The organism is Streptomyces sp. NPDC029152, assembly GCF_055564355.1.
Genome location: NZ_JBVHWR010000002.1, coordinates 1 through 55585, shown reverse-complemented (window position 1 = coordinate 55585; position 55585 = coordinate 1). Strand labels below are relative to the sequence as shown.

General features: G+C 74.4%; 51 protein-coding genes (1 of these 51 cut by a window edge). 28 read left to right on the top strand and 23 right to left on the bottom strand.

All coding sequences use genetic code 11. The annotated features are described in order from the left end of the window. The 3 genes from ACZ4V6_RS04100 to ACZ4V6_RS04090 form a co-directional block, all read left to right on the top strand. A protein-coding gene (locus ACZ4V6_RS04100) for an iron ABC transporter permease (protein WP_467822321.1) crosses the window boundary here: on the top strand, positions 1-1260 show its 3' portion. It extends 810 nt beyond the left edge of the window; only the last 1260 of its 2070 coding nucleotides appear in the window; its start codon lies beyond the left edge, outside the window; its stop codon occupies positions 1258-1260. Positions 1261-1539: 279 nt separating this feature from the next. Then, positions 1540-2865, top strand: coding sequence for a lipase family protein (locus ACZ4V6_RS04095; RefSeq protein ID WP_467822319.1), 1326 nt, complete (start codon positions 1540-1542; stop codon positions 2863-2865). Between the two features lie 291 nt (positions 2866-3156). Beyond that, entirely contained in the window at positions 3157-4644 is a 1488-nt protein-coding gene (locus ACZ4V6_RS04090; protein WP_467823115.1) for an MFS transporter, read from the top strand. Here the strand turns inward: ACZ4V6_RS04090 and ACZ4V6_RS04085 are convergent. Further along, positions 4608-5543 (bottom strand): EamA family transporter, encoded by a 936-nt coding sequence (locus ACZ4V6_RS04085; RefSeq protein WP_467822318.1) that lies wholly within the window; start codon positions 5541-5543, stop codon positions 4608-4610. The genes ACZ4V6_RS04090 and ACZ4V6_RS04085 overlap by 37 nt on opposite strands. 204 nt (positions 5544-5747) lie before the next feature. Here ACZ4V6_RS04085 and ACZ4V6_RS04080 point away from each other — a divergent pair, with 204 nt between their 5' ends. Continuing rightward, a complete protein-coding gene (locus ACZ4V6_RS04080) occupies positions 5748-6500 on the top strand; it encodes a hypothetical protein (RefSeq protein ID WP_467822317.1) in 753 nt (250 codons plus the stop codon). An 18-nt stretch (positions 6501-6518) separates the two neighbouring features. On the opposite strand, the gene ACZ4V6_RS04075 is transcribed toward ACZ4V6_RS04080, so the two are convergent. The 6 genes from ACZ4V6_RS04075 to ACZ4V6_RS04050 form a co-directional block, all read right to left on the bottom strand. Then, positions 6519-7001: an MSMEG_6728 family protein gene (locus ACZ4V6_RS04075; protein ID WP_467822315.1), complete on the bottom strand. Its 483-nt coding sequence runs from the start codon at positions 6999-7001 to the stop codon at positions 6519-6521. Positions 7002-7255: 254 nt separating this feature from the next. Continuing rightward, complete coding sequence (locus ACZ4V6_RS04070) at positions 7256-8137, bottom strand: SDR family oxidoreductase (RefSeq protein ID WP_467822314.1); 882 nt, start codon at positions 8135-8137, stop codon at positions 7256-7258. A gap of 29 nt (positions 8138-8166) precedes the next feature. Then, complete coding sequence (locus ACZ4V6_RS04065) at positions 8167-9786, bottom strand: phytoene desaturase family protein (protein WP_467822313.1); 1620 nt, start codon at positions 9784-9786, stop codon at positions 8167-8169. Further along, positions 9779-10270: an SRPBCC family protein gene (locus ACZ4V6_RS04060; protein WP_467822311.1), complete on the bottom strand. Its 492-nt coding sequence runs from the start codon at positions 10268-10270 to the stop codon at positions 9779-9781. The genes ACZ4V6_RS04065 and ACZ4V6_RS04060 overlap by 8 nt, the downstream gene beginning before the upstream one ends. Positions 10271-10433: 163 nt before the next feature. Next, positions 10434-10865, bottom strand: coding sequence for a hypothetical protein (locus tag ACZ4V6_RS04055; RefSeq protein ID WP_467823112.1), 432 nt, complete (start codon positions 10863-10865; stop codon positions 10434-10436). 244 nt (positions 10866-11109) lie between these two features. Continuing rightward, complete coding sequence (locus ACZ4V6_RS04050) at positions 11110-12387, bottom strand: cation:proton antiporter (protein WP_467822309.1); 1278 nt, start codon at positions 12385-12387, stop codon at positions 11110-11112. A gap of 1650 nt (positions 12388-14037) precedes the next feature. Between ACZ4V6_RS04050 and ACZ4V6_RS04045 the strand changes: the two genes are divergently transcribed. Beyond that, positions 14038-14880, top strand: coding sequence for an MBL fold metallo-hydrolase (locus tag ACZ4V6_RS04045; RefSeq protein WP_467822308.1), 843 nt, complete (start codon positions 14038-14040; stop codon positions 14878-14880). 103 nt (positions 14881-14983) lie between these two features. Here the strand turns inward: ACZ4V6_RS04045 and ACZ4V6_RS04040 are convergent, their stop codons facing one another. Continuing rightward, positions 14984-15397, bottom strand: coding sequence for an SRPBCC family protein (locus ACZ4V6_RS04040; RefSeq protein ID WP_467822307.1), 414 nt, complete (start codon positions 15395-15397; stop codon positions 14984-14986). A 167-nt stretch (positions 15398-15564) separates the two neighbouring features. Between ACZ4V6_RS04040 and ACZ4V6_RS04035 the strand changes: the two genes are divergently transcribed. Next, positions 15565-16743, top strand: a complete 1179-nt coding sequence (locus ACZ4V6_RS04035) for a PP2C family protein-serine/threonine phosphatase (RefSeq protein WP_467822305.1) — start codon at positions 15565-15567, stop codon at positions 16741-16743. A gap of 27 nt (positions 16744-16770) precedes the next feature. Here ACZ4V6_RS04035 and ACZ4V6_RS04030 read toward each other — a convergent pair whose 3' ends face one another. Further along, positions 16771-17079, bottom strand: a complete 309-nt coding sequence (locus tag ACZ4V6_RS04030) for a hypothetical protein (RefSeq protein WP_467822303.1) — start codon at positions 17077-17079, stop codon at positions 16771-16773. A gap of 146 nt (positions 17080-17225) precedes the next feature. On the opposite strand from ACZ4V6_RS04030, the gene ACZ4V6_RS04025 reads away from it, so the two are divergent. Genes ACZ4V6_RS04025 through ACZ4V6_RS04015 form a run of 3 tightly spaced genes read left to right on the top strand, consistent with a single transcriptional unit; the run spans position 17226 to position 18942 of the window. Next, positions 17226-17924 carry a nucleotidyltransferase family protein gene (locus tag ACZ4V6_RS04025; RefSeq protein ID WP_467822302.1) on the top strand — a complete coding sequence of 233 codons (699 nt, stop codon included), beginning with the start codon at positions 17226-17228 and terminating at the stop codon, positions 17922-17924. Further along, a complete protein-coding gene (locus tag ACZ4V6_RS04020; RefSeq protein ID WP_467822300.1) occupies positions 17921-18217 on the top strand; it encodes a BON domain-containing protein in 297 nt (98 codons plus the stop codon). The genes ACZ4V6_RS04025 and ACZ4V6_RS04020 overlap by 4 nt, the downstream gene beginning before the upstream one ends. Then, on the top strand, positions 18217-18942 hold the full coding sequence (locus tag ACZ4V6_RS04015; RefSeq protein WP_467822298.1) for a metallophosphoesterase family protein: 726 nt from the start codon (positions 18217-18219) through the stop codon (positions 18940-18942). Before ACZ4V6_RS04020 ends, ACZ4V6_RS04015 begins: the two co-directional genes overlap by 1 nt. Before the next feature lie 18 nt (positions 18943-18960). Here ACZ4V6_RS04015 and ACZ4V6_RS04010 read toward each other — a convergent pair whose 3' ends face one another. Then, a complete protein-coding gene (locus tag ACZ4V6_RS04010; RefSeq protein WP_467822297.1) occupies positions 18961-19602 on the bottom strand; it encodes a GNAT family N-acetyltransferase in 642 nt (213 codons plus the stop codon). 105 nt (positions 19603-19707) lie between these two features. Between ACZ4V6_RS04010 and ACZ4V6_RS04005 the strand changes: the two genes are divergently transcribed. The 4 genes from ACZ4V6_RS04005 (at position 19708) to ACZ4V6_RS03990 (ending at position 24001) form a co-directional block, all read left to right on the top strand. Further along, positions 19708-22197, top strand: coding sequence for a molybdopterin oxidoreductase family protein (locus ACZ4V6_RS04005; RefSeq protein ID WP_467822295.1), 2490 nt, complete (start codon positions 19708-19710; stop codon positions 22195-22197). After that, entirely contained in the window at positions 22194-22685 is a 492-nt protein-coding gene (locus ACZ4V6_RS04000; protein WP_467822294.1) for a hypothetical protein, read from the top strand. The genes ACZ4V6_RS04005 and ACZ4V6_RS04000 overlap by 4 nt, the downstream gene beginning before the upstream one ends. Before the next feature lie 132 nt (positions 22686-22817). Then, positions 22818-23351 carry a DoxX family protein gene (locus tag ACZ4V6_RS03995; RefSeq protein WP_467822293.1) on the top strand — a complete coding sequence of 178 codons (534 nt, stop codon included), beginning with the start codon at positions 22818-22820 and terminating at the stop codon, positions 23349-23351. Between the two features lie 86 nt (positions 23352-23437). Beyond that, complete coding sequence (locus ACZ4V6_RS03990) at positions 23438-24001, top strand: hemerythrin domain-containing protein (protein WP_467822291.1); 564 nt, start codon at positions 23438-23440, stop codon at positions 23999-24001. A gap of 63 nt (positions 24002-24064) precedes the next feature. Here the strand turns inward: ACZ4V6_RS03990 and ACZ4V6_RS03985 are convergent, their stop codons facing one another. Continuing rightward, entirely contained in the window at positions 24065-25087 is a 1023-nt protein-coding gene (locus ACZ4V6_RS03985; protein WP_467822289.1) for an NAD-dependent epimerase/dehydratase family protein, read from the bottom strand. Positions 25088-25620: 533 nt separating this feature from the next. Between ACZ4V6_RS03985 and ACZ4V6_RS03980 the strand changes: the two genes are divergently transcribed. Beyond that, positions 25621-26868 carry an MFS transporter gene (locus ACZ4V6_RS03980; RefSeq protein ID WP_467822287.1) on the top strand — a complete coding sequence of 416 codons (1248 nt, stop codon included), beginning with the start codon at positions 25621-25623 and terminating at the stop codon, positions 26866-26868. 653 nt (positions 26869-27521) lie between these two features. On the opposite strand, the gene ACZ4V6_RS03975 is transcribed toward ACZ4V6_RS03980, so the two are convergent. Next, complete coding sequence (locus ACZ4V6_RS03975; protein WP_467822286.1) at positions 27522-28049, bottom strand: hypothetical protein; 528 nt, start codon at positions 28047-28049, stop codon at positions 27522-27524. A gap of 248 nt (positions 28050-28297) precedes the next feature. Here ACZ4V6_RS03975 and ACZ4V6_RS03970 point away from each other — a divergent pair, with 248 nt between their 5' ends. Continuing rightward, entirely contained in the window at positions 28298-29665 is a 1368-nt protein-coding gene (locus ACZ4V6_RS03970) for an SLC13 family permease (RefSeq protein ID WP_467822284.1), read from the top strand. Positions 29666-29707: 42 nt separating this feature from the next. Here ACZ4V6_RS03970 and ACZ4V6_RS03965 read toward each other — a convergent pair whose 3' ends face one another. After that, positions 29708-30031 carry a hypothetical protein gene (locus tag ACZ4V6_RS03965; RefSeq protein WP_467822282.1) on the bottom strand — a complete coding sequence of 108 codons (324 nt, stop codon included), beginning with the start codon at positions 30029-30031 and terminating at the stop codon, positions 29708-29710. 92 nt (positions 30032-30123) lie between these two features. Between ACZ4V6_RS03965 and ACZ4V6_RS03960 the strand changes: the two genes are divergently transcribed. Beyond that, complete coding sequence (locus ACZ4V6_RS03960; RefSeq protein WP_467822281.1) at positions 30124-31023, top strand: fructosamine kinase family protein; 900 nt, start codon at positions 30124-30126, stop codon at positions 31021-31023. Between the two features lie 43 nt (positions 31024-31066). Here ACZ4V6_RS03960 and ACZ4V6_RS03955 read toward each other — a convergent pair whose 3' ends face one another. Beyond that, a complete protein-coding gene (locus ACZ4V6_RS03955) occupies positions 31067-32725 on the bottom strand; it encodes a catalase (RefSeq protein WP_467822279.1) in 1659 nt (552 codons plus the stop codon). Positions 32726-33013: 288 nt separating this feature from the next. Then, positions 33014-33250, bottom strand: coding sequence for a hypothetical protein (locus tag ACZ4V6_RS03950; RefSeq protein ID WP_467822278.1), 237 nt, complete (start codon positions 33248-33250; stop codon positions 33014-33016). A gap of 158 nt (positions 33251-33408) precedes the next feature. Between ACZ4V6_RS03950 and ACZ4V6_RS03945 the strand changes: the two genes are divergently transcribed. Genes ACZ4V6_RS03945 through ACZ4V6_RS03935 form a run of 3 tightly spaced genes read left to right on the top strand, consistent with a single transcriptional unit; the run spans position 33409 to position 35969 of the window. After that, positions 33409-34074, top strand: a complete 666-nt coding sequence (locus ACZ4V6_RS03945; protein WP_467822276.1) for a TetR/AcrR family transcriptional regulator — start codon at positions 33409-33411, stop codon at positions 34072-34074. A gap of 10 nt (positions 34075-34084) precedes the next feature. Beyond that, positions 34085-34876: an SDR family NAD(P)-dependent oxidoreductase gene (locus ACZ4V6_RS03940; RefSeq protein WP_467822274.1), complete on the top strand. Its 792-nt coding sequence runs from the start codon at positions 34085-34087 to the stop codon at positions 34874-34876. Positions 34877-34928: 52 nt separating this feature from the next. After that, positions 34929-35969, top strand: coding sequence for an NAD(P)-dependent alcohol dehydrogenase (locus ACZ4V6_RS03935; RefSeq protein ID WP_467822273.1), 1041 nt, complete (start codon positions 34929-34931; stop codon positions 35967-35969). Between the two features lie 168 nt (positions 35970-36137). On the opposite strand, the gene ACZ4V6_RS03930 is transcribed toward ACZ4V6_RS03935, so the two are convergent. After that, positions 36138-37667 carry a helix-turn-helix domain-containing protein gene (locus tag ACZ4V6_RS03930; protein WP_467822271.1) on the bottom strand — a complete coding sequence of 510 codons (1530 nt, stop codon included), beginning with the start codon at positions 37665-37667 and terminating at the stop codon, positions 36138-36140. A 485-nt stretch (positions 37668-38152) separates the two neighbouring features. On the opposite strand from ACZ4V6_RS03930, the gene ACZ4V6_RS03925 reads away from it, so the two are divergent. From ACZ4V6_RS03925 to ACZ4V6_RS03915, 3 genes are all read left to right on the top strand, one after another. Continuing rightward, positions 38153-38773, top strand: coding sequence for an L-threonylcarbamoyladenylate synthase (locus ACZ4V6_RS03925; RefSeq protein ID WP_467822269.1), 621 nt, complete (start codon positions 38153-38155; stop codon positions 38771-38773). Between the two features lie 130 nt (positions 38774-38903). Continuing rightward, positions 38904-39659: a dienelactone hydrolase family protein gene (locus tag ACZ4V6_RS03920; RefSeq protein WP_467822268.1), complete on the top strand. Its 756-nt coding sequence runs from the start codon at positions 38904-38906 to the stop codon at positions 39657-39659. Between the two features lie 110 nt (positions 39660-39769). Next, on the top strand, positions 39770-41272 hold the full coding sequence (locus ACZ4V6_RS03915) for a metallophosphoesterase family protein (RefSeq protein ID WP_467822267.1): 1503 nt from the start codon (positions 39770-39772) through the stop codon (positions 41270-41272). Between the two features lie 215 nt (positions 41273-41487). Here the strand turns inward: ACZ4V6_RS03915 and ACZ4V6_RS03910 are convergent, their stop codons facing one another. The 3 genes from ACZ4V6_RS03910 to ACZ4V6_RS03900 all read right to left on the bottom strand — a co-directional run bounded on the left by ACZ4V6_RS03910 (position 41488) and on the right by ACZ4V6_RS03900 (position 45437). Beyond that, on the bottom strand, positions 41488-43851 hold the full coding sequence (locus ACZ4V6_RS03910; protein WP_467822265.1) for a SpoIIE family protein phosphatase: 2364 nt from the start codon (positions 43849-43851) through the stop codon (positions 41488-41490). A gap of 60 nt (positions 43852-43911) precedes the next feature. Further along, positions 43912-44379 (bottom strand): peroxiredoxin, encoded by a 468-nt coding sequence (locus ACZ4V6_RS03905; protein WP_467823111.1) that lies wholly within the window; start codon positions 44377-44379, stop codon positions 43912-43914. Between the two features lie 401 nt (positions 44380-44780). Further along, positions 44781-45437 (bottom strand): TetR/AcrR family transcriptional regulator, encoded by a 657-nt coding sequence (locus tag ACZ4V6_RS03900; protein ID WP_467823108.1) that lies wholly within the window; start codon positions 45435-45437, stop codon positions 44781-44783. A 225-nt stretch (positions 45438-45662) separates the two neighbouring features. Between ACZ4V6_RS03900 and ACZ4V6_RS03895 the strand changes: the two genes are divergently transcribed. Both ACZ4V6_RS03895 and hemC read left to right on the top strand, forming a co-directional pair. Next, a complete protein-coding gene (locus tag ACZ4V6_RS03895) occupies positions 45663-47117 on the top strand; it encodes an MFS transporter (RefSeq protein ID WP_467822263.1) in 1455 nt (484 codons plus the stop codon). Positions 47118-47575: 458 nt separating this feature from the next. Further along, positions 47576-48511 (top strand): hydroxymethylbilane synthase, encoded by a 936-nt coding sequence (hemC, locus tag ACZ4V6_RS03890; RefSeq protein ID WP_467822262.1) that lies wholly within the window; start codon positions 47576-47578, stop codon positions 48509-48511. A 19-nt stretch (positions 48512-48530) separates the two neighbouring features. Here the strand turns inward: hemC and ACZ4V6_RS03885 are convergent, their stop codons facing one another. Continuing rightward, a complete protein-coding gene (locus ACZ4V6_RS03885) occupies positions 48531-49055 on the bottom strand; it encodes a hypothetical protein (protein WP_467822260.1) in 525 nt (174 codons plus the stop codon). Positions 49056-49457: 402 nt separating this feature from the next. Here ACZ4V6_RS03885 and ACZ4V6_RS03880 point away from each other — a divergent pair, with 402 nt between their 5' ends. Continuing rightward, a complete protein-coding gene (locus tag ACZ4V6_RS03880) occupies positions 49458-50249 on the top strand; it encodes an RNA polymerase sigma factor SigF (protein WP_467822258.1) in 792 nt (263 codons plus the stop codon). 22 nt (positions 50250-50271) lie between these two features. Here ACZ4V6_RS03880 and ACZ4V6_RS03875 read toward each other — a convergent pair whose 3' ends face one another. After that, a complete protein-coding gene (locus ACZ4V6_RS03875) occupies positions 50272-50592 on the bottom strand; it encodes an ANTAR domain-containing protein (RefSeq protein WP_467822256.1) in 321 nt (106 codons plus the stop codon). A 239-nt stretch (positions 50593-50831) separates the two neighbouring features. Here ACZ4V6_RS03875 and ACZ4V6_RS03870 point away from each other — a divergent pair, with 239 nt between their 5' ends. Further along, positions 50832-51638, top strand: coding sequence for a VOC family protein (locus ACZ4V6_RS03870; protein ID WP_467822255.1), 807 nt, complete (start codon positions 50832-50834; stop codon positions 51636-51638). A gap of 73 nt (positions 51639-51711) precedes the next feature. Here ACZ4V6_RS03870 and glgX read toward each other — a convergent pair whose 3' ends face one another. Both glgX and ACZ4V6_RS03860 read right to left on the bottom strand, forming a co-directional pair. After that, entirely contained in the window at positions 51712-53859 is a 2148-nt protein-coding gene (gene glgX, locus ACZ4V6_RS03865; RefSeq protein WP_467822254.1) for a glycogen debranching protein GlgX, read from the bottom strand. Then, on the bottom strand, positions 53856-54371 hold the full coding sequence (locus ACZ4V6_RS03860) for a pep a2 (protein ID WP_077797435.1): 516 nt from the start codon (positions 54369-54371) through the stop codon (positions 53856-53858). Before ACZ4V6_RS03860 ends, glgX begins: the two co-directional genes overlap by 4 nt. 261 nt (positions 54372-54632) lie before the next feature. Between ACZ4V6_RS03860 and ACZ4V6_RS03855 the strand changes: the two genes are divergently transcribed. Next, positions 54633-54959, top strand: a complete 327-nt coding sequence (locus ACZ4V6_RS03855; RefSeq protein WP_467822252.1) for a DUF5133 domain-containing protein — start codon at positions 54633-54635, stop codon at positions 54957-54959. A gap of 53 nt (positions 54960-55012) precedes the next feature. After that, the coding region (locus ACZ4V6_RS03850; protein ID WP_467822250.1) for a maltotransferase domain-containing protein at positions 55013-55585 on the top strand (573 nt) is incomplete at its 3' end.

The following is a 55585-nucleotide window of genomic DNA, read 5'->3' as shown; positions in this document are numbered from 1 at the left end:
TTCGTCGGCCTGGCCGCACCCGCCCTGGTGCGCCCGCTCGCCCGCCGGTACCGCGGCTTCGCCCGTTCCCGCGCGACCCTGCCCGTGGCCGCGCTCGGCGGCGCGGCCCTGGTGCTCGGGTCGGACGTGCTGCTGCGGGCCCTGGTACCGGACGACCTGTCGGTCGCCGTGCCCACGGGCGTCGTCACCAGCCTGGTCGGCGCCGTGTTCCTGGTCGTGACGGCACTGCGGCTGCGGGACACCGCGGGGGCCGGGGCACCGGACCGGCTGCGCATCCCGAGCCGGGCGGCGTTCCTCGCGACGGTGGCCGTCCTCGTGGCCGTCCTGCTCGGCCTGCTCGTCGCCGCCGTCCTGGTGGGCGACAGCAAGCTGCTGCTCGGTGACGTCGTCAACTGGGCCCAGGGGAAGGCCGGGCGCACCGTTTCCTTCGTCCTGGACACCCGGGTGCCACGGGTGCTCGCCGCGCTGGGCGCCGGTGCGGCCCTCGCCCTGTCCGGCACGCTGGTACAGGCCGTCACCCGCAATCCGCTGGCCGAACCGAGCGTCCTGGGCGTCTCCGGCGGGGCCGCGCTGGGCGCCGTGCTCCTCGTGACGACCGCGCCCGTCGCCGGCGGCTGGGAGGTCGCCGGAGCCGCGTTCGCGGGGGCCGGCGTCGCCGCGGTCGTCGTCTTCGGGCTCGCCGCGCGGGGCGGTTTCCGGCAGAACCGGCTGGTCCTCGTCGGCATCGGTGTCGCCGCCGCGACGACGGCGCTGATCAGCCTGCTGATCGTGCTCACCGACCCGTTCAACGCCACCAAGGCGCTGACCTGGCTGTCGGGTTCCACCTACGGGCGCACCCTGCCGGACGTGCTGCCGGTCGCCCTGGTGCTGGCCGTGGGCACGGTGGTGGCGGTGGCCCGGCGCACGGAGCTGGACCTGATCTCCCTGGACGAGGACACGCCCCGTCTGCTCGGCCTGTCGCTGGGCCCGGGCCGCCTCGGGTTCCTGGTGCTGAGCGTGCTGCTCAGCGCGACCGCCGTGGCCTGCGCGGGGACCATCGGCTTCGTGGGCCTGGTGGCTCCGCACGCGGCGCGCGCCCTGGTGGGCCGGCGACACGTGCGGGTCGTCCCGGTGGCGATGCTGCTGGGCGCCGCGCTCGTCTGCACGGCCGACCTGCTGGGCCGCACGGTGATCGCCCCGGCCCAGCTCGGCGCCGGGCTCATGACCGCGGTCATCGGAACGCCGTACTTCCTGTACCTGCTGGTGCGCAGCAGGCGGTAGCGGCACGGGGGCCGCGCAGGGAACCGGCCGGTGGAAGGGGTGGGTCACGGTCCGTCGCCTCGTGGACGTGGTGACGGACCGCCGGCCGGTGCGGCAGCGCTCGCCGGGTGGCCGCTGTAAGACAGCTTGTCAAGTTACTGAACCGTAACCTCTCGCATGCTACCCGCGGTAACCCTCGGCCGGTTACGGTCCCGACACCCACAGCAGCAGCGCGACAGACGGCTTCTCACCCGCCCGGACCGGCGGACAACCGGTCCGGCCCTTCCCCAGGAGTTCGCCATGCCCGCACGTCCACGCATGCTCGCCGCGGCCGTCGCCGCGGTGCTCGCGCTCGGCGCCCAGGCCGTACCGGCGGCCGCGGCGGACGGTCCCGCCCCGGTGGTGTCCCGCGGCGTCGAGATACCCGCGTTCTACACCCCGCCCGCCACGCTGCCCGACGCCGACGGCGCCCTGGTCCGCAGCGAGCCGCTGCGCCTCGCGCTGAGCCTGCCCGGCCTGGGCGGCCCCCTGCCGGGACGGGCGACCCGGCTGATGTACAAGTCCACGGACTCGAACGGCGAGCCGGTCGCCGTGACCGGCGCCTACATCGAGCCGACGGCCCGCCGGCACGGCGGCGGGCCGCGCCCGCTGGTCGTGGTCGCCCCCGGCACCATGGGCCAGGGCGACCAGTGCGCCGCGTCGATGGGCCTCGAACACCCGTTGCGGCTGGGCACCGAGACGGTCTCGATCGGGTACGAGGACCTGTCGGTCTACCGGCTGCTGGCGCGCGGCGTCGCGGTCGTCGTCACCGACTACGCGGGCCTCGGCGCCACCGACCGGCTGCACACGTACGTCAACCGCGTCGACGAGGCCCATGCGGTGCTGGACGCCGTGCGTGCCGTACGCGCCCTGGACTCGGCGTCGGTCACCGCCGCGTCGCGGGTGGGACTGTTCGGCTACAGCCAGGGCGGCGGGGCCACGGCCGCCGCGGCCGAACTCCAGCCGTCCTACGCCCCGGACGTGGAACTGGCCGGCACCTACGCGGGTGCCCCGCCCGCGGACCTGGCCAAGGTGATGGAGGCGATCGACGGCAGCGACCTCGCGGGCGCCCTGGGCTGGTCGCTCAACGGCTTCCTCCAGTCCGAGCCGTCCCTGCGGCCCATCGCCGAGCGGTACGTGAACGCCGCGGGCGAGAAGGCGCTGGAGGACCTGTCGACCATGTGCATCGGCGACGCCCTCTTCTCCTACGGCGGCGACGAGAGCACGGCCTGGACGAAGACCGGGCAGTCGCTCGGCGACATCGTCCGGGCCGAACCCGCGCTCCGGGCGTTCCTCGACGAGCAGCGCATCGGCACCTCCAGGCCGAGCGGACCGGTGCGCGTGGCGACGGGCGTCGGCGACGGCCTCGTACCGCACGGACAGGCCCGTCAGCTGGCCGTCGACTGGTGCCGCAGGGGCGGCCAGGTCACCTACGCGCCGGTTCTGCTGCCCGGCGTCGGCAGCGGTCTGCTCGACCACGCCGCCCCACTGCTCGCCGACCAGGGCGCCGCCATCTCCTGGCTCACCGACCGGCTGGACGGCGAGCCGGCCGGTTCCCACTGCTGGGCCATGCCCGCACAGCCCTGAGCGGCCCCGCACCCCCTCGCGCGCCCCGGCGGCCGACCGCCGGGGCGCGCGCACGTTCGCCCAGAAGTTCGAATCCGCAAAACGGCACGGGCGCCTCCACGGCCCCGGGCGGCCCGGATCCGTCCGACAGCCGGTGTGACCCGCGCGAACACGGGCAGCAGCCCTGACATGCGTCGGACGATCGTCGCGGCGCAGAATTCGCTCAGGCGAAACGTGGTGAAGCAACAGAAAGGCAGCAGCGTGACGGACGCGAAGCCTGACGGCCGGTCCGGCCCCCTCGGCCGGGTCAAGATGCCGAGCACGGTCGCGGCCCTGCCGCGGCAGGTACGGGAGGAGCTGGCCCACCGGCTCCGCCGCAACAAGCGGGCCTTCCGCGAGGAGGACGTCCAGGTCGTCGAGAAGCCCCTGCTCAAACGCGCGGTCGGGGCCTCGGCGCTGGGCAACTGCATGGAGTGGTTCGACTTCGGTGTCTACAGCTACCTGGCGGCCACCATCGGCAAGGTGTTCTTCCCCGGCGCCTCCCCGGCCGCCCAGGTCATCTCGTCGTTCGCCACCTTCGCCGCCGCGTTCGTGGTGCGCCCCCTCGGCGGCCTGGTCTTCGGCCCCCTCGGGGACCGCATCGGCCGGCAGAAGGTGCTGGCCACCACCATGATCATGATGGCGGCCGGCACCTTCTGCATCGGCCTGATCCCCAGCTTCGCCACCATCGGCATCGCCGCGCCGATCCTGCTGCTGCTCGCCCGGATGGTCCAGGGCTTCTCCACCGGCGGTGAGTACGGCGGGGCCACCACCTTCGTCGCCGAGTACTCGCCCGACCGGCGGCGCGGCTTCCTGTCCAGCTGGCTCGACTTCGGCACCTTCGTCGGCTACGCCCTCGGCTCGGCCCTGGTCACCGGCCTGAACCTGTGGCTGACCGACGCCCAGATGCTCTCCTGGGGCTGGCGGCTGCCGTTCCTGATCGCCGGTCCGCTCGGCGTCATCGGCCTGTACATGCGGCTCAAGCTGGAGGAGTCCCCCGCCTTCCAGCAGCAGCTCGACGAGCACGAGAAGAGCCTCGCCCAGGAGTCGGCGGGCACCGAGTTCAAGACCATCGTCAAGGAGCACTGGCGTCCGCTGGTCCTGTGCATGGGCATCGTGCTGCTCTACAACGTCACCAACTACATGGTCACCGGCTACCTGCCGACGTACCAGACCGAGACCCTGGACCGCTCCAGCGGCTTCGCCGACGTGCTGGTGCTGATCGGCATGCTGTGGATCGTCGTCCTGATCACCTTCCTCGGCCGGCTCAGCGACCGTGTCGGCCGTCGCCCGCTCTACGCCGTCGGCGCGGCGGCCATGATCGTCCTCGCGGTACCGGCGTTCCTGCTGCTGAAGTCGGACGGCACCGTGGCGCCCGTCCTCGGGGTCCTGATCCTGTCCACGCTGCTGGCCTGCTTCGCCGCCCCGAGCGCGGCCACGCTGCCCGCCCTGTTCCCGACCGCCGTGCGCTACGCGGCCATGGGCATCGGCTTCAACTTCGCCGTCGCCGCCTTCGGCGGCACCACGCCGCTGGTCACCGAGGCGCTGGTGAGCATCACCGGCGACGACCTGATGCCGGCCTACTACCTGATGCTGGCCGGCGCCATCGGTCTGGTGACGGTCAAGTTCCTGCCGGAGAGCGCCCAGGTGCCGCTGCACGGCTCGCAGCCCATGGTGGGTTCCCGGAGCGAACAGCGGGAGCTGATCAGCACGTCCGCCGACCTCTACACCTTCTCCAAGGAGCGCTCGGCGAACCGGTGACCGGTCCCGGTGCGGCCGCGGCGGCCGCACCGGGCCAGGGCTCCCGACCCCGCGGCCACCCCGGCGAACACCAGGGCACTGCCCACCGCCTGGGCGGCACCGTAGGTCCCCGTGCCGACGAGCGGCGCCGTGGCGACGGCGGCGACCGGGATCAGGCCGGAGAACAGCGTGGCGCGCTCGGCCCCGATGCGCTGCATGCCCATGTACCAGCACACGAACCCGACCACGGTGACCACCACGGCCTGCCACAGCAGCGCACCGGCCTCCACCGCGTCCGGCCGCCGCAGCCACCCCGCGCCGTCGAGGAGCACGCCGGCGAGCGCCGACTCGACGGCGGCGATCCCGCACACCACCGTGGACAGCAGCCGCGGCCCCAGAGGGCGCAGGACGGGCACGGCGAGGACCGCGAACCCGACCTCTCCGGCCAGGGCGCACACGGAGAAGGCGATGCCCGCCGCGTCGGTGCGCCCCCAGCCCTGGACGGTGAACGCCCCGAGGGCCACGAACGACGCCCCGTACAGCACGGCGCGCTGCGGCCGGCGTCCGTCCAGGAGGGGGACGAGGACGGCGACGAGGACGGGCGCGCAGCCCACGAGGACACCGGGGACCGCCGGTTCGGCGGTGCGTTCGGCGGCGAGCACGGCCAGGTTGAAGCCGACCATGCCGACGGCCGCCAGCAGGGCCAGCCGGAGCCACCGGCCGGCCCCGAGCGCGCGCAGCCGGGCCGCCGCCCCCCGGCCGGCGAGCGGGACGAGGAGCAGGAAGGCCAGTGCGTAGCGCAGGAACTGGCCGCCCGCGTACGGATAGCCGCCGAGCAGGCTGTTGGCGGTGAAGGACCCTCCGACGAGGACACAGGCGAGCGCGGCGAGCAGGGCCCCGCGCGTGGTGGTGGCGTTCATGACCACGACGGTAGAAAGCGCGGCGGCCCGTCGAGAGGTCCACTTCCCGGCCGCTGTCGGGGACCAATTCACCGAGGGGCTCCTTCACACGGGAAGCACGGATCCCTCATCGCGTGAGGGACGCGGGAACCGGGGTATTCGGAACGCTCCGGCGCCAACACGCCGGAATCACAAGGCAATTGGTGTTTCGAGAAGGGACCGACAGTGCGCACCAGAAAAGTGGCGACCGCCGTGGCGACCGCGAGCGTCTCGCTCGCCCTGCTCGCCGGCTGCGGCGACGGCTCCGGTGACGACGACAAGCCCTTCGAGGGGCAGAGCGCCGACGCCGTCGCCGCGAAGGCGGTCGAAGCCACCCGTCAGGCCGAGTCCGTGCGCATGAAGGGGGACACGCGCCTGCCCGACGGCAGCACCCTCGCCATCGACGTCGCCGTCGACCAGGAGAAGAACTGTCAGGGCACCATCGACACCGGCAAGGGCAAGGCCGAGATCCGGCACACCGACGCGACGCTCTACCTGCGCGGTGACGAGCAGTACTGGCGGACCGCGCTGCGGCAACAGCCCGACGCGGCCGAGCGGGTGGTGCCCGAGCTGCAGGGCAAGTGGGTGAAGATGCCGGCCGACGACGCGTCCCTGGCCGGCGTCTGCGACAAGCAGGGCTTCGTCGCCGCGATGGACGAGGACAAGTCCGAGCGCAAGGGCCTGCGGCGCGGCTCCACGACGGAGGTGGACGGCGAGGACGCGCTGCAGCTGACGAAGAAGACCGCGAAGGGCGAGCAGCTGGACCTGTACGTGGCCACGGAGGACGACCCGTACATCCTGCGCACCACGACCGAGGGCGGCGCAAACCCGGGCAGCATGACGTTCAGCGACTACAACGAGCCGGTGCGGCCGGAGCAGCCGCCGGCCGACCAGACCGTCGACATGAAGGAACTCGCCGGCGGCCGCCAGGCGTCCTGACGGCCGCGGGCCCCGTCGTCACGTTCCCGTCCCCTCCGGCTCGCGGTCCGAGGCCGGCCACACGTAGGGCAGGTCGTCCGGGACGCCGGGGAACAGTCCGGCGTACGCGTCCGGGTCCTTGCGCACCAGCGCCGACCGGTGGCTGAGGTGGAAGGCGTCGTCCCCGAGCCAGGGCGGCAGTTCCCCGGCCTCCGCGAGTTCCGGCTGGTCGCGCACGGGGGCGCCGGGGCGGGCGGCGGCGAGCTGGGCGACGAGCTGGGCGGCGCAGCCGTCCTGGTGCCCCCGGTCGCGCCAGACCCGGCAGATCTCCAGGCCGTAGCGGACGAGCGCCTCCTCGTAGCCGATCCACATGCGCACCGCGGGGTGCCGGCGCCAGCCGTAGCCGGGGACGGTGAGGCCGCGCAGCACCTGGAGCGCCTCGACCCGCTGCTTGCCCAGCCGGCGGCGGTCCAGGACGAGCGCCGACTCCCGGAAGCCGGGGTGGGGCAGGAAGGTCTGCACGGAGCCTCCTCCGGTCGGCCGGGGCCCGCGCCGCGTCGGCGCGGGTCCCGGCGTCGTTCGGCGTGGGCGAGGTCGTCGCGCCACGGGCGGCCGGCCGGATCCGCCGGGGGCGGCGGGCTCCAGGGCCCTCGTCCGCCGTCGCCGGCCGTACTGACGCGCATCCGGCTCCTCTCCTCGTCGGTTTTGCCGGCGAGTCCCGCCGGCCGCCTCGGCGGTTCCCGCGGGCCCGCCCGGCGCGTGCGCCGCGTACGGCGCTACGCCCGGGGTCCCCGCGCCTCGCGGTCGGCCCGCCCGCCCGTGCCGAGCGGGCCGGTGGCGCCCATGTCGCCCGCGGCCTCCAGCCCGGGCAGGTCGCGGCGGGACACCCGCATGACCGCGGCGGGCAGGGCGGGACGCGCCAGCTGCGCCAGGCGCAGCCATCCGGGCACGTACACGGACGTGCGGCGGCGTTCCACGGCGCGCACCAGGCGGGCGGCGACGAAGTCGGCCGGGTAGGTCCGGCGGGCCGGGGCGGGCATGTGGGCGCGCAGCTCGCGCAGGACGGCGTACCGGTCGGCGTCTCGGATCATGTCGGTGTCGATCCAGTTGAGGTAGGCGATGCCCACGGCGACCCCGTGGTGCGCCACCTCGGCGCGCAGGGCGTGGGTGAAGGCCTCCACGCCCGCCTTGGAGGCGCAGTAGGCGCTCATCATGGGGGCGGCGCCGAGCGACGCGGTCGAGGCGATCTGGAGGGAGTAGCCGGAGGTCCGGAACAGGTCCGGCAGGAAGGCGCGCGCGGTCTGCGCGCTGCCCGTCAGGTTCACGTCGACGACACGGCGCCATTCGGCCGGGTCGGACCCGGCGAACGGCCCGCCCTCCGCGATGCCGGCGTTCGCCACCACGACCGACGGCGGCCCGAGGCGCCCGCGCACCTCGTGCGCCGCGGCGTCCAGCGCGGCGGCGTCGGTGACGTCCACCTCCAGGGCGAGCGCCGGGGCCGGCAGGGCCGCCGCCACGGCCTCCAGCCGGGCCCTCTCGTGACCGAGCAGCGCGAGCCGGGCCCCCCGGCGGGCGCACTCCGCGGCCAGTGCGGCGCCCAGTCCGCGCGCGGCACCGGTCACCACGACGGTGCGGTCGCGCAGCGGACTGCCCGTCACCGGTGGGCCTCCGCGTGGCCCGAGGGCGGTCATCGCTTGTCACCGACCCGGTCGCGGCGGGTCAGGAGGCGCTGGATCCGGGTGGGGCCGGCGAGCCGGTGCCGGCGCAGCGCGGCCCGTGCGGCGTTGGCGCCGGGCGCCCCGTGCACACCGCCTCCCGGGTGGGCTCCCGCGGAGGCGAGGTAGAGACCGGCCACCGGTGTCTCCGGCCGCCCGGTGCCGGGCACGGGCCGGAAGAAGAGCTGCTGGTGCATGGCGGTGGTGCCGCCGTTGATGGCGCCGCCGTGGAGGTTGGCGTCCATCGACTGGAGGGTGGGCGGGGCCAGGACGCGGCGGGCCCGGATCAGGGAGCGGAAACCGGGGGCGAAGCGCTCCACCTGGCGCTCGACCCGGTCGGCCATGAGCTCCTGCTCCTTGGCGTCCCAGCTGCCGCCGATGCCCTCGTCGCCCGCGTCGCCCCGGATGTCCTGCGGGACGTGGGTGTACGCCCAGGCGGACTCGGTGCCCTCCGGTGAGCGGGACGGGTCGGTGGTCGTCATCTGGCCGAACAGGGCGAAGGGACGGTCGGGGACCTGGCGCATGGCGATCTGGGCGGCGAACCGGGTCAGTTCGTCGATGCCGTCGGCCAGGTGCACGGTGCCGGCGCCGGCCGCCCGGGCGCACCGCCAGGGCACGGGGCCGTCCAGCGCCCAGTCCACCTTGAAGGTGGCGAAGTCCCACTGGAAGCGCTCGAGGTCGGCGAGGACCTGGCCGGGCAGGTCCCCCGGGTCGACGAGTGACCCGTACAGGGCGGGCACGGACACGTCCGCGAGGACGGCCCGCCGGGCCGCGACCGTCTCTCCCCCGGCCGTGCGCACGCCCACCGCGCGCCGGTCGCGGACGACGACGTGGTCGACGCGCTGCCCGCAGCGCAGGGCGCCTCCGCGGGAGCGCAGCCGGCGGACGAGGGCCTCGGTGAGCGCGCCGGAGCCGCCGGCCGGCACCGGGAAGCCGTAGGTCTGGCCGAGCATCGTCATCAGCCAGCCGAAGCCGCCGCTGCCCGCCGCCTCGGGCGCGAGGTCCGCGTGCAGGGCGTTGCCCGCCAGGAGCAGTCTGCCGCCCTCGCCGCGGAACTCCTCCTCGCCCAGACGGCGCACCGGCAGCACCAGGGTGCGGGCCAGCCGCAGTCCGCCCGCGCCACGCAGACGCAGGGCCAGCCGGGCGGCGGCCCTGACCGGCGGGAAGGGGGTGAACAAGGCGTCCAGGATGTCGGCCCGGTAGCGTTCCCAGACGTCGTGCAGGCGGTGCCAGGCGGCGCCGTCCCCGGGCGCGAAGGCGTCGAGGGAGGCGGCGGTGGTGCCGACGTCGCGGTCGAGGACCGCGCACGTGCCGTCGGTCAGGGGGTGGGCGACCACGTGGGGCGCGTGGGCCCAGCGCAGTCCGTGCTCCTCCAGCCGCAGGCCGGCCAGCACCGGGGAGGCCGCGGCGAGCGGGTAGAAGGAGCTGAACAGGTCGTTCACGAAGCCGGGGGCGACCTCGCCGTCGTGGCGCACGGCCCCGCCCGGCTCGGGCTGCTCCTCCAGGACCTCCACGCTCCAGCCGGCGTCCGCGAGGAGGTTCGCCGCGACCAGTCCGTTGGGACCGGCGCCGATCACGACGGCGTCAGGCATGGCCGGCTCCCTGTTCGGGCGCCGGGGCCGGGTCCGGCCGGCTCCGCTCACCGGCTCCGTCCTCGCACAGCCTGGCCAGCCGGGCCAGCATGGCCCGGTGCCTCAGCTGGATCAGCGCTTCGACGCCCATGTTGTGCAGCATTCCGCCGGTGCCCCGCAGCGGATGCTCGTCCACGATCACCAGGCACTGCTCGCCCCAGGGCCGGAGCTCGATGGCGATCCGCGCCGTGCCGAGCGGGCCGGCGATCGCCTCGAGTTCCAGCACGGACCCCTCCTCGCAGCGTCTGACGACCGTCTCGTTGCGCAGGCGGACCGGCCCGAGGCCCACCTCGTAGGAGATCGCGGCGCCGACCTGCGGCCACCGTCCCCGCTTGGGGGCGGAGGACGACGTGCCCACGACCCAGTCCGCGTACCGGGTGCCGTCCGCGAGGACGTCCCACACCGCCTGCGGAGTCGTCTTGATCAACCGATGCCGAACCGCCACGCACGCCTCCACTCAGAGAGCCCGGTCAGGACTCAGCACTGAGTGCCCCGTCCGCGGGAAGCCAACCGGGGCGGAGGGGACACTCCGGATACGGCACCGCCGTATCGGCATGGACCTGATCAGACGGCGTGGCCGGCCCCGGAGCGGCTCCGGGACCGCCGTGTCACAGGTCGCCGGCTGCCGTCGTCCCGGGTCCGGATGCCGTCGTCAGCCGGCGGTAGGCGGCGCGGGCGTGGACCAGCCGGGCCAGTGCCGTGCCGACGAGGGCCGCGCCGAGGAGGCACGCCAGCCAGGCCGTGTCCCGGCGTCCGGCCCAGGTGAGGGTGCCGGCGGGCGGGATGGCGAAGCCGTTGAGGGAGAGCCAGCACAGAAGGGCCGTTCCCGGCGCGGCGGTGAACCTGGCGCACAGCCCGAGCAGGGCCGCCAGGAGGGAGAGCACGGCCAGCGCGAGTCCCGGACGGCCGGAGCCCACGGTGCCGTTGAGGAGCGCCACCAGGACGAGCGCGCCGGCGAAGGCCCCCGCCCACACCAGCGGAGCCGCGACGGGCCGGGGGACGGGTCTGGCACCGCTGCCCAGGGGCACCCACTCGATCATGCTCACGGCTCCTTCCGCTCCCGGACGGCCACGCCCACGGCACCGCCCCTGCGGGCAGATTGTCCCACTGGGGCACGGGCGGTCCGGGGGCGGTGCGGCCCGGGCGCGGGCGACGAACCGTCAGGAGTGCCGCCGGGCGCGGAGATCCGCCGGCCCGTTCCCGTCCCGACGGCGGCATCGTCGTGGTCGCCCCCGACGGCGGCTCCCGACGGGCCGGCACCGCGCCGCCGGTTCCGCCCGGTCCCTACCGTTCGGCGTCCGCGCGGGCCGGCACCGGCGCGGCGGCGTCGGCCGCCGCGTCCTCCCCCGGCCGGTCCCGCGCCGGCCGCTCGGGGGCACGGCCGCCCGGCAGCAGTCGCCGCCCGGCCCGCAGGGCGCCGGCGAGCACGTACGCCCGTCCCGCGACGACGGGGCCGAGGACGGCGAGGACGAGGACGTAGCCGGCGATGAAGGGGGCGAGCCGTCCGTCGAGTCCGGCGCCGGCGGCCATGGCGGCCAGGATCAGCGCGAACTCCCCGCGCGCCACCAGGGTGGTGGCGATCTCCGCCGCCGGTTCGGAGCCGTAGCGGTACACGCGGGCCACGCACAGTCCGGCGACGACGTTCATGACGAGGGTCAGTGCCGCCGCCGCGGCGACCGGTCCGGCGACGGAGGCGAGGTCGCCGGGGTCGATGGCCAGTCCGAAGGCGAAGAAGAAGATCGCCGCGAAGGCGTCGCGCAACGGGTGCACCAGTTCCCGGATCCGTGGCCCCGAGGGGGTTCCGGCGAGGATCAGGCCGACCATGAAGGCGCCGATGGCGTCGGCGACGCCGAGGAGTTCGGAGACGCCGGCGACGAGGACGGCGGCGCCGAGGAAGCTGATGACGAGCAGTTCGTCGTCGCGGGTCGCGATCAGGCGTCCCACGAGCCGGGTGCCCCAGCGGGCCGCGACGGCGAGCACCAGCAGGAACCCGAACGCCTTGCCGGCCTGCAGCGCCATGTCCGCGACCCCGTGGGCGCCCGCGACGATCGGCTGGAGCGCGGCCAGGTACAGCGCCAGGAAGATGTCCTCCACCACGATGACGCCGAGGATGAGGCGGGTCTCCGGACGCCCGATGCGGCCCAGGTCGATGAGGATCTTGGTGACGATCGCGGAGGAGGAGATGCCGAGGACGCCGGCGAGCACCAGCGCCTCCCGCACTCCCCAGCCCAGCGCGAAGCCGAAGCCGAGGCCGGCGCCGACGTTGAGCAGAAGGTAGACGCCGCCCGCGGTCAGCAGTCGTCTGCCGCCGCTCTTGAGGTCGTCGAGGTGGAACTCCAGCCCCAGGTAGAAGAGCAGCAGCACCAGTCCGAGGGCGGAGAGCATCTCGAAGTCGTGCGCGTCCTCGACCAGGACGAAGCCGGGTGTGTGGGGGCCGAGCAGGATGCCGGCCAGCATGAACAGGGGGATCGTCGGAAGTCCGATCCTGCCGCCGAGGCGGGCGAGGAACGCGGCGGCCAGGAAGGCGCCGCCCATGGCGAGCAGGGTGTCAGCGTGTCCCACGGGCCACCGCCCCGGGTCGCGTGGAGGGTCGGAAGGGCTTCGTTCGACGGTGAGTAATGCGCGTTCTCCTTCGTGTGCGTGTGCGACGCGGCCGGCCGTCCTGCTCCGGACGCCGCCGGCCACCGGCGTGAAGCGGCGCCGCTCCCGGACCCGCGGGGTCGTGGACGAGGCGGCGAGGGGGACGGGCCTCCGGCTCCGGGCCCGGTTCTCCGGGCCGCCGGTACCACCCGCGAACGGGCGGCGGGGCCGGGCTCCCCCGTGGCGTTCCCGGCCCCGGGGGAGCCCCCGGGGCGCGGCGCGGTTCCACGGTCACACGCGGCGTCCCCGGGCCTCCATCGGGGACGGCACCCAAAACCCTCGGTGGCCGACACCCATCACGGCCGCCCGGCCTCCGCGGTGCCGCGACGCGGTGTACGGCGGGGATGCGAGAGCACGGCGGAGAGGGAGCGCCGCGGCCGAGTCGGGGATCCCGGCCGCGGCACACCCGGTCGCGGGAGGACTGCGCGGCCGGCGCGACCCGCGCCTTCCCCGGCCGGACGCCGTGACACTGCGCCGTGCGAGTGGTCACGGGGGCACCCTCGCGTCCGGCATCACGCCGACCGCCCCGCCGCGGGATGCGGCGGGGCGGTCGACGTCGCGGACGGTCCGTCAGCACGGTGCCGCTGTCATCAGCCTCTCGAACGAAGCCATGCAGTCGGGGCAGTGTCGTGCCCTTTCACCGTCGGATGCCTCGATACGCTCGCGGAGCTTCTGTCCGCACAAGGTGGCCGCGGCCTGCTTGGCCATCACGTGCCACACCAAAGCTCCGCCCGCCTTTTCCGGGCCCACGCACATTTCGTACATGACCGGCCTCCCAGCCTGGACGCCGCTGACACACTCCAGGAGACACCGGATCGGCCGCCGCCAATAGCGCGCGGGGGCCATTCGGGTGACGGCCCGTACGCCCCTCCGGGTCCGCGAGGCACCCGGACGGATAGAAACGATCAGCCAACCGGCCCCGTACGGGTGGGCGTCTGACGCGGCATCGACACAGCCGGACGGCCCGGCGGTGCCCCGGTCCGGTGACGACTCGGACCGAACCGGTCGTCCAGGGCCCCGCGGCACCGCGGGGACGTGTGCTCGGCCCCTGGACGCCAGGCGTGCCGGCGATGTCCGTCCGGGCGCAACCGGCCTGTCCGGAACCGCAGTTGCTCTCCACGAGCGGGACGGCCGCGCCTCCCCGGTGCCGGTGGCGTCCTCGCCGGTGCCGGAGGGGCGGACCGGCGCTTCGGCGCGCGTGTTCGACGCCCGGAACGGCGGGACGGCTTCGGCTTCCGGAGGCCGGGGACGGCCGGCCGCGTGCCCGGCCACCGGCCGGAGAGGGCGCGCCGCTGCCGCGCGTGCGCTCGGAAGTCCCCGCCTCCGGCCCGCGCCGCCCCGGCCCCACGCGACGGGACCGGAAGGAGGCGGCCGGGCGACGCGTCGTCATGGGGCCGGCGGGTGTCGGGCCGGCAGGGGCGCGTGCGCCGGTGATGACGGCGCCGTCCCGCGGACGCCTCCGGCGCCGCCCCGCCGGAGCCCGGGTGAACGTCCCCGAGAGGGGTACCCCCTGCTTCCACGAGGAGCCGGGCCGGCCGGGCCCCGCACGCGCTTTCGGACAGGAGCACCGTGATGTCCCCGTCCCCCGACGACAGTCTGCGGATCCACTTCATCGGCAACGCCACCGTACTGCTCCAGTACCGCGGGCTGAGCCTGCTGACCGATCCGAACTTCCTCCACCGCGGGCAGCGTGCCTACCTCGGTCACGGCCTCACGAGCCGCCGCCTGACCGAACCCGCCCTCGACCCCCGCGACCTGCCGGAACTGGACGCCGTGGTGCTGTCCCACCTGCACGGCGACCACTGGGACCGGGTGGCCCGGCGGCGGCTGTCCCGGTCGCTGCCGATCGTCACCACCCCGCACGCCTCCCGCCGGCTGCAGGGCCTGCACGGATTCCACCGGGCCGTGGGACTGCGCACCTGGCAGCAGGAGACCGTGCGGCACGGGGACGCCCAGGCGCGCGTCACGGCGCTGCCCGGCCGCCACGCCGGCCACCCGGCGCTGCGACGCCTGCTGCCGCCGGTGATGGGCAGCCTGCTGGAGTTCGGGCCCGTCGACGGGCCGCCGCAGCACCGGCTGTACGTCTCCGGGGACACGCTGCTCTTCGACGGCCTGGACGAGATCGCCCGCCGCTTCCCCGACCTGGACCTGGCGGTGCTGCACCTGGGCGGCACCACGCTGCCGGGCGGCTTCGTGGTGACCATGGACGGGCGTCAGGGCGCGGAACTCGCGCGGCGCCTGGACCCCCGGCGGATCCTGCCGGTGCACTACGACGACTACACGGTCTTCCGCTCGCCGCTCGACGCCTTCCTCGCCGAGGCCGACCGCAAGGGGCTCGCGGACCGGATCGTGCACTGCCGGCACGGCCAGCGGGCGACCTTCCGCCCGGGCGGGGGGCCGCCCGTCGTGACGTGACGCGGACGCCACCGCCCGTCGGGGCGATGGGTCGCCCTTTTCCTCCGCAATGGATTCGTCCCGTACGTCACCGCCGGGCGACAGCGGCGGCCGTGGCGCCGGTTCAGCCGGCCGCGTCGCCGCCGCGCAGCCGCACCTGCTCCTCCAGGCGCCGCAGGCTGGTGTCGAGGGCGTCGGCCACCGCCCGCCCGCCCGGGTCGTGGCTGTCGTCGAAGAACGACAGGTGGACGGTGACCTCGCTGGTCCCGGTGTCGAGGCCGGCGACCTGGAGCCAGCCGGCGTAGCCGCCCCGGTCGCGCGTGCCCCATTCGAGCCGCATCTGCTCGGGCCGGGCGCTCAGCAGCGCGGAGGTGTCCTGGCCGCTGTTGTCCTCGTGGACGGTGACGGCGGGCGGTTCCTCGACCTCCACGTGCAGCTCCCGTGGGAGCCACGTGTCCAGCCGGCCGACGTCCGCGGCCTGGTCGAAGACCTGCTCGGGCCGTGCGGGCATGGTGCGGGAACGCTCGTACTCGGTCATGGGGCACCACTCCTCGGCGCTCGGGGTCGTCCGACGGACCGCGTGCCCGGTCCGCGGCGGCCGAAGCGTCCCGAGGACGATCCGCCCGGCGCGCGCGCCGGGTTGCGCGGTGCCAGACTGCTGCGCAGCACGCCCCACCCGGCCGTCACGCGACGAGGGGAGACGAGGTGTCGACGTCAGAGGCGAGCGACGCGCTGCTGGACTTCCTCGCCGACCCGGCCCATCTGACGCTGGACCTGGCCACCGCCGTGGCCCGCTGCTCCAGGGCGCTCGGGCTGCAGCACGCCGTGGTCTACCTCGTCGACCTCCAGCAGCGGTTCCTCGTCCCGCAGACCGACGTGGCCTCGGCGGTCCCCGTCGACGGATCGCTGGCGGGCTGGGCGTACCGCACGCAGTCGCTGCGGGTGGAGGAGTCGGAGTCGGGCGGCGTCATCGCCTGGTACCCGCTGCTGGACGGCGCGGAGCGGCTCGGCGTCCTGGCCGTGAGGCAGTCGGCGCTCACGTCGGCCTCGCTGACCCGGGGCAGGGCGCTCGCCTCGCTGCTGGCCATGATGATCACCTCGAAGCGGGCCTACGAGGACTCCTACGTGCGGCGCACCCGCACCGAGCGGATGCATCTGACCTCCGAGATGCTGCGCGCCTTCCTGCCGCCGCGCACCATCGGCGACGGCCAGGTGGTGTCCACGGCCGTCCTGGAGCCCGCCTACGAGCTCGGGGGCGACGCCTTCGACCATTCGCTCACCGAGACGACGCTGCACGTCACGGTCCTGGACGCGATGGGGCACGACCTCGCCTCCGGGCTCACCAGCGCGGTCGCGCTGGCGGCCTGCCGCAACGCCCGGCGCAACGGTGCCGACCTGGCCGAGCTGGTGGCGTCCGTGGACGACGTGCTCGCCGGCTGGCTGCCGGACAAGTTCTGCACGGCGTTCATCGCCCAGCTGGACCTGGCCACCGGCGTGCTGCGGTGGTACAACTGCGGTCACCCGGCGCCCCTCCTCATACGCGGCCACCGGCTGATCATCGACGCCATGGAGCGGGACGCCGACCCGCCCATGGGCATGCCGTCCCTGCTCGCCTCCGGGCCGCGCCGGAGGCACGAGATCCGCCTGGAGCCCGGGGACCGGGTGCTCGTCTACACGGACGGGATCACCGAGGCCCGCACCCGGGAGGCGAAGCTGCTGGGTCTCGAACGGTTCGCCGACTACGTCATCCGGGCCACGGCGGGCGGGGAGCTGGCGCCGGAGTCGATGCGTCACCTGGTCCACTCGATCCTGGACTCGCAGGAGGGCCGGCTGCAGGACGACGCGACCCTCCTGATGTTCGAGTGGCAGCCCCGGGTCGACTGACGCCCGGGGCGGCTCCCGCCGGGCGCGTCACACGGCGTGGCCGTGGGCCCGCAGCCAGCCGTGCACGGTCTCCTTGTCGGACGGGCTGATACGCACGGGCCCTTCGACGTACGGTCCCTCGTCCTCGGTGAAGCCGGTGTCCGTGATCCGCGCGGTGACCCAGGTGGCCAGATCCTGTGCGGCCCGCTCCGGCAGGGCTCCCCGTTCCCAGCCGGCGCGGGCCCGCCGGGCCGCGACGGGATCGTGCCGCCCGGTCTCCTCCAGCCACGCCGCCACCAGCCGCTCGACGGTCCGGCGGTCCGCGTCGTCCTGCTGCCGCTCATGCTTGTCGTTCATGCCGTCCGGGTGCCCGGAAACGGCCGGGGACGCACCGGGTGACCGAGCGTCGCGGCCCCTGTGTCGGCGGTGCCTCGCCGGGTACCCGAACCGGGGCGACGACCGGTCCGGTCCGCGGAAGACCACAGCCCGGAGAGGGGACGACGATGACGCAGCCCGCCGACGACCGCGCTCTCGACCGGCGCGCCGGCGTGTCCGAGTTCCGTCCGCCGGCCGGGGACGCCCGGCCGGCCGGCCGTGACGACGTGCTCCGCGAGGAGCTCCCGGTCGACCGCAACCAGGCCATCCTCCAGGCCGCCAAGCAGGTGGGCGCGATCCTGAAGAAGGAAGGGCATCCGTTCGCCCTCGCGGGCAGTGTCGCCGTGTACGCGCACGGCGGCACCCAGAACCTCCAGCACGACGTCGACTTCTGCATCCGGCCCGACGACGCGGAGGCCGTCGCCCGCACGCTGCGCGAAGCGGGCCTGGAGGTCTACACGCCGCCCGAGGACTGGCTGCTGAAGGCCGACTGCCTGGGACAGCAGGTCGACCTCATCTTCGAACTGGCGCACCAGCCGGTCACGGCGGACCTGCTGGACCGGGCCCGGGAACTCTCCGTCGACTCGGTGCTGATGCCGGTCCTGTCGCCGACCGACCTGCTGCGTGGTCTGCTGGCCGCCTTCTCGGAGCACCACTGCGACTTCGGGGCGGTGCTGCCCATCGCCCGCACCCTGCGGGAGAAGATCGACTGGGAGGAGCTGCGCCGCGACTGCGGCGACGCGCCGATGCCCGCCGCGTTCTTCTTCATCCTCGAACGGCTGGAGATCATCTCCCCGGCCTCCCCCGCGAAGGAGGAGCACCGATGAGCGACCCCGTCGCACACCAGGGGCCCGCCGCGAGCGGTCCCGCGCCCGCCGCCGGGAACGTCGAGTACCGCGTCGCCCACCTGCACGACCGGCTCGCCGCCGAAGAGCTCGCCGAGCTCGGGGTGCGGGCCGAGATCCGGGCCGGGGCCGTCGCGGTCACCGGCACGGTGCCCTCCGTCCAGTGCCGCGAGACCCTGCTGCGGGTCGTGCGCGAGGAGCTGGCGGGGCTCACCGTGCACAGCGACATCGTGGTGGCCGACACCACCCGCCCCGACCGTGCGGAGGAGTTGTGATGATCCGCGTCGCCGCCGTCGGGGACATCCACATGGGCCTCGACAGCCAGGGACTGCTGCGGCCCGCCTTCGAGACCCTGCCCGAGTGCGCGGACCTGCTGCTGCTCGCCGGGGACCTCACCCGGCACGGCACACCGGAGGAGGCCCGGGTGGTGGCCCAGGAGGTGCGCGGTCTGCCGGTGCCGGTGGTGGCCGTCCTCGGCAATCACGACCACCACGACGAACAGCCCGAGAAGGTCGCCGCCCTCCTCCAGGACGCCGGTGTGACGGTCCTGGAGGGCGAGGCGACGGTCGTGGAGTGCGCCGGGACCCGCGTCGGGATCGCCGGGACCAAGGGGTTCGGCGGCGGCTTCGTGGGCCGCAGCGCCGGGGAGTTCGGGGAACCGGTCATGAAGGAGTTCGTCCGCACCACCCGCCGCTCCGCGGACAGCCTGTACGCCGCGCTCGAGGAGCTGGACGGCCAGGACTGCGCGGTGCGCGTCGCCCTGACGCACTTCTCCCCCGTGGCCGACACGCTGGCCGGTGAGCCGCCGGAGATCCATCCGTTCCTCGGCAGCTACCTGCTGGCCGAGGCGATCGACACGGCCGGCGCGGATCTCGCCGTCCACGGCCACGCGCACCTGGGCTCGGAGCACGGCATGACGGCGGGCGGGGTGCGGGTGCGCAACGTGGCCCAGCCGGTGATCCGCCGGGCCTTCAGCGTCTACCAGCTGGGTGCGGCCTGAGCGCCCTCCCCCGGCAGGTCAGGGCCGGCCGGTGCCGTCCTCGGTCGTGCGCCCGAGACAGGTGACGTCCGCGGGGTCCAGGCCGGCCGCCCGGACCTCGTGGAAGCCCAGACGGTCGTAGAAGGCCCGGGCGGGGGCGTTGGCCGTCGCCATGACCAGGTGGACGGACGGCACCCCGCGCTCGCGCAGCGCCCGCCAGAAGGTGCGCATCAGCTCCCGTCCGTGTCCGCGGCCCTGCCACTCGGGCAGCAGGTCGATGTGCAGGTGGGCGGGGTAGGCGGCCAGTTCGGGCACGATCATGCGCTCGGGGTCGTGCAGCAGGGTGGCCATGAACTCGTCCGGGGTGCCGGGCGGCCCGTCCGGCGCCGGGTAGCGGCCGGCGACCCGGGGCAGCCACTTCGCGCGGAACTCCTCGGCGAAGCGCGGGGTGTCCGCCGTCCCCAGGACGTAGCCCACGGCCCGGCCCTGCCCGTCGTCCAGCACGAAGGCGAGGTCCGGGTCGAGGTGGACGTAGGGGGCGGCGAAGATCGCGGGCAGGATGCCGGGGTCGGCGTAGACGGGGCGGCTGTCGCGGCCGTTGTGGGCGGTGCGGATGCAGATGTCGTCGAGGGCCGTTGCGTCGGCGGGGCGGTAGGGGCGTACGGCGGCAGTCGAGGTCATCGCAGCATCCTGCCCGAATGGGAGCGCTCCCACAAGCTCTGGGCGTCGGTCGGCGGCGAGCGGGTACCCGCGCCCTTCAGTGGGACGAGCGTGGGTGGAGGGCTCATGGAGGAGTCGGCGGACCGGATCGCGCACCCTTGGGGCGGGAGGACGCCCTACGGACGGCACGAGACCTGGCCGGCCCGGGTGGACACGTTCCTCGCGGAGGGCGTGGAGCCGGGGGCGGTGCAGCGGTGGGTGCAGTCCGCGTCGATCCTGCACTCCGACGGCGACGCGATGGACATCGCGGTGGCCGACGGACGGATGGTGGGCGTGCGGGGCCGGGACACGGACCGGGTCAACCGGGGCAGGCTGGGTCCGAAGGACCTGTTCGGGTGGCAGGCGAACGCCTCCCCGGACCGGCTGACCCGACCGCTGGTGCGGCGGGGCGGACGCCTGGTGGAGACGGACTGGGACACCGCGCTGGACCTGGTGGCCGCCCGCTCGCGCGAGCTGCTGGAGCAGCGCGGTCCCGGGTCGATCGGCTTCTACACCAGCGGACAGCTGTTCCTGGAGGAGTACTACACGCTCGCCGTCCTCGCCCGGGCCGGCATCGGCACCCACCACCTGGACGGCAACACCCGGCTGTGCACGTCGACGGCCGCGGAGGCGCTGAAGGAGACGTTCGGCTGCGACGGGCAGCCCGGCAGCTACGACGACTTCGACCACGCCGGCGTGATCGCCCTGTTCGGCCACAACATCGCCGAGACCCAGCCCGTGCAGTGGATGCGGCTGCTGGACCGGCTGGAGGGCGCCGATCCGCCCCGCCTGCTGTGCGTGGACCCACGGCCGACCCGGGCCGCCGGGCACGCCACCGTGCACCTCGCGCCCCGCGCCGGGACCAACGTCGCGCTGCTCAACGCGCTGCTGCACGAGACGATCCGGCACGACCGGATCGACCGCGACTTCATCGCCGCGCACACCGTCGGCTTCGAGGAACTGGCCGCCCGGGTCGCGGACTGCACCCCGAAGTGGGCCGCGGACATCTGCGACGTCCCCGCCGCCCGGATCGAGGAGGCCGCCGAACTCGTGGGCACCACCGACGCGTTGGTGTCCACCGTCCTCCAGGGCGTCTACCAGTCCCACCAGGCCACGGCCGCGGCGGTGCAGATCAACAACCTGCACCTGATCCGCGGCATGCTGGGCCGCCCGGGCGCCGGCCTGCTCCAGATGAACGGCCAGCCCACCGCCCAGAACACCCGCGAGTGCGGTGCCGACGGCGACCTGCCGGGCTTTCGCAACTGGCAGAACGACGACCACGTCGCCGACCTGGCGAGGGTGTGGAACGTGGAGCCGGAGACCATCCCGCACTACGCGCCGCCCACCCACGCCATGCAGATGTTCCGGTACGCCGAGCAGGGCTCGATCCGCATGCTGTGGATCAGCGGCACCAACCCCGCCGTCTCCCTGCCCGAACTCGCCCGCATCCGCTCGATCCTGACCCAGGACCGGCTGTTCACGGTGGTGCAGGACCTGTTCCTGACCGAGACCGCCCAGCTGGCGGACGTGGTGCTGCCGGCCGCCACCTGGGGCGAGAAGACCGGCGCGCTCACCAACGCCGACCGCACCGTGCACCTGTCGGAGAAGGCCGTCGAGCCGCCCGGCGAGGCCCGGCCCGACCTGGACATCTTCCTGGACTACGCGCGGCGCATGGACTTCCGGGACAAGGACGGCGGCCCGCTGATCACCTGGCACGACCCGGAGTCCGCGTTCGAGGCGTGGAAGCGGTGCAGCGCGGGCCGCCCCTGCGACTACACCGGTCTGACCTACGCCAAGCTGCGCGGCACCAGCGGCATCCAGTGGCCCTGCGACGACAGCGCGCCGGAGGGCACCGCCCGGCTCTACACCGACGGCATCCGGTGGGCCCACCCGGACGTGTGCGAGAGCTACGGCAAGGACCTGGAGACCGGGGCGTCCGTCGAGGTGGTGGAGTACCGCTCCCTCAACCCCGAGGGCAAGGCCGTCCTGAAGGCCGCCGCCTATCTGCCGCCGCACGAGGAACCGGACGAGCAGTACCCGTTCCAGCTCACCACGGGCCGGACGGTCTACCACTTCCACACCCGGACGAAGACCGGCCGGGCCCGTCAGCTCGCCGACGCCGCCCCGGACGTGTGGGTGGAGATCTCCACCGCGGACGCGGACCGGCTCGGCCTCGGCGAGGGAGACCTGGTCGAGGTCACCAGCAGGCGCGGCTCGCTGCGGGGACGGCTGCGGGTGACCGGCATCCGGCCGGGGCTGCTGTTCGTGCCGTTCCACTACGGCTACTGGGACACCGAGGGCGGATCCGGACCGGGCCCCGGCACCCCCGGCCGGGCCGCCAACGAGACGACCGTCACCGACTGGGACCCGGTCTCCAAACAGCCGCTGTTCAAGACGTCCACCGCCGCGCTCGCCCTCGTCGAACGCGGTGACGGCCGCCCGGCCCCGGCCCCGACCACCACCGCGTCGGCACCCGCCGTGGCCGGCGCGGTGCCGGCCACGGCGGGCGGACCGGCGGCGCACACGACGCAGGTACCGGCCCGGTTCCCGCACGGCCGTGAGGAAGGCGCCCGGTGAACGGCATCACCCTGGCCCTGCGCACCCTGCACCGGGGCGAACGGCGCCTGGCGCACGACCTGACGACCGTCGCCGAGCGGCACCGCACCGAGCACGAGGTCCACCACGTCGCGACCGACCTCGCCCGCTGGTCGCGCGAGCACGTCCGGCGGCTGGCCGAGACGGCCGGGCACCACGGCCTCGACCTCGGCGACCCGCCGGACGCCTCGCCGGACGGCGTGTTCGCGACCCTGCGCGAGAAGGCGGCGCAGGCCGTGGTGCACCGGCCCGAACCCGGCCTGCTGCTCCTGCGGGACCTGCGGGAACTGCACCTCGGCGCCACGGAGAACTCACTGCACTGGGAGATGCTCGCCCAGGCCGCCCAGGCGTCGGGGGACGGCGGTCTCCTGGACCTGGCCTCCGCCTGTCATCCGCAGACGCTGCGCCAAATGCGCTGGACCAACACCATGATCAAGAACCTGTCGCCGCAGATCCTCACCAGCCTGTGACCTGCGGGAAACGCCTACGGCCCGGTGCCCACGGCCACCGGGTCCGCGCCAGGCACCGAATGGCGCCGCACCGCCGGGGCACCTGATGATCCTGGTAGACACAACCCCCTTGGCAACCCGGGAGAGAGCGTCATGAGTCTTCTGCGTCTGGCCGGCCGGCCGATGCTCGCCTCGATGTTCGTCGCAGGCGGCCTGCACTCCGTGCGCCGTCCCCAGGACGTGGCGCCGATGGCCGAGCCCGTCGTCCGGCCCGTGACCGACCGCGTGTCCGTGCTGCCGGACAGCACCGAACAACTCGTACGGCTCAACGGCGCCGTACAGGTGGTGGGCGGCGTCATGCTCGGGCTCGGCCGGTTCCCCCGGCTGGCCGCCCTGGCCATCGCCGCCACCCTGGTGCCCACCACCCTGGCCGGGCACCGCTTCTGGGAGACGGAGGACCCGGCCGAGCGGGCCCAGCAGCGCATCCACTTCCTGAAGAACCTGTCCATGATGGGCGGCCTGCTGATCGCCGCGGACGACACCGGGGGCGCGCCCTCGCTGATGTGGCGGGGACGGCACGCCGCCAAGGGCCTGCGGCGCGAGGCCCACACGGTGCAGCGCTCGGTACGGGCCGCGGCACGCCCCGCCGCGGCGGCCGGCCGCGTCCGTTCCCGACTGGGCTGCTGAGCGGGCGTTAAACCGGGGCCCGCGGGGGGACCCGGCGCCCGTGGCGCTCGGTCCCCCGACCGTCACGATCCGACTGGAGGTGGAACATGGGACACGGCGGAAACGTCATCGACGAGCTGACGACCGATCACCGCGAGGTCGAGGAGCTCTTCGGAAAGATCGAGGCGCTGCCGGCCGGTCACAAGGACCGCAAGCTGTACGCCGATCAGGCCACGATCGAGCTGGTCCGGCATTCGGTGGCGGAGGAGGCGTACCTCTACCCGGCCGTGCGCGAGCACGTGCCGAACGGGGGCGCCCTCGCCGACAAGGAGCTCGAGGACCACGCCGAGGCCGAGCAGATCATGAAGGACCTGGAGGGCTGCCAGGCGGACGACGCCGAGTTCGACCGGTTGATCGGCAAGCTGATGAGCGAGATCCGCGCGCACGTCGCCGACGAGGAGAACAACCTCTTCCCGAGGCTCCGTGAGGCGTGTCCGCCCGAGGCCCTGGACCAGTTGGGCGACAAGGTCCGGCAGGCGAAGAAGACGGCGCCGACGCGACCGCATCCGGCCAGCCCGGACAAGCCGCCGATGAACAAGCTCCTGGCACCGGGTGCGGGCATGGTCGACCGGGTGCGGGACGCGCTGACGGGGCGGGGCAAGCACAGCTGACGAACGTGGAGAGGCACGGCGACACGAAGGAGGGGCCCGGCACCGACGGGCTCCTCCTTCCGCTCACCACTCCCCCGCGCGCTCCGTCGTCGCCGTCGGCACCGGTTCCGGCCGGTCCCGGAACGCGGCGACGGTGCGCTCCAGGCCGTCCCGCCAGGACACGCCCGGCAGCCAGCCGAAGATCTCGCGGGCGAAGCCGGTGACCGGACGGGGCGGCACGGGCAGGTCAGCCGGTGGGTCGACGAAGACGACAGGGGAGTCGGAGCCGGCCAGGCCGATCACGCGCCGGGCGATCTCCAGGGCCGTCGGCGCCTCGTCGCCGCCGATGTCCACGGGCCGTACCGAACGGCCGGCCGCGACCAGCAACACGCCGTCGACCATGTCGTCGACGTAGCACAGGGGGTACGTGAGACCGCCGTCCCCGGCGACGACGACCGGCTCCCCGGCCAGCGCCTGCTCGATGAAGGCGGCCGGTGCGGCACCGTCGTCGGTCCGCATGCCGGGCCCGTAGCCGGTGAACAGACGCACGATCCCGGCGTTCGAACCGTGGGCACCCGCGTGTGCGGCGACCAGGGCCTCGGCGAACCGGACGGCCTCGGTCCAGGCGCTGTGCGGGCCGACCGGATCGGTGTCGTGGCCGGGCCCCGCGGGATGTGGGCCGCACAGGAGGCACGGCGGCGAGGAGGCCAGCAGGAACCGCGCGCCGTCCCGTGCCGCGACGGTCAGCGCGGCACGGGTGCCGAGGCTGCCGGCGTCGAGCAGGTCGACGGGCCGGTCCGGCCGGGCGGCGGGCGCCGCGGGACCGGCCAGATGCAGGACCAGGTCGTACGGGCCGGTGAGGTCCTCCGCGCAGCCGGGCTCGGAGACGTCCCGCTCCAGGAAGCGGAACCCGGGACGGCCGGCCAGGTGGGCCACCTTCTCGGCCCGGCCCGTGGAGAGGTTGTCCAGGCAGTCGACTTCGACACCCGAACCGAGCAGGCGGGTGCAGAGGTGGGAGCCCAGGAAGCCCGCACCGCCGGTCACCAGGGCCCGGTCCCACGGCGCGCGGGCCCTGTCGTACGGAGTGAACGCCGCCATCGGCATCATGAGGAGACCGTCCTTCCTCCGCGCTGCGCCGGCTGAACGCGTGACGAGCGCGCCCCGGGTGCCCCACCGAGTCGCTTTCATGCTCTGACGCCTGCCGTGCCCCTCCGGTGCGCCGTCGTCGGGCGGACCACGGGAGGACGGCGCCGGCCCCGGCACGGCGGAGAGGGCGGATGTGCCGGCCGTCACGAGTGCCGGTGCAGCCGCTCCGCACGGCCCGGCTTCCTGTGATCAACCACACTCGTGGCGCCAAACAGCTGTCGGCGGACGGGTTTTGGCGTCCGCCGAGGCGGTGCCGCGCGGTCGCCCGGAATCGACTCGGCCGTCCCTTCTGCCACGATGGTCGGCGCCGTCTCACGGCTCATCGGAGTGGCCGCGCAGCGCAGCCGGCGTCCTCACTCCCGTGTTCCTGTCCCTTCCGGGTCTCACGACCCGCCTTCGAGTGGCGCACTGTGTCTTCCTCTTCCGCCCCAGCTCCGCCGGCCCTCGCGCCGGTCCCGTCCCGCTCACCGTGGCGTTCCCTGCGGCACCGCAGCATGCGCTGGTGGTCCGTCGCGAACTTCGTGTCGAACGCCGGTACGTGGATGCAGCTCACGGTGCAGAACCTGCTGGTCCTGCAGCTCACCGGGTCCGCCGCCGTGACGGGCCTGTCCATGTCCGTGCAGGCCGCACCCGCGCTGCTGATCAGCGTGTTCGGTGGCGCGGCCGTCGACCGCTGGCCGCGGAAAGTGACCGCCGCGGTCAGTCAGGCGCTGCTCGGCGCGGTGGCCTTCGTGACGGCCCTCCTGGTGGCGCTGGACCGCCTCGACGTCACCTCCCTGATGGTGCTGGCCGCCGTCACCGGCGTCATCGCCACCGTCGACGGCCCGGCCTGCTCCCTGCTGGGCAACGACCTGGTCCCGCCCGAGGACGTCCCGTCCGCCATCGGGGTGGGCGCGCTGGTGCACCAGGCGGGCCGTCTCACGGGAGCGGCGCTCGCCGGCGTGACGGTCGGCTTCCTCGGCACGGCCGCTGCCTATGCCGCGAACGGGCTGTCGTTCCTGTTCGTGGCGGGGGTCATCCCCTTCCTCCGCCCCGCCCGCGGGGCCGTCCGGACGGCCGCGCTGCGCGCCGCACGCGGCCGGCGCGACGCGGACGGCGGCATGAGCGTGCGGGAGGGCCTGGCCTTCTTCGCGCGCCGTCCCCGGCTGCTCGCGCTGGCCGGCGTGACCGCTGTCAGCGCCGTCTTCGGGCGCAACTACCAGCTCACGCTCGCCGTGCTGGTCACCGGGCCGCTCGCGGGCGGTGCCGGCTCGTTCGGCACGGTCTCCACCGTCCTGGCGGTCGGCGGCATCATCGGCGCGGTCCTGGGCGCCCGGCTGCGCCGGCCCTCGGTGCGGGTCGTGGGCGCGCTGGCGGCGGCGGGCGGTCTGCTGCAGGTGGTGGCGGGGCTGTCGCCGTCCCTGGCCGTCCTGCTGGTGATGGTGCTGCCGATGGCGGTGGTGGAGTCCGTCTCCGACACCGCGGGCACGGCGGTCCTGCAGACCGACCCGCCCGCGCACATGCGGGGCCGGGTGCTCGGCGTGTGGGGCAGCATCGGCACGGTGTGGAGCCTCGGCGGTCCGCCGGTGCTGGGCCTGCTGATGGAGCTGGCCGGGGCGCGGGGCGCGCTGATCGCGGGCGGCCTGATCATCGCCGCCGCCATCGGCACGGGGCATGTGCTGCAGGCCCGCGGTACCGGCAGGGCAGGCGCCTCCGCGACACCGGAGGCACCGACGCAGGTGGCACTGGGAACAGCCGCCTGACCCTGCGGGGCGCGGACCGAGGGTCTTTCGTCACCCGGCCACCCGGCGCGGGTGCGGACGCGGGGTGGGTCGCGCGGCCCGGCGCTACGGGGTGCCTCCCCCACTCTCGGCTTCGCTCGAGCGGGGAGACCCCCACCGTCCACCCGTGCCGCCCTGGGGGCACCGCCCAGGCCGTTCAGGCACTGGGGGAGGCACGACTGCCCGCAGCGGCGGCGGCACGGCGACCGCCCGCAGCTGGGACGACGGCGGACGGCGGCTGCCCGCAGCCGGGGCGGCGGCGGATGGCGGCTGCCCATAGCTGAGTGGGGACGGCGGGGGAGCCGCGTACGGCGGGAAGGGGACGTGTCGGGGGGTGTCCGCCCGCAGCGGTTGGCGCGTCAACGCCCCGCCTGTTGGTCAGCACCCGATTCCGCGCCGTTCCGAGGACGGACACCCCCCGGCGCGGCCCCGACCCACCACCGGACCCAAGGCGCTACGCGCACCCCCACCGAACCCGCACAGGCGCCGCAGGCACCCGCGCACCCCCACCGAAGCCGCACGGGCCGCCGCAGGCATCCGCGCACCCCCACCGAACCCGCACAGGCCGCCGCAGGCACCCCGCACACCACCACACCCGCACAGGCGCCGCAGGCACCCCGCACCCCCACCGCCGGTCAGGCGACCATCGCCTGCCCCGGGCCGAGCCGGTCGACGAGTTGGTCCTGGTGCAGTTCCGCCACGGACGCGAGCAGGTCGGGGTGGCGCAGCAATGCCGCCGCCCGGCGGTCGCGTTCGTCGGGCACGAGCAGGCGGCGGAACTCGACCGGCGTCCCGGCGGCGGGACCGGCCTCGGCGAGTGCCGCCACCGCCAGGGCGGCCAGCTCCGGGTCGGTCAGCAGACAGGCCGCCCAGCTCGCCACGACCTCGTCCACCCAGGTCCGCCAGGCGTAGTCGTCCGGGCCGGCGGCCGGCGTGCCGTCCGCACCGGTGATCCAGTCGAGGCGGTCGGAGCCGCCCGGACCCGACATGGTCATCAGCGCGGCGTCCATCGGGGTGGGGTAGCGCAACCGGGCCGCGACCGTCACGGCCTGCCGCGCCTGCGCCTCGCACAGGGCGGAGGCCAGCGCGCCGCCGGACGCTGGATAGGCGCACGTGAGCCACTGGGTGGTCGCCGCGATCACGGGGGAGAGATCTGCTTGCACTGCCGGACCGTCCGAACTGCTAGCCGTGGGGACAGGGGCCGGGCCGTCGCGAGGACACGGGGTCCGGGGACGGGAAGCCCGCGGAAACGGTAGCCCGCGGCGCACCGCGCGGGACATGGCCCGGGTCTCGTCCACGGCGTGGCCTCGGACACATCCGCCCCGGACCGTCCGCCGGGCGTGACCGGCCCTGGCCCGGGGGTGCCATCCTTGGATGCTGCCGATCACCGGGTGTCCGCCCGGTCGCTGGTGTGGAGGAGAACCCCCTGAGTACCGCCCTCGTCCCCGAGGCCCTCTCGGTCGCCCTGCTGCTCGCCGTCCTGGCCTTCGCCGTGCTGCGCCCCCGGGGACTGCCGGAGGCCGCGGCCGCCGTGCCCGCCGCCGTGCTGGCCGTGGCGCTGGGCACGGTGACGCCGCACGAGGCCTGGGACCAGACCCGTACGCTGCTGCCGGTCGTCGGTTTCCTCGCCCTGGTGCTGATGCTGGCGTACCTGTGCGCGAAGGAGGGCCTGTTCGAGGCCGTCGGCGCTGCGGTGGCGCGCCGGTGCGGCGACAGTCCGCGGCGGCTGCTGACGGGCGTGTTCGCGGTGGCCGCCGCGGTCACGGCCGTGCTCAGCCTGGACGCCACCGTCGTCCTGCTCACCCCCGTGGTCCTCGCCACCGCGGCCCGGTCGGGCGCCCGGGCACGCCCGCACGTGTACGCCACGGCGCACCTGGCGAACTCGGCGTCCCTGCTGCTGCCGGTCTCGAACCTGACCAATCTGCTGGCGTTCACGGCCAGTGGGCTGAGCTTCACCCGGTTCGCCGTGCTGATGTCGCTGCCCTGGCTGGCCGCGATCGCCGTCGAGTACGTCGTGTTCCGCCGCTTCTTCCGCGCCGACCTGGCCGTGCCCCCGGCCCTCCCCGCCCCGGCCCCCGCGCCCGCCGCCGGGCCGGGAAGCGGGTCCGTGCCCGCCGCCGGGCCGGGAAGCGGGTCCGTGCCCGGCGACGGGCCGCGCACTTCGGCCCCGGAGCCCGCCGTCCCCCGGTTCACCCTCGTCGTCCTGGCCCTGACCCTGGCCGGGTTCGCCGTGGCCTCGCCGGCCGGACTGGAGCCCGCGTGGGCGGCGCTGGCCGGGGTCCTGGTGCTCGGTGTGCGGGCGCTGTCCCGGCGCCACGTCACGCCCCGGGAGCTGGTGGGCGCCGCCGCCCCGTTGTTCTGCCTGTTCGTGCTGGCCCTCGGCATCGTGGTGCAGGGTGTGGTGGCGGGCGGCCTGGCCACGGGGCTCGGGCACCTGCTGCCCGAGGGGCACTCGCTGACGGCGCTGCTGGGCGTGGCGACGGTGGCCGCGGTGCTGGCGAACCTCATCAACAACCTGCCGGCCGTCCTGGCGCTGCTCCCTCTGACCGCGCCCGCCGGCCCGGGGCCCGTCCTCGCCGTGCTGATCGGCGTGAACCTGGGTCCCAACCTGACCTACGTCGGTTCGCTCGCCACCCTGCTGTGGCGGCGCGTCCTGCACCGGCACGGCGTCGAGGCGGACCTCGGCCGGTTCACCCGGCTCGGTCTGCTCACCGTCCCGGCCACCCTGGCCGTCTCGACCGTGGCGCTGTGGGGGATGCTGCGCCTCGTCGGGGCGTGACGCGCCGGCCTGGGCCCCCGCGCCAGCCGGACCTTGTCCGCCTCACCAGGCTCCGCCGGTGAGGGTGGGACGCCGTACGGCCTCGGCGGCGTCCCGCAGGTGCAGGGCCACGGAGATCAGGGCGCGCAGCGCGGAGGGGCGCAGGCTCTGGGCGCTCTCGGCGGCCAGCACCAGCAGGCAGCCGGCGGCCTGCTCGACCACCGGTACGGAGAACGCGAAGTCGTCGCCGCCGGCGCCGCGGAACGCGCGCCAGGGGGTGGCGGCGCCGTCGATGGCCTTCTGGACCGCGTGCTCGAGGTGCCGTGCGGCCTGTTCGCACACGGGAGCCGGCAGGACGATGGTGCGGTGGAACGCTGAACTGGTCATGGTCCCACTGCTCCCCCGCTCCCGGGGTGTTCCATCGGCGTCGTGGGCGTTTTTCACCGGGTCGGCGGTGCCCCGGCCGTAGTCTGACCGCCATGTCTTCGGCGTCTTCCGCGTCATCAGCGTCATCAGCGTCTTCCGCGTCCTCGCCGTCGGCCGCCGCGGCGCGGTTCACCGGCCGGGCGGTCACCCATGAGCGCCGGCTGTCCGGGACGCTCACCGAGGTCGTCCTCGACGACGGACGCACGGTGATGGTCAAGCGCTCCGAGGGCGCGGGGGCGGCACGGGCCGAGGCCGCGGGGCTGCGCTGGCTGGCCGGCGCGGGCGGCGTGCGGATCCCGGTGGTGCACGGCGACGACGCGTGCTGGCTCGTCACCGACCGGGTCGCGCAGGGAGCGCCGGGCGAGGAGGCGGCGGCCGGGTTCGGCCGGGAACTGGCGGCCCTGCACGCCGCCGGGGCGCCCGCATTCGGGTCCCCGCCGCCCGGCGGGCCCGTGGACGCGTACATCGGGCTCGTCCCGATGCGCAACGTCACGGGGAACGCCTGGCCGCAGTGGTACGCCGAGCACCGGGTGCTGCCGTATCTGCGCCGCGCGGTCGACGCGGGCACCGTGCGGGCCTCCGAGGCGGCCGACGTGGAGCGGGTGTGCGAACGGCTGCCGGAGCTGGCCGGCCCGGCCGAGCCGCCCGCGCGTCTGCACGGCGACCTGTGGAACGGCAACGTGCTGTGGGGCGCCGACGGGCACGTCCGGCTGATCGATCCGGCCGCGCACGGCGGGCACCGCGAGACCGACCTGGCGATGCTGCGTCTGTTCGGCTGCCCGCATCTGGAGCGGATCCTGGAGGGCTACCGGCAGGCGGCGCCGCTCGCCGACGGCTGGGCCGCCCGCGTCGGCGTGCACCAGCTCTTCCCGCTGCTGGTGCACGCCGTGCTGTTCGGGCGCGGCTACGCCGAGCAGGCCGTGGCCGCGGCACGGGCCGCCCTGGCCGGGTGAGAGGCGGGGCGGCCCGTGCGGTGACGCTCGTCGTCAGCCGTCGTCAGCGGGTCACGACGTGCCGTTCGTCGGGGACGCAGTGGGTCATCGTCAGGCCCTCCACGTCCCGCGGCGGGTTCTTGCCGAGGTTGGCCAGGCGCTCGCGGTCCTCGTCGGTGAGGTCCTGGCCGGCCAGCGGCTCCAGGTGCCTGACGTCCTGCGGGCTGATGCCGATGCCCTCGCCGACCCGCAGGCCGAGGTCGTTCTCGACCAGCAGGAAGTGCCACACCATGCGCTCCTGCACCGGCCGGTCGCACTGGGAGAGCAGGTTGACGAAGTTCGCCACCAGGTCGTCGCGCTCCCACTCCTCCATGAGCAGGTAGCGCTGCCCGGCCTGCGTGTAGTCGTTGGCGCGCGGGATGCGCTTGCGGGTGAGCCGGCCGCGGATCTCCGGCCCCTGCTCGTCGTGCGTGGGGTACTGGGCCTCGCGCAGGCCGCCGGTGATCGACGGTTCGTAGTTGACGATCGGGTTCTCGCCGCCGCCGTCCACGTGGTAGGTCATCTGGCCGTCGCGCTGGTTGGTGCGCACCTGCGCGTTCTTGGCCTGGTTCACGGGCAGCTGGAGGTAGTTGGGGCCGACCCGGTAGCGCTGGGTGTCGCTGTACGAGAAGGTGCGGCCGACGAGCATCTTGTCGTCGGAGAAGTCCAGGCCGTCGACGAGGACGCCGGTGCCGAAGGAGATCTGCTCGTTCTCGGCGAAGTAGTTGTCCGGCATCCGGTCGAGCACCATCCGGCCGACGGGCTTCGGCGGGAACTCCTGCTCGGGCCAGACCTTGGTGTCGTCCAGCGGGTCGAAGTCGAGCTCCGGGTGGTCGTTGTCCTCCATCATCTGGACCTGGAGCTCCCACTCGGGGTAGTCACCGCGCGTGACCGCGTCGTAGAGGTCCTTGGTGGCGTGGCCGAGGGACTGGGCCTGGACGTTGGCCGCGTCCTCCTCGGTCATGCTGCGGACGCCCGCCTTGGGGATCCAGTGGTACTTGACCAGGACCGTGTGGCCCTCGGCGTTGACCCACTTGTAGGTGTTGACGCCGAAGCCCTGCATGTGGCGGTAGTCCGACGGGATGCCGCGCGGACTGAACAGGTTGACCAGCATGTGCATCGACTCGGGCGTCTGCGACATGAAGTCGAAGATGCGCCGCGGCTGCTGCTCGAACGTCACCGGGTCCGGCTTGAGGGCGTGGATGACGTCCGGGAACTTGATCGCGTCCCGGATGAAGAAGACGCCCAGGTTGTTGCCGACGAGGTCCCAGTTGCCGTCCTCGGTGTAGAACTTCACGGCGAAGCCGCGCGGGTCGCGGGCCGTCTCCGCGGAGTCGCGGCCGCCGATGACGGTGGAGAACCGGACGGCCACGTCGGTGCGCTTGCCGCGCTCCTGGAACAGCTTGGCCCGGGTGAAGCGGTCGATGGGCTCGTCGCCCCAGGCGCCGTACGCCTCGAAGTACCCGTACGCGGTCACGCCGCGGGCGTGCACGACGCGCTCGGGGATGCGCTCCCGGTCGAAGTGGCTGATCTTCTCCAGGAACTGGTAGTTCTCCAGCGTGGCGGGGCCGCGGGCGCCGACCGTGCGCTGGTTCTGGTTGTCGTGGACGGGGTGTCCCTGCCGGTTGGTGAGCACCTTCCGGTCGTCGCCCGGGCCGGGTCCCTGGCTCGATACGTCCGTCATGGTCGTGGGCTCCTTCGACTCCTGGCCGCCGTCGGACGCGGCTGAGCTGCGAGGCGGCCGTCGGCCGCGCACATGGGCGGCCCGGGTACCCGGGCGCGGTGTCCGTCACACCCCACTTTGCGCGGCTTCGGTGACGGTGTCGCGCGGACCGGGGCGACAGGGCGAGGCACCGTGTCCGCGGCGGGCCGGCCCCTTCCGTCCGCGGCACGCCGGGACCGTGTGACCGCGGCACGCCGAAGGCCCGGCCGCCGCGCCGTGGCGGTGCCGGGCCCGGGGGGCGGCGGGCCGTCAGCCGCCGTTCAGGCGGGCGCGCAGCAGCTCCTTGCCGAGTTCGGCTCCCTTGCGGCTGTCGGCCTGCGCCTTGCGGAACAACTCCGCGACCTCGGTGTCCTTGTTGCGCTCGGCGTCCTGGATGTACGTCTCCAGGCGCAGCGCGTTGCTCAGGCACGACTCGACGTACCAGATGAGGTTGTAGTCCTTGTCCTGCGTGCCGGTCACGCCGCCGGTCTCGGTACCGCTGGTCATGCGGGCCTCCTCCTCGAGGTGTTCGTTCCGGGGTCCGGGGCCGGGTACCCGGGCCCCGCCCGGGCACACGACGCCGTCGGGGCGAGCGCCGCGGACGCAGTGATGTCCCATTGGGCCACATGTCCCACTGGGACATTTTCGGGTGTACGCTCGCGGACATGAAGGCAGCGAAGCCCCCCGCCGCCCCCGAGGACCGGCGGCAGCGCAAGGCACGGCGGACCCGCGACGCGCTGGCCACCGCCGCCTGCGACCTGATCCTGGAACAGGGGCCGGCGGGGACCACGGTGGAGGCCATCGCCGAGCGGGCGGACGTCACGCGCCGCACGTTCAGCCGGCACTTCGCCGGCAAGGAGGACGCCGCACTCGACTTCGTCCGCCGCGACGGTGACCGCATCAACGCACTGCTGCGCCTCCGTCCGGCCGACGAGCCGCCCCTGCTCGCCTATCGCAGGGCGGTGCGCGACTGGCTGGCCGACCGGGACGACCCGGCCTGGCACGTGCGTCCCCGGATGCGCCGGCTGCTGTCCCTGGTGGACAGCGAGCCCGACCTGTTCGCCGCCTACCAGCGCATCCGCGTCGACGCCCAGGAGGAGTCGATCCGGATCGTCGCCGGCCGGCTCGGCACCGACGACGCCCGGGACGTGCGCCCGGCCGCGATCGTCGACGCCGCCGCCGGAGTCCTCGTCGCCGCCCTGCGCCTGTGGGCGCGCGGCGCCGAGGAGGACCCGGGAGCCGCAGACCTCGCCGCCCTCGTGGAGCGGGCCTACGACGCCCTGACCTCGGAGGCCGCGGCCGCGGTCCCCGACAGCACCACCGAAGAGTGAGAGCAGCACCATGAGCACCACCGGTACCACCCCCGCCACCACCGGCCGCGAAGGCGAGTTCGCCGGCCGCACCGCCCTCGTCACCGGCGCCGCCTCCGGCATCGGCCTGGCCACCGCCCGCCGCCTGGGCGCCGGCGGCGCGCGCGTCGTCATCGCCGACCACAACGCCGAGGGCGCCGAGAAGGCCGCCGCCGAGCTGACCGCGGAGGGCGTCGAGGCCGCCGCCGTCGAGCTGGACGTGACCCGCCCGGAGTCCGTCGAGGCCGCCGTCCGCTTCACCGTCGACACCTTCGGCGGCCTGGACCTCGCCGTGAACAACGCCGGCATCGGCGGCCCGAGCGCCCCGACCGGCGAGTACGACGTCGAGGCCTACCAGCGCGTCGTGCGCACCAACCTCGACGGCGTCTTCTACTCGATGCGCTACGAGCTGCCCGCCATGCAGTCCGCCGGCAAGGGCGGTGCCATCGTCAACGTCGCGTCCATCCTCGGCTCCGTCGCCTTCGCCGGCTCCCCCGCCTACGTCGCCGCCAAGCACGGCGTGGTCGGGCTGACCAAGGCCGCCGCCGCCGAGTACGCCGCCCAGGGCATCCGCGTCAACGCGGTCGGCCCCGGCTTCATCGACACCCCGCTGCTGAAGACCATGGACGAGGCGGCCTACGACGGCCTGGTCGCCCTGCACCCGGCCGGCCGTCTCGGACGCTCCGAGGAGGTCGCCGAGCTGATCGCCTTCCTGCTGTCGGACCGGGCGTCCTTCGTCGCCGGCAGCTACCACCTGGTGGACGGCGCCTACACCGCCGTCTGACCCCGGGCCGGACACAGCGGATAACACGGGGGCGGAACGAAGGAGTTCGATCATGAAGGCACTGCAGTACCGCACCATCGGGGCTCCCCCCGAGGTGGTCACCGTCCCCGACCCCGAGCCCGGCCCCGGCCAGGTGCTGCTGAAGGTCACCGCCGCCGGGGTGTGCCACTCCGACATCGCGGTGATGAGCTGGCCCGCCGAGGGGTTCCCGTACGAGCTTCCCCTCACCCTCGGCCACGAGGGCGTCGGCACGGTCGCCGCGCTGGGCGCCGGGGTGACGGGCCTCGCGGAGGGCGACGCGGTCGCCGTGTACGGCCCCTGGGGCTGCGGCACCTGCGCCAAGTGCGCGCAGGGCAAGGAGAACTACTGCCTGCGCGCCGAAGAGCTGGGCATCCGTCCGCCGGGCCTCGGCCGACCCGGTTCGATGGCCGAGTACCTGCTCGTCGACGACCCGCGGCACCTGGTCCCGCTGGACGGGCTCGACCCGGTCGCGGCGGTGCCGCTGACGGACGCCGGACTGACGCCGTACCACGCGATCAAGAAGTCGCTGCCCAAGCTGGTCCCCGGCTCGACGGCGGTGGTCATCGGCGCCGGCGGCCTCGGCCACGTGGCCGTCCAGCTGCTGCGCGCCCTGACGCCCGCCCGGGTCGTCGCCCTCGACGTCAGCGAGGACAAGCTGCGCCTCGCCCGCGAGGTGGGCGCGCACGAGGCGGTGCTGTCCGACGCGAAGGCGGCGGACGCGGTGCGCGAGATCACCGGCGGTCTGGGCGCCGAGGCGGTGTTCGACTTCGTCGGGGTGGCGCCGACCGTGAGGACCGCCGGCGCCGTCGCGGCCGTCGAGGGCGATGTCACGCTGGTCGGCATCGGCGGCGGGTCGCTTCCCGTCGGCTTCGGCCTGCTGCCCTTCGAGGTGTCGGTCAGCGCCCCGTACTGGGGCAGCCGCGGCGAGCTGATCGAGGTGCTGGACCTGGCCCGCTCGGGTGCCGTGTCGGTGCACACCGAGACGTACTCCCTGGACGACGCCCCGCTCGCCTACGAGCGGCTCCACTCGGGCCTGGTCGACGGGCGCGCGGTGATCCTCCCGCACGGCTGAACGGCCCGCCCGTCCGCCGGCCCCCGGCCGCTGCCGGGCCCTGGGCCGACGGCGACGGGGGGCGCGACCGGTCCCCCGTTCCGGTCGTGCCCCCGCGGCCCGTCGAATCTATGTGGACGGCCGCCCGGTTGTGAATCGTCTCGGTGCCCACTGCCGGGTCTTCCGGACTCACCCGTGCACGGGTGGGTCCGGAAGACCCGGTTTCGTCCCGTCCAGGACCGGCTGGTCGAGCTCTCCCAGGGCCAGGTGGGCCAGCACCACCTCGTACAGGTCGCTGCCGGCGGCGAGCAGCTGGCGCTCCAGGACGGGTTCCGCGCTGCGGACGTGCTCCCGCACGGTCTGGGCGTGGACGCCGAGCCTCCGGGCGGCCCGCTCGGCGTTGCCGCCGGCGGCGATCCAGGTGCGCAGGGTGCGGCGCACGTTCCGCGCGTCCGGCTCCAGCCGGCCGAGCAGGTCACCGGCCCAGGTGCGCAGCGGGGGCCCGGCCAGCAGGTCGGTGAGGCGGGCACCGCCGGGTACGGCCGCGCGCTCGTCGAGGCCCGCCCCGAGGGCGGCCTGGGCGTTCAGGGCGAGGTGGACGGCGGCGCGGACGGCCAGGTCGGCGAAGTCGGTGCGCAGCAGGCCCTCGACGCGGTCCATGCGGGCGCGGACGGTGTTGCGGCTGACGCCGAGGATCTTGGCCGTGTTGACGGCGGTGAACTCCAGGCCGAGCCGGGTGGTGGCGAGCAGCTCGGCACGGGTGTGGTGCGGCAGGCCGTCGAGCGGGCGCAGCACGCGGGCCGTCCAGCCCCCCAGTGCGGCCGGGTCCATCAGGCGCTCGGGGCGGGTCCGCTCGGCGTACACGGCCGTCTTCCCGTGACGGAACCGGGCCACGGCCAGGGCGCTCACGGCCTGCCCGTACGCGATGGCGGTGCGGGCGAGGTTCTGCCGGGCGCTGCCGCCGAGGAAGACGCCGGGGGTGCGGCCGACGAGCGACTGCAGCGCCTCGCCGGCCGCGTCGCGGGGCGTCAGGACGATGACGTGCCCGTCCATGGCCGGGCAGCGCACCACCAGGGCCCGTTCCCCGGTCGCCGACAGGCACTCCTCGGCGAGGCGGTCGCGTTCCCCGGGGACGCTCTCCACGACGTAGACGCACGCCGTGTCGGTGTCGAGGAGGCCGGGCCAGAGCCCGGCGGCCACGCGGCGTGCGGAGACGGTGTCCTCGACCATCAGCAGTTGCAGGATGGCCAGGCGCAGGTCGGAGGTCGCCCGCCGCAGCCGCTGTCCGGCGACGACGGACTCGTGCTCCGCCAGCAGGAGTTCCACCACCTGGGCGGTGTGGGTGACGATGTCGGCGGCCCGCCGGTCGAACGGGGTGTCGCGGGCCACCGCGAGGACGGCGGCCGACGCCGGGTGGGCCCGCTCCACCCGGACCAGACGCAGGTGACGGCCCCGGTCCCCGAGGGCGGCGGAGGCGAGACGGCCGGCGGTGATGTCCGCGACCAGGTCCTCGTCCAGCGCGGCGGGGGTCCCGGCCAGGAGACCGCCGGTGCCGTCCCGCAGCGTCACGGCCGCGTCCACGGTTCCGGCGAGCCAGGTCACGACCCTGTGCACGTCGCGTCCGGCCGGCCGCAGGTGGTCGAGCAGTTCCTCCGCCCACCCCGCCTGCCCGCCGGTCCTCGCGTTCCGCTGCCGTGTCCCGTCCTCGCGGCCCGCCACGTCGGCCTTCTCCTCGTCCTCGCCTCACTCCCGGCCCAGGCCGGGGACGTTACCGCATGCCCGTCCACGGCGCGGAGCGCGCCGGCGGCGGGCGGGGACGGCCCGGCGGCCGACCCCGGACCGGCACGGGAGGCGCCGACGCGGGGCGGGCGGTCCGCGCCGGCCACCCGTGCCGGGGCCCGGGGCCGGCCGCCCACCGCGCGGAGACGGGGAGCCCGGGCCGGCGGCGCGGCGTACCGCCCGCACAGCTGCGGCCCGGAAGGCACGGCCACGGCGCGGGCCCGCCGGTCGTGAGGTCCGAGCCTCCAGGAGTGCCGGGCCGGCCGCCGCCGCCGCGGGCGCCTGCTCCGCCCGGGCCGGGCCCGGGAGCCCGGGCCGCGACACGCGGCACGACCCCTGGAACGGCCCCCGCCGCAACCGGCGTGACGCCGCGGCGCCGACCCGGTCCGCCCGGTCCGGGCGCGTGGACGGCATAAGCTCGGTGGATGGCGAAGTACTTCGACGTGCACCCCGAGAACCCGCAGCCGCGCAGCATCGCCCAGGTCGCCGACAGCGTCCGCGCGGGCGCGCTGATCGCGTACCCGACGGACTCCTGTTACGCGCTGGGCTGCCGGCTGGGCAGCCGCGACGGGACCGACCGCATCCGGTCGATCCGGCACCTGGACAACCGGCACCACTTCACCCTGGTGTGCCAGGACTTCGCGCAGCTCGGCCGGTTCGTGCAGATCGACAACGACGTGTTCCGGGCCATCAAGGCCTCGACCCCGGGCAGTTACACCTTCATCCTCCCGGCGACGAGGGAGGTACCGCGCATGCTCCAGCACCCCAAGAAGAAGACCGTCGGCGTGCGCATCCCCGACCACGTCGTCACCCAGGCGCTGCTGGCCGAACTCGGTGAACCGCTGCTGTCCAGCACCCTCCTGCTGCCCGACGAGGAGGAGCCGATGACGCAGGGCTGGGAGATCAAGGACCGGCTCGACCACGTGGTGGACGCGGTGATCGACTCCGGGGAGTGCGGCACCGAACCGACCACGGTCGTCGACTTCTCCGGCGGGGAGGCCGAGATCGTGCGGCGGGGCGCCGGCGACACCACGCGGTTCGAGTAGGAGCGGACCGGCCGCCGGTCCGCGGGGGCGCGCGACGCGCCCCGTGGGCCGGCGTGCCACGATGGCCGTGGTCCGCCGGCCGCCCGGCGGACCGGAAGCCGAGACCCGACCGAGAGAGGGCAGCCCCGCCATGACCGCCGTAGAGGGCAACGTCGTCGACATCCCCACCGACGGCGGAACCGCCGACGCCTACTTCGCGCGCCCCGGTGACGGGAACGCGTATCCCGCGGTCCTGTTCTACATGGACGCCTTCGGGCTGCGTCCGCGGCTGAGGGCGATGGCCGACCGGCTGGCCGGCGCGGGATACACCGTGCTGGTGCCGAACGTGTTCCACCGGCACGGACGGGCACCGGTCGTCGAGCTCCCCGAGTTCATCGACCCGGGGGCGCGGCCGGAGATCTTCCAGCGCCTCGGTCCGATCATGCGGTCGCTGACGCCGGAGCGGGCGATGCGGGACGCGGGCGCGTACCTGCGGTGGCTCGCGGACCACGCCGCGGTCGCCGACGGCCCGGTCGGGGTGACCGGCTACTGCATGGGCGCCGCGCTCGCCCTGCGCACCGCGGGCGCGTACCCGGACCGGGTCGCCGCCGTGGCCGGCTTCCACGGCGGGAACCTGGCGACCGAGGATCCGCAGAGTCCGCACCTGGTGGCCGGGCAGGTCACGGCCGAGGTGTACTTCGGGCACGCCGACCAGGACCCGGGCATGCCGGTCGAGCAGCAGGAGCGTCTGGAGGCGGCCCTGGCCGGGGCGGGCGTCCGCCACCGCTGCGAGGTCTACGCGGGGGCGCACCACGGTTACACGCAGGCCGACACCGCCGCGTACGACCCGGAGGCGACCGAGCGGCACTGGGACGAACTGCTCGGCCTGCTGAAGCGGACGCTCTGACCGTCGCCGGCCAGGGCCCCCGGTGCACCGCCGACGGCCCGGGAGCGGCGGGGAGTTGACGCCGCTCCCCCGGTCCTCGCCTCCGCCCGGCCGGTTGTTACCGTTCCCCGGTGCCCGACTCCTCACGTGACACCGCCGAAGGCGCCGGCTGGGGCTCCGCCGAACCCGGCGCCTACCGGGCCCTCCTGCCGGCCCGGTCCGAGCAGCTGTCCTGGCTGAGCCCCAAGACGCTGTGGGCCGCCCGCAACGGTGTGCTGGCCTCCCTGCTCGGCGACCCCACGGGCCGTACCCGCGGCCGCTGGGTCGCACAGCGGGCGGCGGCCGGGGCGCCGGCCGACAAGGTCGTCCGGCGCGACGACCCGGACCGCTTCTCGTTCCTGGTCGTCGGCGACACCGGGGAGGGCGGCGATCCTCAGTACGCGGTCGTGCCCGGGCTGCTGGAGGAGGGCCGGGACACGAGGTTCGCCGTGCTCGCCAGCGACGTGATCTACCCGGTGGGCAGCGCCGACGACTACGGCACGAAGTTCTTCCGCCCGTACCGGGACTATCCGGCGCCGATCTACGCGATCCCCGGCAACCACGACTGGTACGAGGACCTCGGCGGCTTCATGCGGGTCTTCTGCGGCGACGCCCCGCCCCTGCCGCCCGAGCCCGCCCCGCGCCCCCTCACCCGGGCCTGGCTGCGGTCCCTGCTGTGGCACCGGCCCCGTCCGGACGACGGCCGGCACCTGGACGAGGCCCGTGCGATGCGCTCCGCCCCCGCCCAGCAGGCCGTCCAGCCCGGCCCGTACTGGGCCGTCGACGCCGGCCCGGTGCGGATCGTCGGCATCGACACGGGGCTGCTGGGCACCCTCGACGCCGAACAGGGCGCGTGGCTGCGCGAGGTGTCCCGGGGGCCGCGTCCGAAGATCCTCGTCACCGGCTCGCCGCTGTACGTGGACGGCGAGCACCGCCCGTGCGCCATCGAGGGAGGCGGCACCGTCGACGACATCGTCCGCGACCCCGCCCACCGCTACGTCGCGGCGATCGGCGGCGACATCCACAACTACCAGCGCTATCCGGTCGACGTGGGCGGCCGCACCGTCCAGTACGTGGTCGCGGGCGGTGGCGGCGCGTTCACGCACGCCACCCACACCATCCCCCGCGTCTCGGTGGGCGGCGTCACCGAGGAGGACTTCCGCTGCTATCCGCTGCGCGGCGACTCGCTGGCCTTCTACAGCGGGCTGTACGGGCGCCGGCTGCGGCTGCGGCGTTTCTTCACGCTGACGGAGGCCGAGGCGACGGCCGTGGTCGCCGAGCGCCTCGGCATCCGCCCGGCCCGCTCCCCGGGCGCCGGCGCGCGGGTCACCCGTCGCGTCCGGCTGGTCGCCGGGCTGCTGGGCACGGGGCGGCGCCCCGATCACCGCAAGCGGTTCCGGCTGCCCGTGCGCAAGATCTACACCCAGCTTTTTTCGCCGGGTTCGGCCACCTACAGTCCGCCCTTCTTCAAGTGCTTCCTGCGTCTGGACGTCTCACCGGAGGCGGTCCGGCTGCGCTGCCACGCCGCCACCGGCAACCGGGCCCAGGAGATGGACCCGCCGGTCGAGGACGAGGTGACGATCCCGCTCGTGTGACCGACGCGCGGGCCACCGGCGTCCCGGCCCGCCGCCTGTGAGCGGCGTCGACGCGGTGCCGTCCACACCGACGGACACCTCACCGGCGGGCCCCGGAAGCGCGCGAGGGGTTCTGACAAGGGTGTCCGGCGCCGTCGGTCTCCTGACGGCCCGCCACGGGCGTACCGGCGAGGCGGCCGTCGGGAACGGGGAGCACGGCGAGGGGGCGGGACGACTCACTTCTCGGGTGCCGCGGGGTCCTCGGGGTCCTCGGGCAGGGCCTGTTCGGCCCAGATCGTCTTGCCGTCTCCGGTCTGGCGGCTGCCCCAGCGCTGGGTGAGCTGGGCGACCAGCAGCAGTCCCCTGCCGCCCTCGTCGTACGCGTGGGCCCGGCGCAGGTGCGGCGAGGTGGAGCTGCCGTCGGAGACCTCGCAGATCAGGGTGCGGTCGCGGATGAGACGGAGCCGGACGGGCGGTGCGCCGTACCGGATCGCGTTGGTGACGAGTTCGCTGACGACGAGTTCGGTGACGAACGCCGCCTCGTCCAGGCCCCATTCCGTCAGCTGTTCGGTGGCGGACTGCCGGATGGCGGCCACGTGCGCGGGGTCCGGCAGGACGTCCCAGGTGGCGACCTGGTCGCCGCCCAGCGCCCGGGTACGGGCCAGCAGCAGGGCCACGTCGTCGCCGGGCTGCTCGGGCATCACCGCCTTGAGCACACGGTCGCACAGGGCGTCGAGCGAGTGCGCGGGCGCGGTCAGCGCGCGGCACAGTCCGGCGGTGGCGCGGCCCGTGTCGCCGTCGCGGTCCCGGACCATGCCGCCGGTGTACAGCGCGACGACGGAGCCCTCGGGCAGCACCGCCTCGGCCGCCTCGAACGGCAGCCCGCCGACACCGAGCGGCGGCCCGGCGCCGACGGGGACGAGGCGGGCGGTGCCGTCGGGGAGCAGGAGGGCGGGCGCGGGGTGGCCGGCGGAGGCGAGGGTGAGACGGCCGGTGACGGGGTCGTAGACCGCGTAGAGGCAGGTGGCGCCCAGTTCGCCCGCTTCGCCGCCGTCCGCCGCGAGGTGGGCGACGAGGTCGTCGAGGTGGGTGAGGAGTTCGTCGGGCGGCAGGTCGACGTCGGCGAGGGTGCGTACGGCCGTGCACAGACGGCCCATGGTCGCGGAGGACGGGATGCCGTGGCCGACGACGTCGCCGACGACCAGGGCGACCCGGCTGCCGGAGAGCGGGATCACGTCGAACCAGTCGCCGCCGAGGCCGGCCGCCGAGCCGGAGGGCAGGTAGCGGTGCGCCACCTCCACGGCCGACTGGCCGGGCATGCCCTTGGGCAGGAGGCTGTGCTGGAGGGCGAGCGCGGTGGAGCGCTCGCGGGCGAAGCGGCGGGCGTTGTCGACGCAGACGGCGGCCCGGCTGGCCAGTTCCTCGGCCAGGGCGATGTCGTCGGGGGCGAACGGGTCCCTGGGGGCGACGCGCACGGCCGTCGCGACGCCCAGGGTGGTGCCGCGGGCCCGCAGCGGAACCGCCAGGGTGGAGCTGATGCGGTCCCGGAACGGACGGTCGGCGGGAACCTGCTCGTTGCGCACCCGCATCCACCGGTCGAAGTCCGGGTCGCCCGGACCGGTGAGCACCGGCCGCCCCTCCCGCAGCGCCCGCGCGGGTGCGGAGCAGGACGGGTACACGTCGGTGTCCCCCGGGTGCGCGGACGCCTTCGGAAGCCCTTCGGCGGCGGACCCGTGGGCGACCCGGTGCAGCACGACGTCCTCGGCCGGCACCGCGAGCGGTTCGTCCGCGCCGAGGACCCAGTCGAGCAGGTCGACGCCGGCGAAGTCGGTGAACCGCGGCACGAGGATGCCGACCAGTTCCTCGGCGGTGTGCACCACGTCCAGGCTGGTGCCGATCGCGGTCGCGGCCTCGTTCAGCAGGGCCAGCCGCTCCCGGGCCCGGTGCTGCTCGGTGCTTTCGAACCCCGCCACGGCCACGGCGGCGACTTCGCCGGACGCGTCGTGCAGCGGCCACATCTCGATGGTCCAGGCGTATTCGCCGAGCCTGGAGGAGGCGGGCGTGAAGGTCTCGTAGCGGTGGGGCCGGCCGGTGTCGGTCACCTGCCGCAGGTGGTGCAGGAATCCGGACGCGTCGGCGTCGATCTCCGCCATGACCTCCGGCAGCGACCGTCCGATCAGGTCCTCCTCCGGCAGGCCCAGCATCCGCTGCGCCGTGTCGTTGGCCCGCAGATAGCGCTGCCGGGTGTCGTGGACGGACATCGACAGGGACGCCTGCCGGAAGGTCTCCCCGGTCAGCAGGAGGGCTCCCCCGCCGGCCGGCTCGACGGTCACCGCGTACCCGTCCGGTGCGCCGGCGGCCCCCAGCAGCGGACTGCCGTGCAGGGCCAGGGTCACGGTGGAGCCGTCGCGGTGGCGGAGCACCGCCGTGCCCGACAGCTCCGACAGCGCCCCGGACGGCACCTGCCGGGCGAGCAGGTCCCGCGCGGGCCGCCCCACGACCTCCTCGGCCGGATAGCCGGTCAGCCGCCGGGCGCCCTCGCTCCACCCCGTCACTGTGCCGCGGGCGTCCAGGGTCGCCACGGCGGGGACGTGCTCCATAGCGTCCAGGATTGACCCCATGTGAACCTGTTTCAACCGCAGGCCGGTGGGCCGGGTGCGTCACCCGCGGTGAGCGCGCAGCGCGGCGAGGGCGCGGTCGGCGTGGGTGCTCATGCGCGGTTCGCCGCGGACGACCTCGAGCACGGTGCGGTCCGGCCCGACGACGAAGGCGACCCGCTCGGTGGGGGCCAGGCCGAATCCTCGTCTCACCCCGAACCGCTCGCGGACCGTGCCGTCGGCGTCGGAGAGGAACGGCATGCCGAGGGTGTGGCGCCCCGCGAACCCCTGCCGGCGCTCGACGGGGTCGCCGCTGACGCCCACCGGCCGGGCGCCGGCCGCCGCGAGCTCGGCGGCGAGGTCGCGGAAGCGGCAGGTCTCGGCGGTGCAGCCGGGGGTCAGGGCGGCGGGGTGGAAGAAGAGCACGACCGGCCCGTCGGCGAGCTGTTCCGACAGGCGGCGCGGGGTGCCGGTCTCGTCCGGCAGCGTGAAGTCGTCGACCGTGTCGCCGACGGCCGGGACACGGCTCACGACCGGCCCTCGCAGTCCTCGGCGACGCCGCCGGCGTACGTCCACGCCCGGGGTGTGCCCGGCAGCGGCGAGCAGCAGGGGTGGGCGTTCGGACCGTGACACGGTTCCTCCTCCGGGGGCCTGCCGCGCGATATCACCGGGCGCTGCGAACGGGGAGGCCGCCGGACCGGTCACGGCGGTCGTGGGTGCCCGGGATACGGCCGGACGAGCGGCGGAGGACGTCGATGGACGCGCCGGCCGAGAAGCAGCCGCAGCGGTGGGCGTCGGTGGTGACGGTGGTGACGGGCACGTCGCCGGCGGGCGGCCGCGGGGCGTGATGGAGGCGGCACCGGGTGCGGGTGGGGGCGGGGACGCGGGTGGAGCGGGGATCAGCTCGCGCGGCAGCGCGGTCCGGCGGCCCGTCACACCCCGCGCCGGGGCGTGACGGGCGCGAGCCACATGCCCACGATCGCGTCGGCCAGCCCGTCGGCGGCCTCCCGCCAGCTGGCGCGAGGGGTCGGACGTCCTTCGGCGAGGGCGCGCTCCCGCTCGGCCGCCGTGTGCACGATGAGGTGGCGCGCCATGTCGCCCCGCTCGGCCCGGACCTCGTCCGGGAGCGCCGGCATGCACCGGTTCCGTCCGGCGATGATCTCGCGCAGCGACGCGGAGCCGCGGGACTCGTCGAGCATGATCTGCCGCAGCGCCGGGTCGGTCATGACCTGGGCGCAGAACCGCGCGTACCAGGTCGGGCTGCCCAGTGCCGCCAGGTGATCGAACTGCGGCCGCACCAGGCAGTCCACCCAGTCGCGCAGGTGCGGCGAGTCGCCGAGCGCGGCCAGCTGCCGGGCCCGCAGGTCCTCGACGCGCTCGGAGTGCCGCTGGACGATGGCGCGCACCAGGTCCGCCTTGGTGCCGAAGTGGTAGCCGACCGCGGCGTTGTTGCCCTGTCCGGCGGCCTCGCTGACCTGGCGGTTGGACACCGCGTACACCCCGTGCTCGGCGAACAGCCGCTCGGCCGTGGTCAGGATCAGCTGCCGGGTCGCGCTGACCTGTTCCGCCCGCCCCGTCCTGCCCGCCATGATCACCGCCGCGCCGGGACTTCGCTCACGGCCCGCGACGGCCAGTCCCTCGAGTCGTCGCAGGTCCGCCGTCATACGGCGCGTTCTCACCGAAGCCTACGCAACGGCGGGGCCGGGGCGGCGCGCGGCCCGGACGAGTGTGCCTCCAGCGGCACCCCCTAGAATACTTCAAGCGACTGACTTAAATTCTTCCCGTTTCCACGCTCATCCCTGAAAGGCACCTCCATGCCCCCTTCCCCCGCCGCGCCGCGGCCGAACGCCGTGGTGGCGGTACTGGCCCTGGCCGGGATCGTCGTCTCGCTGATGCAGACGCTCGTCATCCCGATCGTCCCGGAACTGCCGAAGCTCCTGGACGCTCCGGCGTCGGACGCGGCCTGGGCGGTGACGGCCACCCTGCTCGCCGCCGCCGTGGCCACCCCGGTCGTCGGCCGGCTCGGCGACATGGCGGGCAAGCGGCGCATGCTGCTGTTCAGCCTGGTGCTGCTGATCGCCGGCTCGGTGGTCTGCGGGCTGAGCGACTCCCTGGTCCCGATGGTCGTGGGCCGGGCCATGCAGGGCCTGTCCGCCGCGGTGATCCCGCTCGGCATCAGCATCATGCGCGACGAGCTGCCCGCCGAGCGCCTGGCCGGCGCCACCGCCCTGATGAGCGCCTCGCTGGGCGTCGGCGGCGCGCTCGGCCTGCCCGCCGCCGCGCTGATCGCGGACAACCTCGACTGGCACATGCTGTTCTGGACCTCCGGCGCGCTCGGCGCCGTCGCCCTGGTGCTGGTGCTGGCGCTCGTGCCCGAGTCGGCGGTGCGCACCGGGGGCCGCTTCGACGTGCTGGGCGGCATCGGCATGGCGGCCGGCCTGGTGTGCCTGCTGCTGGCGATCTCCAAGGGCGCCGACTGGGGCTGGACCGGCGGCCTCACCCTCGGCCTGTTCGCGGCGGCCGTGGTGGTCCTGCTGGTGTGGGGACGGTGGGAGCTGCGCACCCCGCACCCGCTGGTGGATCTGCGGACCACGGCGCGCCGCCAGGTGCTGTTCACCAACCTGGCGTCGATAGCGGTCGGCTTCTCGATGTTCGCGATGTCCCTCGTGCTTCCGCAGCTCCTGCAGTTGCCCGAGGCGACCGGTTACGGGCTCGGCCGCTCCCTGCTGACCGCCGGTCTGGTGATGGCGCCCTCCGGCCTGGTGATGATGGCGTTCGCCCCGGTCTCCGCGAAGGTGTCCGGGTCCAGGGGCCCGAAGGTGACCCTGATGACCGGCGCCCTGATCGTGGCGGCCGGTTACGGACTGAACATCGTGCTGATGTCCGAGGTCTGGCACCTGGTGCTGGTCTCCTGCGTCATCGGCGCGGGCATCGGCTTCACCTACGGCGCCATGCCGGCCCTGATCATGGGCGCGGTGCCGGCGAGCGAGACGGCCGCCGCGAACAGCCTCAACACCCTGATGCGGTCCATCGGTACGTCGGTCGCCAGCGCGATCGCCGGAGTGATCCTGGCGCAGATGACCGTCAGCCTCGGCGGTTTCGCCCTGCCGTCCGAGAACGCCTTCAAGGTGGTCATGGGCATCGGCGCGGGGGCCGCCCTGCTCGCCTTCGTCATCGCCTCCTTCGTCCCGGGGCACCGTCCCGCCGCCGCAACGGCGCGCGCGGCGTCGGACGACGGCGTCGAGGCCGAGGCCGCCTCCGCGCACTGACGGCGACGGCGCCGGTCCGCGCGACGGGACCGGCGCCGTTCGGCGGGCCCGCCGACCGGCCACGGCGAACGGGCCGCGCGGACCACCCGCGCGCACGGCCCGGAGGGCCCTGTGCGCGAGCGGCCCGGTTCCCCGGCCCGAGCCGGGGCCCGCTCCCGGGCTCGGTCCGGGAGCCGCGGCGAGGACGTCGTGGCGGGTGGCCTGCTGCACCGGTCCGGCCGGACCGGCACCGGGCGGAGCGGGACCGGGCATTCCGGGCCGGCCGCGCCGCCGCGGGCCACTGCGGCGGACGTGTGTACGCGACGAGCCGGGCGAGCACGGCTTCGGCGGCGCCCGCCCCGGCCCGCAGGACGGTGGCCGGGCCCCGGCGTCCCCTTCGGGCCCCGGGCCCGGCGGGACGGGCGGCAGCCAGGCGAATCACGCGGCCCCGTGCCCCCCGGGGGCACTATCGTGTCCGCATGTCCGCCCCCGAACTGATCCGTATCGTCTCCCGCGACTCCCCCATGGCCCTCGCTCAGGTCGAGCGCGTCCGGGCCGAGTTGGCGGTCCTCCACCCCGGTGTGCGCACCGAGGTCGTGCCGGTGCGGACCACCGGCGACAAGTGGCTCGGCGACCTGTCGCAGGTGGAGGGCAAGGGCGCCTTCACCAAGGAGGTCGACGCCGCGTTGTTGTCGGGCGAGGCCGACCTCGCGGTGCACTGCGTCAAGGACGTGCCCGCCGACCGGCCGCTCCCGGCGGGCACGGTGTTCGCCGCGTTCCTGAAGCGGGACGACATCCGGGACGCCCTCGTCCACCCGGGCGGGCTCACCCTGGACGAGCTTCCGGAGGGGACCCGCGTCGGCACCTCCTCGGTGCGCCGCGTCGCCCAACTGGCCGCCACCCACCCGCACCTGACGTGCGTCCCGTTCCGCGGCAACGCCAACCGGCGGCTCGCGAAGCTGGCCGCCGGCGAGGCCGACGCCCTGCTGCTCGCGGTCTCCGGCCTGGAGCGCATCGGCCGCACCGACGTGATCAGCGAGGTCCTGTCCACCGAGACGATGATGCCGCCGATCGGCGCGGGCGTCCTCGCCCTCCAGTGCCGCCAGGACGACTCCGGGCTGATCAACGCGGTCAGCGGTCTCGGCGACCCGGACACCCATCGGGAGGTCACGGCGGAGCGCATGTTCCTGCACGTGCTCCAGGGGCACTGCAACAGCCCGATCGCCGGGTACGCCCGGGTGGATCGCAGCGGTGAACTCGCCCTGCGGGGCTGCGTGTTCACTTCCGACGGCAAGGTGCGGCTGAACGCCCACGAGTGGGCGGGCCGGCTGGACCCGGCCACCCTCGGCACGTCGGTCGCCGTGGCGCTGCTGCGTCAGGGCGCCCGGGAGATCATCGACGGCATCGCGCACTGAGGCGCCGTCCGCCGGCGGATCAGGCGGTGCCCTCCTCCGCCTGGTCCCGCAGGAAGGCGCTCACCTGGTGCGCCAGGCAGTCGTCCCGCACCGCGCCCGGCAGGGCCCCGGTGGCCGGCTCGTGCAGCCCGAGTCCGCCGGTCCACAGGCGGCGGTCGGCCCACTCCTCGTCCACCCGCAGCTGCACCTGGACGTCCACCTGGCCAAGGCTCGCCTCCGGGCCGGCCGCGTAGAGGACGGCGGTGGCCCGGCGCAGCGGATGGACGTCGAAACCCTCGATGAACTGCGAGTTGCGCCAGTCGAGGAACGCCCCCTCACCGTCGGGGCCGGTCCGCACGTCGACCTGCCCGTCCTCCAGGTGGATGCCGAAGGGCCGGCCGCCCCGGTTCTCGACGGTCACCCGGACACTGAAGTACGTCAGGCCCTCGGCGGCGTCGTCGCGGCCACGCGGCGGCTCGGCCGCCTCCAGACGGTGGACGCGGACCCGCAGACCGGCGTGTTCGTCGTACTCCTGCCAGTCCCCGACCACGTTCGGCTCGTACACAGCGCACCTCTCGACTTCCCGAAGCTGCTTCCTATCCGTGTGCTCAGTGCACTGTCAAATGAGCGGAATGCGCTGTGGCCAGGGGGTTCACCCCCTTTGATCGGTGATCAAGCGCTGCGCAGGAACTATCCGCCGCGCACCCCGCCAGGCGATCACGACGAGCGTGCCGCACATCACGTTCCGCACCGGCGTCCGCCCGGGGCCGTCGGCACGGCCATTCGGACGAGCGCTCCGTACCCGCAGGGCTTAATGTCCCTATATATGAGGACTTGTTTTGACATCGAGTCGACAGGGAAAGCCCCTGCCAGTGCTTCGGACAGGAGGCACGTCCGCGGGAACCGGCGCGTCCGGCTCCCCAGTGTTCCGTCCACCCGGCACCCCTGCTGAGGGAGGTGCGCGCGCATGCGTATCGCCAGCAGAACCAAGCCCCACCCGCACGACGACGCGCCCGACACGGCCGCCGCGTTCGAACGGCTCGCCGGACTGCCCGACGGCCCGGAACGCAAGGCGCTGCGGGACGAACTGATCCAGGTGTGGCTTCCGATGGCCGAGCGCATCGCCGTCCGCTTCCGCGGGCGCGGCGAGAGCCTGGACGACCTCTACCAGGTGGCGGCCCTCGGCCTGGTCAAGGCCGTCGACCACTACGATCCCGGTCGCGGCCACGCCTTCGAGGCGTACGCCGTGCCGACCGTCACCGGCGAGATCAAGCGGCACTTCCGCGACCACATGTGGACGCTGCACGTGCCGCGGCGGATCCAGGACCTGCGCAACCGGGTGCGCCGCGCCGCGAAGGAGCTGGCGCAGACCACGCCGGGACGTGCCCCCACGGTCGAGGAGATAGCCGAGCACGCGCACCTGACGACGGCCGAGGTCCGCACCGGGATGGAGGCGCTGGAGTGCTTCTCCGCCCTCTCGCTGGAGGCGGAGATGCCGGGCACCGACGGGTACGCCCTCGGGGACGCGCTCGGCGGCCCGGACCCGGCCTTCGACACGGTCGTCGACCGGGTGGCCGTCCGCCCCTGTCTGGAGGCACTGCCCGAGCGCGAGCGCACCATCCTCTACCTGCGCTTCTTCGGCGGGATGACGCAGAGCCGCATCGCGCAGCAGCTCGGCATCTCCCAGATGCACGTCTCGCGGCTGCTCAGCGGCTGCTTCGACCGGATCCGCGAGGAGATCCTCGCGGAGGCCCGCTGACCCGGCGCGCGCCGCCGCGGCCTCACCACTGCGACGGAGCGCCGGGTACCTGCGTCGGGCCGTGACGGTCCAGGGCGTCCTCCAGGGCGATCCGGATCTCCGCCGGCATCACTCCCGTGCGCCCCCAGACGAGTATCAGTTCCGCCACGTTGCGCAGTTTGATGTTCGTGTGCTGGGAAACCTCCTTGAGAACGGCCCATCCCTCGTCCGGTGCCACCCGGCCGAGCACGACGATCATCCCGATGGCCTGGTCGACGACGGCGTGCGAGACGACCGCCTCCTTCAGCTGCCGGACCTGCTCCTGCAGCCGGAATATCTGGTCCGGGCCCCCGTCCGTGGGCATGGTCACCTCCGGATCCGGCGTGTCACCGCCGCTTGTGCCGCGCGGTGCGCCGCGCGGCGCCGCTCCGACGCCTCCATCGTCATCACATGTGCCACCCCGCGCCACTGGGCCGTGCGGGGCGCGCCCGCCACCGTTTCGGCGGTGTCGCCGGGGTACTCGGCAGGCGCCCCCCGCCGTTCCGGCCGGACACTGGTGTGGAACCGGTGACTGCCGGTGGACGAGACCAGGACGCGACTGCCATGAACCACGACATGCCCTCCCCCGCCGGTACGGACAGCCTCCTCACCACCCGGTCCGTGTACGGGGCCCCGTGCTGGGTGAGTCTGACCAGCCGCGACCTCAAGGCCACCGAGGAGTTCTACTCCGCCGTGCTGGGCTGGCGGTGGCGGCCCGCGAAGCTGGGCGAGCCCTTCCGGATCGCCCTGGCCGACGGGGTGCCGATCGCCGGGATCGCCGCGGTCGCCGGGATGTGGCAGATGGCGGTGGCGTGGACGCCGTACTTCGCCGTGCGCAGCGCGGACGAGGCCGTGTCGCGGGCGGCCGAACGGGGCGGCACGGCCGCGGTCGGGCCGATCTCCCTGCCGCCCGGCCGGGCGGCGCTGCTCGCCGACCGGGACGGCGCGACCTTCGGCATCTGGGAGGGCGAGCTGTTCTCGGACTGGGACACCTGGCGCACCTCGCGCCCCGCCTTCATCCGGCTGCACACGCGCGACGCGTTCGACGCCGCCATCTTCTACGGCGAGATCTTCGACTGGGCGTCGGGATCGAGCGGCTGCTGCGAGGTCGTGTACGAGGGCGACGAGGTGGTGCTGCGCAGCCAGGGCGACGTCGTGGCACGCATCGAGTCGGGCGCCCTGGGGGCGGCCCCCGATCCCGCCATCCGGCCGCACTGGCAGGTGCACTTCACGGTCGACGACGTCGCGGCCTGCGCCCGCGCCGCCGAGCGGCACGGCGGCAGTGTGCTGGTGCCGGGCGACGACGAGGCCGTGCTCCGCGACGCCGACGGCGCGCAGTTCACGGTGACCGCGCGCCGCCTCGGACGCTGATCCCCTCGGGCCCCGCCCTCCGGACGGAGGGCGGGGCCCGAGGGGCGGCCGGGGCTCGACGACGGGGCCCGGCTCACCGTCCGGTGCGGGACGGCCGCGAGAGCAGCACCAGACTGCGAGGCCCGACGGTCAGCGCCGTGCCCGCCTTGCGCTCCGTCTCGTCGGGGACGCCCTCCGGGTCGGCGGTGTCGATCAGGGTCGTCCAGCGCTCGCCGTAGGTGACGTCGGGCAGCCGGAAGCGGGCGGGCTCCCAGTGGCTGTTGAGCAGCAGCAGGAAGGAGTCGTCGACGACGGGCCGGCCGCACGGGTCGGGTTCGGCGATGGCGTCGCCGTTGAGGAAGACGGCGACGGCGTGGGCGTCGGAGCGCTGCCAGTCGTCGTCGGTCATCTCCCGCGCGTCCGGCCGCAGCCACACCAGGTCGGGCAGCGGCTGGTCCGCGTTCGTCACCGTCTCGCCGCGGAAGTAGCGGCGCCGGCGCAGCACCGGGTGGGCGGCGCGCAGGGCGATGACGCGCCGGGTGAAGTCCAGCAGACCGCGCTGCTCGTCCCCCAGCCGCCAGTCGATCCAGGAGATCTCGTTGTCCTGGCAGTAGGCGTTGTTGTTGCCCCGCTGGGTGCGGCCCAGCTCGTCGCCGTGACAGAGCATGGGGATGCCCTGCGAGAGCAGGAGCGTGGCCAGGAAGTTGCGCTGCTGGCGGCCGCGCAGCTCCAGTACGGCCGGGTCCTTCGTCCTGCCCTCGGCACCGCAGTTCCAGGACCGGTTGTGGCTCTCGCCGTCCTGGTTGTCCTCGCCGTTGGCCTCGTTGTGCTTGTCGTTGTACGAGACGAGGTCGCGCAGCGTGAAGCCGTCGTGCGCGGTGACGAAGTTGACGCTGGCGCGGGGACGGCGCCGGCTGTGCTGGTACAGGTCGGAGGAGCCCGTCAGCCGGGAGGCGAACTCGCCGAGGGTGTGGTCCTCGCCGCGCCAGAAGTCGCGCACGGCGTCCCGGTACATGCCGTTCCACTCCGACCACAGCTGCGGGAAGTTGCCCACCTGGTAGCCGCCCTCGCCGAGGTCCCAGGGTTCGGCGATCAGCTTGACGCGGCTGATCACCGGGTCCTGCTGGATCAGGTCGAAGAACGCCGACAGCCGGTCCACCTCGTGGAACTGCCGCGCCAGGGTGGCCGCGAGATCGAAGCGGAAGCCGTCGACGTGCATCTCGGTGACCCAGTACCGCAGCGAGTCCATGATCAGCTGGAGTACGTAGGGGTGCCGCATCAGCAGGCTGTTGCCGGTGCCGGTGGTGTCGTAGTAGTGCTGCCAGTCGCCGTCCACCAGCCGGTAGTACGAGGCGTTGTCGATGCCGCGGAAGGAGAGGGTGGGGCCCTTCTCGTTGCCCTCGGCGGTGTGGTTGTAGACCACGTCGAGGATCACCTCGAGGCCGGCCGCGTGCAGGGTCTTGACCATCGACTTGAACTCGGTGACCTGCTGCCCGCGGGTGCCGAGGGCGGCGTAGCCGTTGTGGGGCGCGAAGAAGCCGATGGTGTTGTAGCCCCAGTAGTTGGACAGGCCCTGGTCCGTCAGGACGCCGTCGTGCACGAACTGGTGCACCGGCATGAGCTCGACGGCGGTCACGCCGAGGGAGGTCAGGTGGTCCACGATCGCCGGGTGCGCCAGTCCGGCGTAGGTGCCGCGCAGTTCGTCGGGCACGTCGGGGTGGGTGCGGCTGATGCCGCGGACGTGGGCCTCGTAGATCACGGTCTCCGAGTAGGGGCGCCGCGGCGGACGGTCGTCGCCCCAGTCGAAGAACGGGTCGGTGACCACGCCGAGCATGGTGTGCCCCGCGCTGTCACCGGGGTCCGGTCCGCCGTGGGCGCGTTCGAAGAGGGAGGGGTGGTTGTCCACCATCCCGTCCACGGCCCGCGTGTACGGGTCGAGGAGCAGCTTCGCCGGGTTGCAGCGGTGGCCGACGGACGGGGCCCACGGACCGTGGACCCGGTAGCCGTAGCGCTGCCCCGGGCCGACGCCGGGCAGGTAGCAGTGCCAGACGAAGCCGTCGACGTCCGGCATCCGGATGCTGCTGTGGGAGCCGTCCTCGTCGACGAGGACGAGGTCGACGCGCTCGGCGACCTCGCTGAACAGCGCGAAGTTGGTGCCCTGCCCGTCGTACGCGGCCCCCAGCGGACAGGGGTGCCCGCTCCACACGGGCGCCCCCTTCCGGTCCGGCCCGGCCCGGGTCACCGGGCCTCCTCCAGGACGCCGTGGGTGGTGCTGACCGGACTGGCCACACGGCCCACCGGCATGATCTCTCGCGGCACTTCCAGCCCCTCCTGGGTGATCGGCTCCGGCGCGGTCGGCACCAGCGGTACGCGTTCGCCGGCCCGGGCGCGCTGCGAGAACCAGATGACCTTCGCTCCGGTGTCGGTGGCGCAGCACCCCCAGCCGTCGCTGTTGGCGGCGAGGTGCTGCAGACAGGTGCGCAGGTCCTGGTCGGGACGGAGCGCGTGGTCGTTGCCCCCTACCGCCGTGATGAGGTGGTGGCGGTTCCACCACATCTCGATCGACGTGTTCTTGTCGCTCGCGTGCTCGTCGATCGCCCGCAGCAGCATCTCGGCGCCCGAGCAGACGGGTTCGACGAGGTTCTCCAGGTCCCAGAACCTGAGGTGAGCGGCCAGGATGCGCCTGACCTGTCCGACCCGTTCCGGGCTGACTTCCACGTCGAGGTGGTAGTAGCAGGGCACTGCGGTCTTCATCGTCGTGGCTCCTCACCGCGAAAGCTCTCGCCTCTCCGCGTCCCTCGGGGGACGGGCTCCCCGTACACGAAGCGTGAGCCCTGGTCGCTTCTGAGTGACTCCAGAGTGGGAGCTGTAGTCCATTCGTGCAACACGAGCGGCGGGCGTGCGGAACCGGCCGGGAAACCAGTTGAAGATCCAACAAGACGAGGAGTCACCGTCCGTGCACCATGTGTGAAGAACTGGATCGTCCGTACGGACCGTCACGGAAGGTGACCGGCCATGCTGCTTCCTGCGAAGACAGAAGTCGCCCGGCAGCTGCGGCGTTACCGCGCCTGGGAACGGATGATGCTCGCGTCCCCCGCTGACGTGCGCGTCCGGGCCACCTTCGAGGACTCCGGCTACACCCTCTGCGTGCTCATGGGGAAGCGGTGCGCGCGTGAGGCGGCCGACGCCGCCGAGCGGTACCTGCGGACGAACCTGATCACCTACTTGCAGGAACAGGACGAGCGGCCCCGCACCACCCGGGCGGCCCGGCGCGGCCCGCCGGCGGTGGCGGTGGACCGGCTCTCCCCGTCGGGGCGGAAGACCCCCTCCGGCGCGGCTTGACCCATCCGGCCGGGCCCCGGGCCCGGCCTCGAGCACGGCGGAGGTGAGAACGGATGAGCGCGACCGTGACGATCGGGCGTATCCCGGTGCGGGACGTCCGCCCGGTGGTGGAGTGCGGCAGGCGCCCGGCCAAGGCCGTGGCGGGAGAGACGTTCGAGGTCACCGCGTCCGTGTTCCGCGAGGGACACGACGCGGTGGCCGCCAACGTGGTGCTGAAGGACCCCGAGGGCCGGCCGGGCCCGTGGACGCCGATGCGGGAGCTGGCCCCGGGCAGCGACCGCTGGGGCGCCGAGGTCACCCCGGGCGCGCCGGGCCGGTGGACCTACCGGGTGGAGGCCTGGAGCGATCCGGTCACCACCTGGAAGCACCACGCGCGGATCAAGGTCCCGGCGGGCATCGACACCGGTCTCGTCCTGGAGGAGGGGGCCGAGCTGTACCGGAAGGCCGCGGCCGGGGTCCCCGAGAACTCCGGCCGGGACGTGGTGCTGGCGGCCGCGGCGGTGCTGCGCGACGACGCGCTGCCGGTGGCCACCCGGCTGGCGGCGGCGTTGACGCCGGAGGTGGACGCGGTGCTGGCCCGCCACCCCCTGCGGGAGCTGGTCACCTCCTCCGACCCGCTGCCCCTG

What these genes read in the sequence shown, in the direction of transcription:
- ACZ4V6_RS04095 (WP_467822319.1), top strand. Translation starts at nt 1,540, where the DNA reads ATGCCCGCACGTCCACGCATGCTCGCCGCGGCCGTCGCCGCGGTGCTC.
- ACZ4V6_RS04090 (WP_467823115.1), top strand. Translation starts at nt 3,157, where the DNA reads ATGCCGAGCACGGTCGCGGCCCTGCCGCGGCAGGTACGGGAGGAGCTG.
- ACZ4V6_RS04085 (WP_467822318.1), bottom strand. Translation starts at nt 5,543, where the DNA reads ATGAACGCCACCACCACGCGCGGGGCCCTGCTCGCCGCGCTCGCCTGT.
- ACZ4V6_RS04065 (WP_467822313.1), bottom strand. Translation starts at nt 9,786, where the DNA reads ATGCCTGACGCCGTCGTGATCGGCGCCGGTCCCAACGGACTGGTCGCG.
- ACZ4V6_RS04055 (WP_467823112.1), bottom strand. Translation starts at nt 10,865, where the DNA reads ATGATCGAGTGGGTGCCCCTGGGCAGCGGTGCCAGACCCGTCCCCCGG.
- ACZ4V6_RS04045 (WP_467822308.1), top strand. Translation starts at nt 14,038, where the DNA reads ATGTCCCCGTCCCCCGACGACAGTCTGCGGATCCACTTCATCGGCAAC.
- ACZ4V6_RS04040 (WP_467822307.1), bottom strand. Translation starts at nt 15,397, where the DNA reads ATGACCGAGTACGAGCGTTCCCGCACCATGCCCGCACGGCCCGAGCAG.
- ACZ4V6_RS04030 (WP_467822303.1), bottom strand. Translation starts at nt 17,079, where the DNA reads ATGAACGACAAGCATGAGCGGCAGCAGGACGACGCGGACCGCCGGACC.
- ACZ4V6_RS04025 (WP_467822302.1), top strand. Translation starts at nt 17,226, where the DNA reads ATGACGCAGCCCGCCGACGACCGCGCTCTCGACCGGCGCGCCGGCGTG.
- ACZ4V6_RS04020 (WP_467822300.1), top strand. Translation starts at nt 17,921, where the DNA reads ATGAGCGACCCCGTCGCACACCAGGGGCCCGCCGCGAGCGGTCCCGCG.
- ACZ4V6_RS04015 (WP_467822298.1), top strand. Translation starts at nt 18,217, where the DNA reads ATGATCCGCGTCGCCGCCGTCGGGGACATCCACATGGGCCTCGACAGC.
- ACZ4V6_RS04010 (WP_467822297.1), bottom strand. Translation starts at nt 19,602, where the DNA reads ATGACCTCGACTGCCGCCGTACGCCCCTACCGCCCCGCCGACGCAACG.
- ACZ4V6_RS04005 (WP_467822295.1), top strand. Translation starts at nt 19,708, where the DNA reads ATGGAGGAGTCGGCGGACCGGATCGCGCACCCTTGGGGCGGGAGGACG.
- ACZ4V6_RS03995 (WP_467822293.1), top strand. Translation starts at nt 22,818, where the DNA reads ATGAGTCTTCTGCGTCTGGCCGGCCGGCCGATGCTCGCCTCGATGTTC.
- ACZ4V6_RS03990 (WP_467822291.1), top strand. Translation starts at nt 23,438, where the DNA reads ATGGGACACGGCGGAAACGTCATCGACGAGCTGACGACCGATCACCGC.
- ACZ4V6_RS03985 (WP_467822289.1), bottom strand. Translation starts at nt 25,087, where the DNA reads ATGATGCCGATGGCGGCGTTCACTCCGTACGACAGGGCCCGCGCGCCG.
- ACZ4V6_RS03980 (WP_467822287.1), top strand. Translation starts at nt 25,621, where the DNA reads ATGCGCTGGTGGTCCGTCGCGAACTTCGTGTCGAACGCCGGTACGTGG.
- ACZ4V6_RS03965 (WP_467822282.1), bottom strand. Translation starts at nt 30,031, where the DNA reads ATGACCAGTTCAGCGTTCCACCGCACCATCGTCCTGCCGGCTCCCGTG.
- ACZ4V6_RS03960 (WP_467822281.1), top strand. Translation starts at nt 30,124, where the DNA reads ATGTCTTCGGCGTCTTCCGCGTCATCAGCGTCATCAGCGTCTTCCGCG.
- ACZ4V6_RS03955 (WP_467822279.1), bottom strand. Translation starts at nt 32,725, where the DNA reads ATGACGGACGTATCGAGCCAGGGACCCGGCCCGGGCGACGACCGGAAG.
- ACZ4V6_RS03950 (WP_467822278.1), bottom strand. Translation starts at nt 33,250, where the DNA reads ATGACCAGCGGTACCGAGACCGGCGGCGTGACCGGCACGCAGGACAAG.
- ACZ4V6_RS03945 (WP_467822276.1), top strand. Translation starts at nt 33,409, where the DNA reads ATGAAGGCAGCGAAGCCCCCCGCCGCCCCCGAGGACCGGCGGCAGCGC.
- ACZ4V6_RS03940 (WP_467822274.1), top strand. Translation starts at nt 34,085, where the DNA reads ATGAGCACCACCGGTACCACCCCCGCCACCACCGGCCGCGAAGGCGAG.
- ACZ4V6_RS03935 (WP_467822273.1), top strand. Translation starts at nt 34,929, where the DNA reads ATGAAGGCACTGCAGTACCGCACCATCGGGGCTCCCCCCGAGGTGGTC.
- ACZ4V6_RS03925 (WP_467822269.1), top strand. Translation starts at nt 38,153, where the DNA reads ATGGCGAAGTACTTCGACGTGCACCCCGAGAACCCGCAGCCGCGCAGC.
- ACZ4V6_RS03920 (WP_467822268.1), top strand. Translation starts at nt 38,904, where the DNA reads ATGACCGCCGTAGAGGGCAACGTCGTCGACATCCCCACCGACGGCGGA.
- ACZ4V6_RS03910 (WP_467822265.1), bottom strand. Translation starts at nt 43,851, where the DNA reads ATGGAGCACGTCCCCGCCGTGGCGACCCTGGACGCCCGCGGCACAGTG.
- ACZ4V6_RS03900 (WP_467823108.1), bottom strand. Translation starts at nt 45,437, where the DNA reads ATGGCGGGCAGGACGGGGCGGGCGGAACAGGTCAGCGCGACCCGGCAG.
- ACZ4V6_RS03895 (WP_467822263.1), top strand. Translation starts at nt 45,663, where the DNA reads ATGCCCCCTTCCCCCGCCGCGCCGCGGCCGAACGCCGTGGTGGCGGTA.
- hemC (WP_467822262.1), top strand. Translation starts at nt 47,576, where the DNA reads ATGTCCGCCCCCGAACTGATCCGTATCGTCTCCCGCGACTCCCCCATG.
- ACZ4V6_RS03880 (WP_467822258.1), top strand. Translation starts at nt 49,458, where the DNA reads ATGCGTATCGCCAGCAGAACCAAGCCCCACCCGCACGACGACGCGCCC.
- ACZ4V6_RS03875 (WP_467822256.1), bottom strand. Translation starts at nt 50,592, where the DNA reads ATGCCCACGGACGGGGGCCCGGACCAGATATTCCGGCTGCAGGAGCAG.
- ACZ4V6_RS03870 (WP_467822255.1), top strand. Translation starts at nt 50,832, where the DNA reads ATGAACCACGACATGCCCTCCCCCGCCGGTACGGACAGCCTCCTCACC.
- ACZ4V6_RS03860 (WP_077797435.1), bottom strand. Translation starts at nt 54,371, where the DNA reads ATGAAGACCGCAGTGCCCTGCTACTACCACCTCGACGTGGAAGTCAGC.
- ACZ4V6_RS03855 (WP_467822252.1), top strand. Translation starts at nt 54,633, where the DNA reads ATGCTGCTTCCTGCGAAGACAGAAGTCGCCCGGCAGCTGCGGCGTTAC.